The sequence below is a fragment of the Paenibacillus cymbidii genome (genome assembly GCF_004764705.1).
GTDB classification, from domain to species: Bacteria; Bacillota; Bacilli; order Paenibacillales; family NBRC-103111; genus Paenibacillus_AN; species Paenibacillus_AN cymbidii.
This window is the reverse complement of sequence record NZ_SHLX01000049.1, coordinates 1-52,340: the sequence shown is the minus strand read 5'-3', so window position 1 is coordinate 52,340 and position 52,340 is coordinate 1. Positions and strand designations below refer to the sequence as shown.

General features: G+C 60.4%; 40 protein-coding genes. 22 read left to right on the top strand and 18 right to left on the bottom strand.

Annotated features, from left to right (window positions below; translation table 11 throughout):
* Positions 1-636 precede the first annotated feature (636 nt).
* The 5 genes from EXY20_RS36550 to EXY20_RS36530 form a co-directional block, all read right to left on the bottom strand.
* Positions 637-1,626 (bottom strand): hydroxyacid dehydrogenase, encoded by a 990-nt coding sequence (locus EXY20_RS36550; RefSeq protein ID WP_135557375.1) that lies wholly within the window; start codon positions 1,624-1,626, stop codon positions 637-639.
* A gap of 31 nt (positions 1,627-1,657) precedes the next feature.
* Positions 1,658-2,548 carry a carbohydrate ABC transporter permease gene (locus EXY20_RS36545; protein ID WP_135557374.1) on the bottom strand — a complete coding sequence of 297 codons (891 nt, stop codon included), beginning with the start codon at positions 2,546-2,548 and terminating at the stop codon, positions 1,658-1,660.
* Positions 2,549-2,581: 33 nt separating this feature from the next.
* Complete coding sequence (locus EXY20_RS36540; RefSeq protein ID WP_235886377.1) at positions 2,582-3,544, bottom strand: ABC transporter permease; 963 nt, start codon at positions 3,542-3,544, stop codon at positions 2,582-2,584.
* Between the two features lie 64 nt (positions 3,545-3,608).
* Entirely contained in the window at positions 3,609-5,246 is a 1,638-nt protein-coding gene (locus EXY20_RS36535; protein WP_135557373.1) for a type 2 periplasmic-binding domain-containing protein, read from the bottom strand.
* 155 nt (positions 5,247-5,401) lie between these two features.
* On the bottom strand, positions 5,402-7,699 hold the full coding sequence (locus tag EXY20_RS36530) for a helix-turn-helix domain-containing protein (RefSeq protein ID WP_135557372.1): 2,298 nt from the start codon (positions 7,697-7,699) through the stop codon (positions 5,402-5,404).
* Between the two features lie 312 nt (positions 7,700-8,011).
* On the opposite strand from EXY20_RS36530, the gene EXY20_RS36525 reads away from it, so the two are divergent.
* The 5 genes from EXY20_RS36525 to EXY20_RS36505 all read left to right on the top strand — a co-directional run bounded on the left by EXY20_RS36525 (position 8,012) and on the right by EXY20_RS36505 (position 12,514).
* The gene (locus EXY20_RS36525) at positions 8,012-9,400 is read left to right on the top strand and encodes a polysaccharide pyruvyl transferase family protein (protein ID WP_135557371.1); all 1,389 of its coding nucleotides are present in this window, start codon (positions 8,012-8,014) and stop codon (positions 9,398-9,400) included.
* A gap of 1 nt (position 9,401) precedes the next feature.
* A complete protein-coding gene (locus tag EXY20_RS36520; protein ID WP_135557370.1) occupies positions 9,402-9,929 on the top strand; it encodes an amidohydrolase family protein in 528 nt (175 codons plus the stop codon).
* A complete protein-coding gene (locus tag EXY20_RS36515; RefSeq protein ID WP_167859776.1) occupies positions 9,839-10,195 on the top strand; it encodes an amidohydrolase family protein in 357 nt (118 codons plus the stop codon). The genes EXY20_RS36520 and EXY20_RS36515 overlap by 91 nt, the downstream gene beginning before the upstream one ends.
* A 241-nt stretch (positions 10,196-10,436) precedes the next feature.
* The gene (locus EXY20_RS36510) at positions 10,437-11,057 is read left to right on the top strand and encodes a GNAT family N-acetyltransferase (RefSeq protein WP_167859775.1); all 621 of its coding nucleotides are present in this window, start codon (positions 10,437-10,439) and stop codon (positions 11,055-11,057) included.
* Between the two features lie 41 nt (positions 11,058-11,098).
* Positions 11,099-12,514: a polysaccharide pyruvyl transferase family protein gene (locus tag EXY20_RS36505; protein ID WP_135557367.1), complete on the top strand. Its 1,416-nt coding sequence runs from the start codon at positions 11,099-11,101 to the stop codon at positions 12,512-12,514.
* A gap of 28 nt (positions 12,515-12,542) precedes the next feature.
* Here the strand turns inward: EXY20_RS36505 and EXY20_RS36500 are convergent, their stop codons facing one another.
* The 10 genes from EXY20_RS36500 to EXY20_RS36455 form a co-directional block, all read right to left on the bottom strand.
* The gene (locus EXY20_RS36500) at positions 12,543-13,406 is read right to left on the bottom strand and encodes an SMP-30/gluconolactonase/LRE family protein (protein WP_135557366.1); all 864 of its coding nucleotides are present in this window, start codon (positions 13,404-13,406) and stop codon (positions 12,543-12,545) included.
* Positions 13,407-13,429: 23 nt separating this feature from the next.
* Entirely contained in the window at positions 13,430-15,022 is a 1,593-nt protein-coding gene (locus tag EXY20_RS36495; RefSeq protein WP_135557365.1) for an N-acyl-D-amino-acid deacylase family protein, read from the bottom strand.
* Positions 15,023-15,396: 374 nt separating this feature from the next.
* Positions 15,397-15,771 (bottom strand): hypothetical protein, encoded by a 375-nt coding sequence (locus EXY20_RS36490; protein WP_135557364.1) that lies wholly within the window; start codon positions 15,769-15,771, stop codon positions 15,397-15,399.
* 75 nt (positions 15,772-15,846) lie between these two features.
* Positions 15,847-18,246 carry an AraC family transcriptional regulator gene (locus EXY20_RS36485; protein WP_167859774.1) on the bottom strand — a complete coding sequence of 800 codons (2,400 nt, stop codon included), beginning with the start codon at positions 18,244-18,246 and terminating at the stop codon, positions 15,847-15,849.
* Positions 18,247-18,346: 100 nt separating this feature from the next.
* A complete protein-coding gene (locus tag EXY20_RS36480; RefSeq protein WP_135557362.1) occupies positions 18,347-18,706 on the bottom strand; it encodes an EamA family transporter in 360 nt (119 codons plus the stop codon).
* Positions 18,707-18,718: 12 nt separating this feature from the next.
* Positions 18,719-19,141, bottom strand: a complete 423-nt coding sequence (locus tag EXY20_RS36475; RefSeq protein ID WP_135557361.1) for a DUF2304 domain-containing protein — start codon at positions 19,139-19,141, stop codon at positions 18,719-18,721.
* Positions 19,138-19,914, bottom strand: a complete 777-nt coding sequence (locus EXY20_RS36470; RefSeq protein ID WP_135557360.1) for a glycosyltransferase family 2 protein — start codon at positions 19,912-19,914, stop codon at positions 19,138-19,140. The genes EXY20_RS36475 and EXY20_RS36470 overlap by 4 nt, the downstream gene beginning before the upstream one ends.
* Positions 19,853-21,154, bottom strand: coding sequence for an ArnT family glycosyltransferase (locus EXY20_RS36465; protein WP_235886376.1), 1,302 nt, complete (start codon positions 21,152-21,154; stop codon positions 19,853-19,855). The genes EXY20_RS36470 and EXY20_RS36465 overlap by 62 nt, the downstream gene beginning before the upstream one ends.
* Before the next feature lie 106 nt (positions 21,155-21,260).
* Positions 21,261-22,361 (bottom strand): sensor histidine kinase, encoded by a 1,101-nt coding sequence (locus EXY20_RS36460; protein WP_135557359.1) that lies wholly within the window; start codon positions 22,359-22,361, stop codon positions 21,261-21,263.
* A 48-nt stretch (positions 22,362-22,409) separates the two neighbouring features.
* A complete protein-coding gene (locus tag EXY20_RS36455) occupies positions 22,410-23,102 on the bottom strand; it encodes a response regulator transcription factor (protein ID WP_135557358.1) in 693 nt (230 codons plus the stop codon).
* A gap of 120 nt (positions 23,103-23,222) precedes the next feature.
* On the opposite strand from EXY20_RS36455, the gene EXY20_RS36450 reads away from it, so the two are divergent.
* Positions 23,223-24,134 (top strand): SH3 domain-containing protein, encoded by a 912-nt coding sequence (locus EXY20_RS36450; RefSeq protein ID WP_135557357.1) that lies wholly within the window; start codon positions 23,223-23,225, stop codon positions 24,132-24,134.
* A gap of 10 nt (positions 24,135-24,144) precedes the next feature.
* Here EXY20_RS36450 and EXY20_RS36445 read toward each other — a convergent pair whose 3' ends face one another.
* The 3 genes from EXY20_RS36445 to EXY20_RS36435 all read right to left on the bottom strand — a co-directional run bounded on the left by EXY20_RS36445 (position 24,145) and on the right by EXY20_RS36435 (position 29,167).
* Positions 24,145-26,421, bottom strand: a complete 2,277-nt coding sequence (locus EXY20_RS36445; RefSeq protein ID WP_135557356.1) for a helix-turn-helix domain-containing protein — start codon at positions 26,419-26,421, stop codon at positions 24,145-24,147.
* Positions 26,422-26,475: 54 nt separating this feature from the next.
* Positions 26,476-28,083, bottom strand: coding sequence for an extracellular solute-binding protein (locus tag EXY20_RS36440; protein WP_135557355.1), 1,608 nt, complete (start codon positions 28,081-28,083; stop codon positions 26,476-26,478).
* Positions 28,084-28,171: 88 nt separating this feature from the next.
* Positions 28,172-29,167 (bottom strand): glycoside hydrolase family 88 protein, encoded by a 996-nt coding sequence (locus EXY20_RS36435; RefSeq protein ID WP_167859773.1) that lies wholly within the window; start codon positions 29,165-29,167, stop codon positions 28,172-28,174.
* A 283-nt stretch (positions 29,168-29,450) separates the two neighbouring features.
* Between EXY20_RS36435 and EXY20_RS36430 the strand changes: the two genes are divergently transcribed.
* The 16 genes from EXY20_RS36430 to EXY20_RS36355 all read left to right on the top strand — a co-directional run bounded on the left by EXY20_RS36430 (position 29,451) and on the right by EXY20_RS36355 (position 51,774).
* Positions 29,451-33,041, top strand: coding sequence for a fibronectin type III domain-containing protein (locus EXY20_RS36430; protein ID WP_135557353.1), 3,591 nt, complete (start codon positions 29,451-29,453; stop codon positions 33,039-33,041).
* Positions 33,042-33,238: 197 nt separating this feature from the next.
* Positions 33,239-34,312 (top strand): Gfo/Idh/MocA family protein, encoded by a 1,074-nt coding sequence (locus EXY20_RS36425; protein WP_167859772.1) that lies wholly within the window; start codon positions 33,239-33,241, stop codon positions 34,310-34,312.
* A gap of 636 nt (positions 34,313-34,948) precedes the next feature.
* Complete coding sequence (locus EXY20_RS36420) at positions 34,949-35,218, top strand: DUF1294 domain-containing protein (RefSeq protein WP_235886375.1); 270 nt, start codon at positions 34,949-34,951, stop codon at positions 35,216-35,218.
* A 162-nt stretch (positions 35,219-35,380) separates the two neighbouring features.
* Positions 35,381-36,139 carry a GTP pyrophosphokinase gene (locus EXY20_RS36415; protein WP_135557350.1) on the top strand — a complete coding sequence of 253 codons (759 nt, stop codon included), beginning with the start codon at positions 35,381-35,383 and terminating at the stop codon, positions 36,137-36,139.
* Positions 36,140-36,689: 550 nt separating this feature from the next.
* Positions 36,690-38,366, top strand: coding sequence for an ABC transporter substrate-binding protein (locus EXY20_RS36410; RefSeq protein WP_135557349.1), 1,677 nt, complete (start codon positions 36,690-36,692; stop codon positions 38,364-38,366).
* Positions 38,367-38,559: 193 nt separating this feature from the next.
* A complete protein-coding gene (locus tag EXY20_RS36405) occupies positions 38,560-39,516 on the top strand; it encodes an ABC transporter permease (protein WP_235886374.1) in 957 nt (318 codons plus the stop codon).
* A gap of 58 nt (positions 39,517-39,574) precedes the next feature.
* A complete protein-coding gene (locus EXY20_RS36400) occupies positions 39,575-40,438 on the top strand; it encodes an ABC transporter permease (RefSeq protein ID WP_135557348.1) in 864 nt (287 codons plus the stop codon).
* A gap of 42 nt (positions 40,439-40,480) precedes the next feature.
* On the top strand, positions 40,481-41,479 hold the full coding sequence (locus EXY20_RS36395; protein ID WP_135557347.1) for an ABC transporter ATP-binding protein: 999 nt from the start codon (positions 40,481-40,483) through the stop codon (positions 41,477-41,479).
* Between the two features lie 4 nt (positions 41,480-41,483).
* Positions 41,484-42,515 carry an ABC transporter ATP-binding protein gene (locus EXY20_RS36390; RefSeq protein ID WP_135557346.1) on the top strand — a complete coding sequence of 344 codons (1,032 nt, stop codon included), beginning with the start codon at positions 41,484-41,486 and terminating at the stop codon, positions 42,513-42,515.
* 33 nt (positions 42,516-42,548) lie between these two features.
* On the top strand, positions 42,549-43,952 hold the full coding sequence (locus EXY20_RS36385; RefSeq protein WP_135557345.1) for a hypothetical protein: 1,404 nt from the start codon (positions 42,549-42,551) through the stop codon (positions 43,950-43,952).
* A gap of 48 nt (positions 43,953-44,000) precedes the next feature.
* The gene (locus EXY20_RS36380; protein ID WP_135557344.1) at positions 44,001-45,377 is read left to right on the top strand and encodes a glycoside hydrolase family protein; all 1,377 of its coding nucleotides are present in this window, start codon (positions 44,001-44,003) and stop codon (positions 45,375-45,377) included.
* 24 nt (positions 45,378-45,401) lie between these two features.
* Entirely contained in the window at positions 45,402-46,856 is a 1,455-nt protein-coding gene (locus EXY20_RS36375) for a glycoside hydrolase family protein (RefSeq protein WP_135557343.1), read from the top strand.
* A gap of 75 nt (positions 46,857-46,931) precedes the next feature.
* On the top strand, positions 46,932-48,020 hold the full coding sequence (locus EXY20_RS36370; RefSeq protein ID WP_167859771.1) for a Gfo/Idh/MocA family protein: 1,089 nt from the start codon (positions 46,932-46,934) through the stop codon (positions 48,018-48,020).
* 15 nt (positions 48,021-48,035) lie between these two features.
* A complete protein-coding gene (locus EXY20_RS36365; protein ID WP_135557341.1) occupies positions 48,036-49,076 on the top strand; it encodes a Gfo/Idh/MocA family protein in 1,041 nt (346 codons plus the stop codon).
* 40 nt (positions 49,077-49,116) lie between these two features.
* Complete coding sequence (locus EXY20_RS36360; protein ID WP_135557340.1) at positions 49,117-50,274, top strand: trans-sulfuration enzyme family protein; 1,158 nt, start codon at positions 49,117-49,119, stop codon at positions 50,272-50,274.
* A 177-nt stretch (positions 50,275-50,451) separates the two neighbouring features.
* Entirely contained in the window at positions 50,452-51,774 is a 1,323-nt protein-coding gene (locus EXY20_RS36355) for an MFS transporter (RefSeq protein ID WP_135557339.1), read from the top strand.
* Positions 51,775-52,340 lie beyond the last annotated feature (566 nt).

Sequence of the window (52,340 nt, the reverse complement as noted above, 5' to 3'; positions counted from 1 at the left end):
ATGGTTTGGCGTTTGAACTCCTCATCAAAATGTTGGCGGATATTTCCCATGACACACCTCGACCTTTCGTTTGTTTGTATTGTATCAGGTCGCTGTTACAGTGTGTCTACTTTCTAGTCTAAATTCAAAACGCCTCTGTAAGGCTGAAATCAGCCTTATTTCGTCCGCCGTTCGCCGAAACGCCGCTGTAAGGCTGAAATCAGCCTTATTTCGCTCGCTATCCGCAGAAACGCCGCTGTAAGGCTGAAATCAGCCTTATTTCGTCCGCCGCTCGCCGAAACGACGCTGTAAGGCTGAAATCAGCCTTATTTCGTCCGCCGTTCGCCGAAACGCCGCTGTAAGGCTGAAATCAGCCTTATTTCGTCCGCCGCTCGTCGAAACGCCGCTGTAAGGCTGAAATCAGCCTTATTTCGTCCGCCGCTCGCCGAAACGCCGCTGTAAGGCTACAATCAGCCTTATTTCGCTGACATTTCAAGCAATGCAAACTTACTTTACCTTAAACTTATAATATTGGGATGAAAGTACTGTTGAAGGCGGACAGGAAAAAGCCGTGGCAAGCTTCTTGCAGCCACGGCCGAGCGATCGTTTGCCTAACAAGCGGGGAAGGGCGGCCGGCGCCGCAAATGGCGGCGGGCGCTAGGCGAGCCGATCCAGCCGCTCCGGCGCCACTTCGCCGCGCATCGGCTTGTCTTGCAGCAGCAGCGCCGCGTCGTCGACGATGGAGCGGGCGATGCGGTGCAGCCCGTTCGTGACGGCGCCGGCAAGATGCGGCGTCAGCACGGCGTTCGGCAGCGCGCGCAGCGGATGATCGGCAGCCGGCGGCTCGGGATCGGTCACGTCGAGGCAAGCGAACAGCCGGCCTTGAGCGAGCTCGGCGGCCAGAGCCGTTTCGTCGATCAGGCCGCCGCGGGCGGTATTGATCAGGATGGCGTCGTCCTTCATCAGCGCCAGCCGCCGCGCGTTGATCATATGATGCGTGGCGTCGAGCAGCGGCGCATGCAGCGACACCACGTCGGCGGCCGCAAGCAGCGGCTCCAGCTCCGACTTGACGGCGCCAAGCGCGGCGGCGTCCTCGGCCGACAGGAACGGGTCGTACACGAGCACGTCCACGTCGAAGTTCTGCAGCAGCCGGATGAAATGCCCGCCGGCGCTGCCCGCGCTGACGACGCCGATCGTCAAGCCGTACAGCTCGCGAACGTCCGTGCCGCGCGTCCAGCCGCCTTCGCGGGTATGGCGGGCGAGTCGCCACATGTTCTTCAGCGATGCGATGGTCATGCCGAGCGCCGTCTCGGCAACGCCCTTGCCAAGCGCGGCCGCTCCGCCCGAGACGCGGATGCCGCGCCGCCAAACTTCCGGCGTCGCGACGCCCTTGACGCTGCCCGCCGCATGCAGCAAGCCCCGCAGCTGTGGCGCGGCGTCGAGAACAGCCGCCGTGATCGGCGGACACTGCCACGACGTAATGATCACGTCCGCGCCTGTAGCAAGCTCGCGCACCTCATCCTCGGACGGCGGCCCGCTTCGTTCGTTCAGCACAACTTCGCCCAGCAGGCGAAGCTGTTCGATATGCGCCTGCGCGAATACCCGGTCCCGCTGGTCTTTTCCTTGCACCATTGCAATTGTCGTCATCGGTTGTTTCTCCTTTAGCCGCTCCGGCCGTTTACCCCTTGATGGCGCCGATGAGCATGCCTTTCATGAAATATCGCTGCAGGAACGGATAAACGATCAGCACCGGCAGCAGCGCAACCACGACGGTCGCCATTTTGACCGTTTCCGGCGGCAGCTGCACCAGGTCCATCGTGTTGGTGACCGCCAGCTCCTGGCTGAGGTTCGGCGTCTGGATCATATTGCGCAGCACGACCTGCATCGGCTGCAAATGATTGCTCGTCACATACATAATGCCGCTGAAATATTCATTCCAGTGCCCGACTCCGTAGAAGAGCCCCAGCGTAGCCACGATCGGCATCGACAAAGGCAGGACGATGCGCAGCAAGGTCGTAAAGTCGCCGCAGCCGTCGACCTTGGCCGCTTCCTCCAGCTCGGCGGGCAAATTTTCGAAATACGTCTTCATCACGAGCAAATAAAAGGTCGACACCGTGCCGGGGACGATCATCGCCCAGATCGTATCGTACAGCCCAACGGCGCGCACGATCAGGAATGTCGGGATAATGCCGCCGTTGAACAGCATCGTGAACAAAATGCCGAGCAGCACGATATTGCGGCCGGGCACGAACTTCTTGGACAGGCCGTAGGCCAGCAGGCCGGTGACGATCAGGTTCAGCACCGTGCCGGCGGCCGTGATGCGCACCGTTACCCACAGCGCCCGCGGTATGCGTAGACTGGAAAAAATTTGCTGATACGCGTCCCACGTCACCCGGCCCGGCAGCATAACGAAGCCGCCGTTGCGCAGCACCTCGACGAAAGGCGTGATCGACATCACGAACACGTAATACAGCGGAAACAGCGTCATCAGCGAGAACAGGGCAAGCGTGCCGTACAACAGGCAGTCGCCGATGCGCTCCGCCGTCGATTGGTTCCTTTTGGCGGCCATGTTGGTTCGCCTCTCCTTCCTGCCGGCTTGCCGTTACCAGATGCCGGAGCCGCCGATTTTTTTGGCCAGCCGGTTGGCGCCGAGCACGAGCGCAAGACCGACGAACGATTTGAAAAAGCCGGTGGCCGCAGCGACGCTGTAATCGAGCTGCTCCAGACCGCGCCGGAACACCCAGGTGTCGATAATGTCGCCGGTCGAATTGACGCGCGCGTTCAGGAAGACGTACACCTGCTCGAACCCGGCGTCCATAATATGGCCGATGCGGATCACGAGCAGCAGCACGAACACGTCGCGGATGCCGGGCAGCGTCACGTGCCACATTTGCCGCAGCCGCCCCGCGCCGTCGACGACTGCCGCTTCGTACAGCTCGGGGTTGATCGTCGCCAGCGCGGCCAAATAAATGATCGCCCCGTACCCGGTATTGCGCCAAATATCGGTCACGATCAGCAGCGGCCGGAACAGGTCCGGCTCCGCCAGCACGTTGACGCTGCCCCAGCCCATGCTGCGGAACAGCATGCTGACCAGGCCCGACTCCGGCGCAAAGAACGAAAAGGCGATGCCGTAAATGATGACCCACGAAAGAAAATGGGGGCCGTAAGTGATCGTCTGCACGAAGCGCTTGAACCAGCGGACGCGGACTTCGTTCAGCATCAGCGCGAGCAGCACGTCGGGCAGCATGTTGAACACGACGCGGTAGACGCTGATCAGCAAGGTGTTGCGCAGGATGACCGGGAAATCCGGCGATCCGAAGACGGTGCGGAAATTGGCGAAACCCGCCCAAGGGCTGCGCCAGATGCCGTCCGCCAGGCTGTAATGCTTAAACGCCACCAGCAGCCCGCCCATGGGCATGTAGTGGAAAACGAGGTAATAGCAGATGCCGGGAAGCATCATGACATAAAACCAGCGGCTGGCCAGCATTCGTTTGGCGAAAGCGCCGCCCGGCCCGATGCCGGCGGCTTGCGCTGCGGGCCGCGCTGCGCGAAGAGAGCGTTGCATCTGCGATCACATCCTTGTGCGCCGTCCGCCCGGGAGGGGCGCGACGGCGCCCCTGCCGCGAACGTTACTTGATCCGGCCGACTTTTTTGATTTGATCCTCGTAAGCGGCAAAAATTTGATCGGCCTTGTACGTCGTCATGACGTCCTTGTAATACTGCGGCCAGTTTTTCGCCGACTTGTCGTCAAAAATCGCTTTGGCCATATACTCCTTCTGCTTGTTGCGCATCGCCGTGTTGTCGGTGCCGGCTGGCGGTTTAAGCGAGGTGCCGACGTCGTCGATGTAAGGCAGCTTGTTCAGGAAAGCTTCGATCTCGCGGTCGTGCGCCGTCAAACGCGGATTGTCGACGGTCAGTCCGAACTGGGCCGGATAATCCGGCGTCATGAAGCTCCAGATCCGCAGGAAATCGCCTTGCTTCGTGATCTCGGCATCGTAGGCGTCCATGTTGCGTTTGATCGTTTTGCCGTCGCGCGTATAATGTTTGCCTTCGAGACCGTAATGCGTCAGCAGGAAACCTTCCTCGCCCGCCATCCACTCCAAAATTTGCATCGACCGCTCGACTTTTTCCGGATTGCCGTCGACCGTTTTCTTCGGGAACAGCCACGGTCCCCTGTTGCCGGGCTGGGCTTCCGTGGACAGCGGTTTGCCGGGGAACATGGTGAACGGCACCCAGTTGGCGTTCGGGAACAGCTGCTTCGTCCGCACCTGAATGCCTTGCGGGTTGCTGTCGTAGGCGACGAACGGGTCGGTGCTGAGCACGACGCCCGCCTTGCCCTGGATCGCTTTCTCCATATGCTGCGGCGCTTTGTTCAGGAACCAGTCGGGATCGACCAGATCGTCGTTGATCAGCTTGATGATGTCGTCGAGCACGCCTTCGTCGCGCGGGTCAAGCTGCATGTCGATGTATTTGTTGTTTTCGATCTGGCGCGGGAAGACGAGGCCGTTCTTCTGGAATTCCGGCCATTCCGTGCCGATGCCGGCGCCGCCGGCGGCCGTCGTGAAGCCGTACGTATCCTTCTTGCCGTTGCCGTCGGGATCGTTGTTGCGGAACGCCTTGAGCACCTTGACGTAATCGTCGTAGCTCTGCGGAATCGCCAGCCCCAGCTTGTCGAGCCAATCCTTGCGAATGTAATAGCTGCGATAAGGCGAAGACGAGTAGGGCATCGGCGCGGTGTAGTACGTGTCCGGCGTCATCATCTGCTGGCCGTAGCTCATGATTTTGTCGTCGCCGAGCCATTTGAAGTAATTCGGCATTTTGGCCGCCGTCACGTACGAGCGGATATTGCCGATCAGCCCGGTTTCGACGATCGGATCGCGGCCGTCCAGCAGCGTAATCATATCCGGCGCGGTCGACGCAAGCAGCACCTTGACCTTGTTCAAATATTCCGTGCCGGCCGCCATGTAGTCGACCTTCAGCTCGACGTTGAACTTCTTTTCGATCGCCTGTTTGACGAAATCCTTGTCCGCCGACGGCAAATTCGTGTTGGCCGGGGCGTAAATGAACCAGTTGAGCGACAGCTTCGTTTCCGGCACCTTCGTCGCCGCCGGCGAGGCCGCCGCCGACGAAGCGGCTGTCGCTGAAGGCGAAGCCGTCGATTGGGCGCCCGGCTTGTCGTCCTTCGAGCACCCGGCGAGCGCCAGCGTCGAGCCGACCGTCACCGTCAGAAGCGCAAGGCCCGTTTTTCTCCATCCGTCTCTTCTCATGTGATCCCTCCTGATTGGTTGCTTCCGTGCTGGTTCCTGTGCCGGTTTCTGTGCGGCTTGTTCCTGTGCGGCTGCTGCGGCACAATTTCATCCTAGCGGGCGCCGGACGGGCAAACAATTATCACTTTCGTCCGGACAAACAAAGATAAAAGCCGTCAAGAGCCGGTATAGTGCTTTTTGCGGAAGCTGCCGGGCGGCAGGCCGGTATACTGTTTGAAAATGCGGGTGAAGTTATGCACCGTCGTATACCGCAGCCGGTCCGTCATTTCGCGGATCGTCATGTCGCTGTGCAGCAGCCATTCCTTCGCTTTGTCCATCCGCACCTGAATGATGAAATCGAGATAATTGACGCCGCTTTCCTTCTTGAACATGCGGCTCAGCGTGCTTGGCGAAATGCCGAACCGATCGGCGATCATCTGCAGCGACAGATCGGTTTCGTATTGCTCGCGAATGTACGCCTGCACTTCGGCGATCAGCTTGCGGCTGTGTGAAGTCGCATGCGTCCGCAGCAGCTCGTGAATCGCCGGAAACACCGTATCGGCCATCCAGCTCCGCACTTCCTGCATCGACGACAGGCTGTACAAGTAGTCCAGCAAATTGTATTCGAACATGTCCTGGGTTTGCCGGTAGCCGTGCTCGTGCATGCGGCGGTCGATTTCCCCGATCAGCAGCGCGAACAGGCCGCAGATCGATTGCGGGTTCTGCAGCGCCCGCGGGATCGACTCCACCATCTCGTCCAATTGGTTGCGGGCGGCGTCCAGTTCGCCTTCCATCACGCCGGTGGCGATGGCGTTCTGCCACGCCGCAAGCGCCCGCCCCGACTGCTGCACCGAAGGAGCAAGCTGCTCGGCGCCGATCGTCCGGTCCGGGCCCGCGATCCAGCGGTACTGAAGCAGCTCGAGCGTTTCCAGATACGCTTCGCGGATGCCGCCGATGCCCTGGCGAGGGCTGCCGATAGCTGTTGTTACCGTCAGGCTGAGGTGCGCCTTCACCTGCTCGCGGATGTCGTCGCAGAGCAGCACAAGCTGCTCGTACAACGATTCGCCGACGGCGGGCGATCCCGCAATCAGCACGATTTGGCCGGGACGCGGCGCGACGCTGGCGGCGGAAGCGAGCCGCTGCGCCGACAGTTCCTCGATCACGTTGCGCATGGCGTAAAGCAGCAGAAACCGGTCGTTTTCGTTATATTGTTGATGAAACGAGACGTAACGGTCGATTTCGACAATCAGCACGTAGTGCCAATGTTCCGGCAGCGGAGGCCCGACAGCGTACAGGTGGCGGATCGTTTCCCCGTTCTGCAGGTGGCCGCTCAGCAATCGCTGCAGCAAGTACTCCTTCATCAGCGGCTGCGTTTCGCTCAGCTGCGTTTCCAGCCGCTCGTTGCGAGCCAGCATGTGGTCCGTCCATTCATCGATGGCCCGCAGGCCGTCCCGTTTCATCTGCGGCTGCCGGCCGGCGAATTTGCCCGCGATCCGTTCGATCGGAAAATAAAGCCGGCGCGAGCCGATCACGGCAACGGCGCTCCAGAGCAGGAATGATCCCGCGGTAATCAGCCACATGATCGAACGAATATGGCGCGCCTTGGCGGTCAGCTCGGTCGACGGCGTCAGGGCGATGTAGGTCCAGTCGTTGAGCCGCGACCGCAGCGAGGAGACGTTGTAATCGACGCCGTCCATCGTCAGCGAGCCGGCCAGCAGGCCGGGAGTGATCCAATACGGATAAAGCGGGGCCGTGGGCAGCAGCTGCGAGCCGGTATCGCTCATGTCGCGGCTGGTCAGCACCTCGCCCTGATCGTTGACGATCACGATTTTGCGGTGGCCGCCCAGATTGAGCCGGTCGAGCAGCCGTTTGATCTGTTCGCTCGGCAGTTGCAGGATCAAATAGCCGTCGGGATTCGGCGAACCGAGCGGCACGCCGCGAATGAGCAGCATTTCGCTGCGGCTCGCGTACGTGTGCAGCGGGATCATGTTCAGCCCGCCGGCTTGCCGGCCGATGAGCGATATGATCTCCGTATACGGATACGTCGGATCGCGGATAATGCCGAGCGCGGAAGAGTAGATCAAGTTGAAGCGCAGGTAATAGAGCGACACCTCGAAATCCGTCTCCGCCGTCACCTTGATGTTGTTGATGACGTCGATCATATCCAGCGAAACGCGCGGATTGGTCATCGAAATGCCGGCTTGCAGCGATTTCTGAATCGTTTGCGAGTTGGCCAGCGCCAGCGACGCCTTGTCCAGACTGCGCATGAACGAATCGACCTGATCCTCGAGCTGCTGCAAAATGACCTGGTGGTTGCGGTTGACTTCGGCTTGAATGCTTTCCGTCGTCACGACGGAGGACAGGATGCCCAACACGAGCACGGGCACGATGCTCATGACGGTGGAGAACAGCAGCAGCTTTTGCCGAAACGACAGGTTGGGTATGAATGACCGCAGTTTCCATCCGGATGCCACTGGCGCCCCCTCCGCATTCTCTGTTTGCTTCCATCATTTCCGATCGGGGAAAAGAGTGCAATTCTCTCTTTTTCTCCGCACCGCCGGTCAAATCGGGATATAGATGCGGCAATAAAGGATAAAACCGCTTGGTTGCCTGAACGAAAGTGATAATTGAACGCGGCGGCAGCCGGGACTATGATCGGGCTAGGGCGTGTCTGAAAACCCGCTCAGGTGCATCTTGCGTTTGCGGTCGCGACGCAGCAACAGGAACACGAGGACGTACCGGCGGAGACAGGCAGTTCACTTTTGCCAGGAGAGGGAGTAAATCTGATGAGCAAGCATGTATTGGTCGCGTTAAGCTGGGGGATCGACAATATCGGGAGCATGGCCATCACCCCGGGGCTGCTGCATATGATGGACCGGCAGCGGCCGGAGGTGCCGGCGCGCATCATTTCGCTGATGGATGAGGACGATCCGAAATACGCCGTATCGCGGGACTACATTCCCCTGTATAAAAGCAACAGCAAGGTGCTTCCCAACCGGTTCCGCCCCTTGTTCCAGGAGCATTCGTCAAGCCGGGCGTGGTCGGCCTTCAAGGCTCGCTGGGGCGAGCAGAAGCTGGAGAGCTTCCGTCGGGGAGTGCTCTCCTCGCATGAGGCGGAGGCGATTGCGGAGGATGTGCTGGACAGGCTGCCGCTTGATGTATACGCGGAATTGAGGGAGGGTGATCCCGCATACGGCGAGGCGTTCGACGATGCCGGCTTCGTGATCTACAATTCCGGCACGATGATCAACTTCGGCCGGCTCGGCGTGCGCAACATGTGGGGCTACACGATTCCCAACGTGATGCCGCTGTTGATCGCCCGGGCGCTGAAGCTTCCTTACGGGCTCAATTCCAATTCGTTCGATGCGATCGATTGGCCGGCGGATCTGATTTTTCGCCCGCTGCTGGAGGACGCCCGGTTCGTTTATTGCCGCGACAGCGATTCGCTGAATTATTTGCGCCAATGCGATTTAACTAACGCAAGCACCGGCTACCGGCCGGACAGCGCCTTCTTCTTTCAGGGGCGGGACGAAGCTTGGGCGGAGCGGTACTTGGCCGACAACGGGCTGGAGGAGAAGCAGTTTCTTGCGGTGATCGTGCGCATTTCCGGCAATCCTCGCGATATCGCTTACGATCCGACGGGCGGCTCGATGCCGCCGGAACGCATCGCCAGCCATATGGGCAAAATCAAGGAAGTGATCGAACGCTGGATCGCCGCCACCGGGATGAAGGTGCTGTTGTGCCACGAGACGCGCGATACGGTGGAAAGCGCCCGGACCGCCTTGTGGGACCAACTGTCCGCGGACACGAAGCGGCACTGTGTGTTCCTCGATCACTTCTGGTCGAGCGAGCAGGCTTGTTCGGTCATTCGCCGCACGCGGGTGCTGCTGAGCATGGAGATGCATTCCGTGATCATGTCGATCGGCATCGGCACGCCGGTAGTGCACAACCCGTTCGACGAAGCCGGCCGCAAAAAACAGATGGTGCGCGATGTCGGGCTCGGCGACTGGCTGGTCGACATCGACGCCAGCTCGGCGGAAGCGATGGCCGATCGCGCGCTTGCGATTCATCGCGACTACGAGCAGGCGGAGCGGCGTGTGCACGGCGTGCTGCCGGGTCTTGAGGCGCGGGCGTTCCAGACGCTGAGCGAAGTATGGACCCATTGGAGGGCGTAACATGAGCGGACGCGGTTGGGTGATTCATGCGGGCCGGCTAATCGAAGGCACCGGCAATGCTCCGCTCGAGCCGGCGTCGGTGTGGGTGCGGGACGGGCGGATCGTTTACGCGGGGCGGCGCGATCAGCTGCCGGTGGTACCGGAGACGGCAACTGTAGTCGACGCGCCGGAATTGACCGTGCTGCCGGGGCTTGTCGACGGGCATAACGGCGTCTCCGGCGATTTGCGCCAGGTGAAGGTGCTGCGCTGCTACTTGCAGTACGGAGTGACGACCGTCGTCTCCTATTCCGGCAACCAGCAGGGCGAGCTTCCCGCCGCGCCGCTGCGCGACGCGATCGAAGGCGGGCTGCTGCGGGGCTGCGCGCAGCTCCATGTCGGGTACATGGTGAACTGCACGAACGGTCATAACCGCGGGAGAACCGCGGACGGACCGTGGGAATGGGCTGCGACGGGCCGAGCTCGCGCTATACGTGGAAGTACGGCGAAGCGAGCGTATTCGAGCTGGGCGAGCTCGTGTTGTGCGGCATGACGCCGCTGCAGGCGATAGCGGCCGGCACGCTGCAGACGGCGAGGGCGTACGGGCTGGACAGCCGGATCGGTTCGGTCGAAGCGGGCAAACAGGCGGATTTGTTGTGCGTGTGTGGCAACCCGCTGGACGGCATCGAGCTGCTGCAGGACCAGAGCCGCGTAGCGCTCGTCTTCATGAAGGGCCGCGTGGAATATGCCGGCGAGGCGTACAAGGGCTACTACACGACCCGCGACGACGACGAAATTCTCCCGGCGGGCGTAAAGTGAAACGTGTGTTCGCTCAATCGGAGCCGGATTGTGAAATGGATATGAAATTTCGCATATAATTTGCTCAATCGGGGCTAGATTCGGAAATGGATATGAAATTTCGCATATAATTCGCCCAATCGGGGCTGGATACGGGAATGTATATGAAATTTTGCGTATAATTCGTCCCATGCGATTGTATCCGAAACTGTTGATGGGGATTCGAGAGCTTAACTTGACGACGTTGGGGGGGGGAAGGCAGATGCGTGAAGCTCAACAGCAGGCGTGGGAGATGCAAGGGCGGATGAGGGCGCAGGGGCGGGGCGGAGTTCGGGTAAGAACGTTCGAGCCCGGCGATTCCGCCCGGGTGGCGGCGATTGCGGCCGCCGCCTGGCAGCCGGTGTATGACGGCTATTTGGCGGCGATGGGGCGCGACATGTTTGCCTTCTATCATGCCGGCTGGCAGGAGCGGAAGGCGGGGGAAATTGCGCGGTTTTGCGCGCGGGAGAATGCGGCCGTTTGGGTTGCCGAAGCGGCGGTGGGAGCCGAAGGAGAACGCGGTGCGGGAACGGGGGCCGGAGCGGCTGGCGAAGGTGGGAGTCGGCGCGGACCGGAGGTGGCCGGGTTCATCTGCTGCCTGCTGGATGCGGAGCGTCGCAGCGGCGTCATCTGCAACAACGCGGTCGATCCGGCGTTCCAGCGCCAGGGAATCGGGCGGCTCTTGAACGCGTACGTGCTGGAGCGGATGCGCGAACGGGGCATTCGTTTCGTATCGGTGAGCACCGGCGGCGGCGACGACGCCCACGCTCCGGCAAGAAAGGCGTACGAACGGGCGGGCTTTGTGGTGCAAATTCCGCAGACCACGATGTTTCTCCCATTATAACGATCATAACGATCACAGCGATTGCGGAAGGGGGGATCGCCATGAGGCGGCATTTGCTGCTTGCTTATTCCTGGGGGTTCGGCCATATCGGCGACACCGCGATTACACCGGGCATGCTGGCGCTGCTGCATCGGCAGCAGCCGGATTTGCCGGTGCAGCTGCTGGATGTGCTTGCCGCGGATCACCCCCGCCAGCGGGAGTCCGAGCCTTATTTGCACCAGTATTCCGCGAACTGCCGGGTGAATGCGAATCCGTTCCAGCGACTGCTGCAGGCGGATCGTCCGGAAAGCAAGGCGATGCGGGAGCTGATCGCAAGGTGGGGCGAGCAGACGCTGCTCAGCTTCGAGCGCGGCTGTCTCGATTCCCGCAGGGCGGCCGCGCTTGCGGATGATCTGCTCGATCGTCTCCCGCGGGAGCTGTTCGCCGACCTGCAGCGGGAGCAGCCGGAGCTTGCCGCCGCGTTTGCGCAGGCCGGTTTCGTGCTGTACAGCGCCTCGACGGCGCTCAGCTTCGGCCGGCTCGGCGTGCGCCACTTGTGGCGGCGGACGCTGCTGCGGATGATGCCGCTGCTGCTCGCCCGCACGCTGGGCGTACCCTACGGCCTGAACGCGCAGTCGTTCGAGGCGCTTGATTGGCCGATCGAGCTGCTCTACAGGCGGCTGTTCGGCGATGCCCGCTTCCTGTACTGCCGCGATTCCGATTCGCTCCGCTTTCTGCGCCACAAGCGTCTGGCCGTTGGTGGTGGCGGTGGTGGTGGATTTCGCGCGGACAGCACGCTGTTCTTCGAAGGCCGCGACGACCGGCGGGCAGAAGCTTATATGGCGGCGCACGGGCTGCAGGCCGGGCAATTCATTGCGCTGATGGTGCGCATTCCGGAAGTGAAGCCGGGAGCGGACCCGATCGCCGGCTCCTTCTCGGAGCGGCGTCTTGCCGCACACATGGAGCTGAATGCGCGGTTCATCGAACGCTGGATTGCGGAGACGGGGCGGAAGGTGCTTCTGTGCCACGAGTCGCCGGACACGATCGAATCGGCGAAGGAGCATTTGTGGCGGCGTTTGTCGGCGGAAGCGCGCGAGCGATGCGTCTATCTGGAGACATTCTGGACGACGGAGATGGCTTATTCGTTATACGGCCGGGCGCAGATGCTGGTCGGCATGGAAATTCATTCGGTGTTTCTTGCGCTGAATGCCGGCACGCCGGTGCTGCATCATGCTTTCGCCGAGGCCGGGCGCAAGCAGGAAATGCTGCGCGATATCGGCTTGCACGACTGGCTGTTCGACGCCGATACGTGTACGGCGGAGCAATTGCTTGCGGCGGCGCTGCGCATACACCGGAACGAGGCGGAAGCGCGGGAGCGGCTGAAACGACTATTGCCCCGTCTCGCGGACGGGGCCAATGCGATGCTTCCGGAAGTGTGGTCGAACTGGCGGACAGACGATGCGATCGCCGGTGCATAAAACGGCGCTGTCGCTGCTGCGGTAGCTGTCAGCCCGAACCGGGGAGCGGCGACTGCTGCAGCAGCGCCCAGCACCGACCCGGAATTTCCGTGCGGAACTTTTCGATATTGCCGTTGTCCGCCACTGTCACGTAGCAGGTTTTGCCGTCCGGTCCGCCGAATGCGACGTTCGTGCAATTTTTGCCGCCGAGCGCGATTTCCCGCAGCACTTCGCCTTGCGGTGAAATGTGGGCAATGACGCCTTTGCCGTGGCGGGTGACGTACAAATTGCCTGCGATATCGCAGCGCATGCCGTCGAGGCTAAAGTCGGGAAACTCGATCAGCAGTCGTTTTCCTGCAATTGCCCCGGCTTCGTCAAGATCGTAAGCCCAAATCGTACGCTGTTTCGTCTCATTGACGTACAGCGTGCGTTCGTCTGGGCTCACCTCGATTCCGTTCGTCGTGCCCATTCCCCGCTCCAGCAGCACGATTTTGCCATCGCGGTCGATTCTCCAGATCTGGCCGCTGCCCGTTTTCCAATCCGGATCGCTGGCAAACAGCTGGCCCGCGCGCGACAGCGCAATGTCGTTCGGCTGGTTCATCGCTGCCGATTCCGCATATACCGTCAATTGTCCGGTCCCCGGTTCGACGCGATAAATCCGGTGGCGGACATAATCGGCGATATACATCCACCCTTGTGCATCGATCCGGATGCCGTTGCCGACGCCGCCGTCCGGCAGCTCCAGATAGACCGATGCGGTGCCGTCCGGCGTCACCTTGCCGATCGTCCGCTGCCGCTCGTAATTGACCGCGTACACATTGCCTTCGCGATCGACGGCCGGCCCTTCGATGCCGGCGGTAAACCCGCCCGGCATCGTAAAATTTTTGCTGACGTAAAGATTCAATGCCGTCATCTCCTCCTGTAAAGTGCCGCCGCTCAGCGGATGGCAATGCCGCATGCCGCACCGGTATGATGGCCGTCGCATACGGTGAGCCGACCTTGAACAGCGACATGCATGATGCCGTCCGGATATTGCTGCGGGTCGTCATAGGTAGCCCGGTCGGCAATCGTATCCGGATCGAAAATAGTCAAATCGGCGACACAGCCTTCCTGCACGAGGCCGCGTCCGCTCATGCGGAACCGCTGCGCGGGGAACGAGGTGATTTTGCGCACCGCCTGCTCGAGTGTCAGCAGTCGTTGTTCGCGCACCGATCGCGCCAGCAGCTTGGGGAAGCAGCCGAACAGGCGCGGATGCGGCTTGCCCGTCTGGCAGTGCAGGCTGTCGGATGCGACGAGCGAACCCGCCCACTGGATGACGTGATCGACTTCCCGTTCGTCCATCAGGAAGAAGACGATCGCTACTTCGCCGGACTCCTCCAGCAGCAAATCGAGCACGTACGCCTCCGGCTCCACCCCCCGCCTTTCGCTGAGCTCCAGCACGTATTTGCCTTCGGCCGGCTTGTTGCCGGCTGTCCGCACCGAAGAGATGTAGACGTTCTCCCACCCGGATGCGACCACCAGATTGTCCCAGCCTTCGCCCGCGCTGCGCATGTCCGCGATCATCCGTCTGCGTGCCGACGCATCCCGCATCCGCTCCAGCGCGTCGGTCACGCCTCCGGCCAGCGCCCAGGGCGGCAGCAGCGTGGTCAAGGTGGTTGCGCCCGCCGTATACGGGTACACGTCGCAGGTGATGTCGACGCCGCGGCTTCTCGCCTGTTCGATGCGTTCGATCGCATCCGCGGCAATGCCCCAATTCGCTTTGCCCGCGGCTTTCAAATGGCTGATCTGCAGCGGCACGCCTGTCGTTTCCGCGAGATCGATCATTTCCTGAACGGCCGGCAGCAATTTGGCTCCTTCGCCGCGCATATGCACCGACAGCAGGCCGCCGGTTTCGGCCAGTACGCGGCATAACTCGACCAGCTCCCGCTCGTCGGCGTACCGTCCGGGGGCATAGATCAAGCCGAGCGACATGCCGATGGCTCCTTCCTGCATGCTGGTGCGCAGCAATTCCTTCATGCGGTCCAGCTCCGCCGGTTCGGCCGGCCGCTGGTCGAAGCCCATGACCGACGCGCGAATCGAACCGTGCGCCGCGAAAGTGCGCAGGTTGCCGGAAGGCCGGACGGCGTCGACCGCGTCCAAATAGCGGCCGATCGTCGGCCACGGCCATTGTTGGTGGTACCGCCCCAGCACCGGCTCCAGATATTGCCGCAGCATGGCGTCCGCGGCCGGTACGGAAGGGGAAGGCGCCAAGCCGCAGTTGCCGACGACTTCGCTGGTGACGCCTTGCCGCAGCTTGATTTCGCAGCGGGGGTTGTCCAGAATCATCAGATCGGAGTGGCAATGCCCGTCGATAAAACCGGGCGAAACCGCATATTGCCGATGCAGGTCGATGACGCGGCTTGCGGTCGTTTCGGCATCGATCCGACCCACGGCGGTAATACGCCCGTCTTTGACCGCCACGTCTCCGTAGTACCAGGGATTGCCGGTTCCGTCGACAATTTTTCCATTTCGCAGCAACAGATCGAACACGTCTTGTGCCCCCTCGATCGTGGTGATTACTGTTCCAGCATATGCCGCCTGTTCGGGAAACACAATTATCCGTTTTCTATCCGCCGCCGCCGCAAACAAAGATAACGTTTGTCCGGCTGCGGATAAACCTCCTCCTATAGGCGAAAATCATACAGAATGAGTGGCACCCGCACAAATTCAACGATTTTGGTCGAAATATCATCTAAAATAGGGGATTGGTCTTCTGAAGCCTGGCCGGGTATCAAAAATAGCCAATAAAACATGGCTTATTTGCCCGATTTCGCCTGTCTCATCGGAAGTAGCCAGTGAAAACAGGGCTTATTTGCTCGGCCAGACCCGGAAATCAGCCATGTTAGCCGAAATAGCCAGCGATTTCACTGGTTATTTTGGCGGGATGACTCGTTTTTGGCGGAATAGGCAATAAAACATGGCCTATTTTTCGGGACGCTTGATAGGAGCGGCACAAAAGCAAATTTGTCAGTTGGCGGAGGGGGAGAATGCCGCGCTTCGTGCAACATGTCTGCTATGAGAAGGTTAAAATAGGGGCGATCGGGCGGGAGCCGGTTGCTCTCCTCCTTTTCGCGGAAACGCACCGACCCGGCTTCTTCGAACGATGCTTCTCCGGGACGCCGCAGGAAGCTGCGGTTGCCTTTTTCTCCTCGCCGGCTGGTCATTGAGCCAATGGGATAACCGGCAGAAACAGTCGGCTTGCTTGAGGAGAGGCTCCGCGACAGCCCGTTCTCGCCCACGATTCCCGTCCGCCAACCATCGGCCCGTCGCCGTCAGGCTCACCTTCCGCCCACCGCCAACCGTCGCCGTCAGGCTCACCTTCCGCCCACCGTCGGCCCTCCCTCGTCAGGCTCGCCTTCCGCGGCCGTCGTCCCTTCACCGTCAAGCTGGTTCGGCGGTACAGCCGCCGCGTTGCCGGAACTACGACTGTCACCGCTGACGCTCTTGCGGAAATGGCCCGGCGGAACGCCGGTCACCCGCTTGAAGATGCGGTTGAAGTTATGCACGCTGGAGTAGCGAAGGCGTTCTGCCATAGTTTTGATCGGCATGTCCGTGTGCAAGAGCCACTCCTTCGCTTTGGTCATCCGGACCCGGATCAGGTAGTCGACGAAATTTTCCCCGCTCTCCTCCTTGAAGGCCCGGCTGAGCGTACCTGCAGCCAACCCGAAGCGGCCGGCCAGTTCCTGCAGCGACACGTCGGTCTCGAAATGTTCGTCGATGTAACGCCGCGCCTGCTCGATCCATTTGCGCCGCCGGGACATTTGATCCGCTTGCAGTTGCGACGCGACGGCATGGAAAACATCGTCTCGCATCCAGCGGTGCACTTCCTCCAGCGACTGCAGGCTATGCATGTGCTCCAGTACGTCATAGGCGAACATTTCGCGCAAATTCCGATGGCCGAGCTCGTTAAGCCGCTGGTCGATTTCGCCGAGGAACAGCATGAACAAGCTTCGCGACGCTTCCGGATGGCGGGGAGGATCGGTAAGGATGCCAATCAGTCGGGCCAATTGGGCGCCGGCCAACTCCACGTTGCCTTCCATCAGTCTCGCGACGGCGTCGGCACGCAACGCTACCAGGGAACGCACCGAGTCGTCCATCGCCGTTTCGAGCTTGTCCGCGTCGATATGCTGGCCGGATCCGCCGATCCAGCGGTGCTGCGCCAGTTCCTGCACGTCACGGTACGCGACGCCGATGCCGGCCGGTCCGCGCCTCGGGGCCGATACGGCCGTCGACACCGTAAACGGCAGCGACGACGCGGCCCGATCCCGGATCGCACCGCACAATGCCGTCATACGCTCGCGGGAAAGCTCGTCCAACCGGCGCGCGCCGATCAGCAGCACGAGCCTGCCTGGCATCGGCGAGGCGACGATACAGCAAACGAATGCCGCCCCGGCCTCTTCGGCGATGCCGCGAAGCGCCTGATGGGCCAAATGCCGGTCGCGATCGGTGTACGTCAGATCGAGCGCCAGGTAACGGTCGATATCGACGGCAACGACCAGAAAACAGGCATCGGCGGCTGCCATATCCCATTCGTTCAGTAAAGCCGCCGCCTCCTGCGCAGGCAGATCGTCGTGCAGCAGCCGATGCAGCCGGAATTCCTTCAAATGGAAGCTCTGTTCGCGCAGCGATCGTTCGAGCTGCTCGTTGCGATCAAGCATGCGGTCGACGGACGTATGGATGGCCGTCCATCCGCCCTGCCCGTTCGCCGCTTCGGCGCCGAATTTGCCCGCGAGCCGCTGGACCGGCAAGTAAAACGTTCTTGACCCCACCAGCGCGACAACGCTCCAAACGGCAGCGACGCCGGCGATCAGCCCCCACATGGCATAACGGATTTTTTGCGATTTGGCGATCAAATCGGTTTGCGAACTGAGGGCAATATAAGTCCAGCCATTAAAAGAGGAGCGGAAGGAGGAGACGTTGTAACGGACGTCATCCAGCGTAACGGCGCCCGAATTGAAGCCGGGTTCGGCCCAGTAGCGGTACATGCCGGCGGCTTGCGACAAGTTTGATCCAACCTCGTCGAAATCCCGGCTGGCCACGATGCTCCCTGTCTCGTCTACGATCAGCAGCTTCCGGTGATCGCCGAGATCGAGCCGGTCGAGGAATTGTTTGAACCGACTGATGTTCAACTGCAGGATCAAATAGCCGTCGGGGTTCGGCGAACCGAGCGGCACGCCGCGAACGAGCATCATTTCCGGCCGGGAGGGGTAGCTGCCTGGCGGAATGACAGTAAGCCCGCTGCGATTGGCGGCGGCGGTGCTGACGATTTCCGGGTACGGGTAGGGGACATAGCGGTTGATGCCGTCTTGCGACGAATAGAGCAGATTGAAATTCGTGTAATACAATGCGACCTGAAACTCCACGTCGGCGCTGCCGGCAGCTTTCAGCACGGTGTCGACGAGGTTGGCGGCATCCGCCCGCTTCTCTGTCGAGATGCCGCTTCTGAGCGAGGCTTGCACCACTTGCGAGTTGGCCAAATCGAGCGACGTCCGGTCCAGGCTGCGCATGAATGCGTCCACCTGAATATCCAACTGCTTCAATATAATCTGATGATTGCGGGCAACTTCCTCCCGAATGCTGCGGGAAGTCAAATAAGAGGACAACAGGCCGATGACCAATACGGGGACGATGCCGAGCAGCAAGGAAAAAGCGATCAGCCGCCGCTTGTACGTGGTGTCGATTCGTGTGCGCCCATTCCGGGCCCGGCTTCGCATGGCGATTCCCCCTGTCAGGTTAACCATATCACCTGAAGCGGCGGCTGTAAACGCAGAGGGAAGCGCGTGTTTGCAGGGCACGGCGGGTGCTCATCGGCGGCTACCGCCACCCGATCAGCGTGACGCCTGCGAGAATGAGCATGCAGCCGCCCAGCTTGCCGGCCGAGAGCGGCTCGTGGAACAGGAAGTAGGCGCCGAAGATGGCCAAAATGTAGGCGACGCTCTGCAGCGGGTAAGCCACGCTTAGCGGCACGCGCGACAGGATGTAAAACCAGAGCACGGTGGCCGCTCCGTACAGCGCCAGTCCGCCGAGCACGTAAGGGGAAAGCAGCAGCTGCGCCACGCCGCGCATCGAACCGAACGCGCCGTCCTGACGCTGCATGCCGAATTTCCACATCAATTGGCCGCTGACAAGTATGATTGTGTTGATTAGCACCAGCACCGTATTGGCGATCGACATCTCGTATCTCTCCTATTCGTGAAGGGATCGGTTCCCAAACTCGTCCCTGGATCTGTTTTCGGTACCGTCCCCGGCTCTGCTTCCGGTTTCGCCATATAAGCGGCGCAGCTTCTCTTCCTGGATGGCGACCAACTGCGCCAGCCGGTTGGATCGTTCGGTCAGCTTGGAGACGGCCAGCGTCATGTGCAGCAGCAAAAACAGCATGCCGAGAATCGCCAGCATATACAGCAAGGACGGGGCGTACGTCACATTGAGCAGCCTGGCGACGCGGTCGAGCAGGCGCGGGAACAGGCTGAGCAGCATAACGAGCGTGCTCAGGCCGAGCCACAGCAGCGCGTGGCGTTCGTTCATCCGCTTGCGGCGGACGTGGCGGACGACAACGGCGGCGAAGCCGAAGCTGATGGCGAAGCTGAGCACCAGCGCATACGCGATCATGCCGACCCCTCCGTTTCCACGCCGGCGGCCGGTTGCGGCTTATGGGCGGAGGCAGCGTGCAGCCGGTGGTGAATGAGCAGCGCCAGCGTCACTTTCACCATGTAATACGCCGAACGGAGCGGCGTAATGCTCGACTGCCCGGAGGCGCGCGGCTTCATCGTCACCGGCGTTTCGGCGAAACGCAGCCCCTGCCGGTGCATAAGCGCCAGCGCCTCCACTTCGGGATAGTCCGCCGGATAGTGGTCGGCGAACAGCGCGATCGCCCGGCGGCCGCAAGCGCGATAGCCGGACGTCGGATCGGTCGCCTTCTGTCGGGTCAACAGCGACACGAGCAAGGCGAGAAGGCGGATGCCGATCAGACGCGAAAACGTCGATTGGTAGCCCGCTTTCTCGAGAAAACGCGAGCCGATCGCCATATCGGCGCCGGTCGTCTCCAGCGCGTCGAGCAGCAGGTGAAGATCGGCGGGATCGTGCTGGCCGTCGCCGTCGATCTGCACGGCGACGTCATAGCCGTGGCGCGCCGCATAACGGAAGCCGGTCTGCACCGCGCCGCCGATGCCGAGGTTGTACGGCAAATCGAGCACAGTCGCTCCGGCAAGGGCGGCTTCGGCACCGGTAGCGTCGGTGGAGCCGTCGTTGACGACGGCGATGTCGGCGTCCGGCACGGCGCGGCGAATGTCGCCGACGACGCGGCGAATGTGGCCGGCTTCGTTATAAGCCGGGACGATGATGAGCAGTTTCGGTTGGTTGCGCGGGCACAAGAGCCGGTTCATCGGTTCGACCTCCTTCGGGGCGGCTGCCGTACAGCAGCCGGTGCGTCAGCTGCGCCAGCGCGGCGCAGCCGATGACGATCATCAGCGGCATGACGGTGATGTTGTAGCGGTATTCGGGCACGAAAGCAAGCCGGATCAGCGACATGACGACAACGATCAGCACCGGTACGGTAGCCAATTGCCGCCATCGCCGCAGCAGCAGCGCCATGCCGGCGACGGACGACCAGACGATCGCGAGGTGAAACTTGTGCGGATCGCGCAGCGGCAGCACCGGATAAGCGGGCGTAAAGCCGCCGCCGGCGTACATGTATTCATAGATGTAGCGCAGCTTGCCGACCGTGTACCATTTCAGAAACAGCCACGGCTGGGTAGAAAAGCCGACGCGCAGCCGCTCGATCGCAATTTGCCGGTCGGTCAGGCCGGTTCGGTCGATCAGCCCGTCGTCGTATTGTTTGTACGGATACGTGCCGGCGGAGAGCGGGTTGGCCTGGGTGGCGGTCAGCACCCATTCGTGCAGCGTTACGGCGTTTCGAATCCACCAGGGCAGCATGACCAGCACGAGCCCGGCGCACGAATAAGCGGCGAGCCGCCACGCGTCGCCCCGATTCGCACGGCCGCCGCGAAGCAGGACGAAGCCGTACACGACGGCGACGAGCGGCAGAAACTCCGGGCGGATCAGCACGGTGACGCCGAGCAGAACGCCGGCGACGGCGGCTGCCGTTCGCGACGATCGTTCGATTGCGATCAACTGCGCAAGAATGTAGGCGAGCAAGGCGAATACGGCGAACGACTCGGTCAAAATGGCGCCGTTCATCCAGATGAACGGCGGATACACGGCCGTTATCGCCGCGGCCAGCAGCCCGGCCGGCTCGCCGGCGAGCTTCGCCGCGATGCGATAGACGAGCCAGACGGAAACGACGCCAAACAGCGCCTGCAAGTAGCGCACATAAGGAAGCGGATCGTACGAGTCGTAGCCGACAATCGCATACACGCCTGCCAGCAGCAGCGGATAACCGGGCGTCACGAATGCGTTCGGCTCCGTGTCGTGATAGGCGTAGACGCCTTTGTCCAGCAGCTGCCGGGCCATGGCGTCGTAATTGACGGCGTCGGGGGACATCTGATGATCGACGGAGCGCAGGAAATCGATGCGCACATAAGTTGCCAGCAGAAGCAGAACGGCGAGGAGTATCGCAACGGGCGTTACGGTCCGGAATAACGGGGAAAATAAGCTGCGGTTCACGGGCGGTTCCTCTCCTTTGACGGTCTGATGCCGCCAGTATACAGGAGAGATCTGAAGCGCCGCTGTCCGCGCGTTTAGCAAATCCTTAAGATATTCTTAGGTTTCGTTAAGGTTGGGTTAGCGGAAACCGGGTCTCGAATACCGTCTCCGCCCGTCCGCTGCGGACGGCAATCGAACCGCCGTGCATCTGCACGATGCTGCGGGTAATGGCCAGCCCGAGCCCGGTGCCGCCGGCATGGGAAGTGCGGGCCTTGTCGACGCGGTAGAACCGGTCGAAGATGAACGGAATGTCCTGCGGCGGTATCGGTTCGCCGTAGTTGACTACTTGCACGACCGCTTCGTCCGCCTGACGGTCGATGCGGATATCGACGAATTGGCCGTCGCGGCCGTACCGAATGGCGTTCGAAATCAGGTTCTCGAACGCGCGTACGAGCTGCTTCGCATCGGCGCGGATCAGCAGGTCGCTGCCGCCGCCGAACAAGCGGCACGACATGCCCGCAGCCGTCAGGCTCGGCACGAATTCCTCCGCCAACTGCTGCAGGATTGCCGTGAGCTTGAGCGGCTCCAGGCTCGGCTGCAGCCCGTGATTGTGCAAGTACGTGTAATCGAACAGGTCGTCGATCAGCCTTTTCAGATTGACCGTCTTTTCGTAGGCGATGTTGACATAATAATGCAGCTCGACTTCGTCGCGGTAGCGGCTGTTTTCGATCAGCTCGAGGTAGCCGAGAATCGACGTCAGCGGCGTTCGCAGATCGTGGGAGACGCCGGTAATCAAATCGTTTTTCGTCCGTTCGGCGGTGCGTTCCTCTTCGATCGACTGCTGCAGCTGCCGCGCCATCTGGTTGACGGTTTCCGCCACGACGCCAAGCTCGTCCGACGTTTTGATCTCCAGCTCATGATCGAGATTTCCCTTGGCGATTTCCCGCAGGCCGTGCGTAATTTCCCCCAAATAGTCGACGATTTGCCGGCTGAACAGAAAAAAATAAAGCAGCACCAGCGCCGAACCGCAAAGAATCATCGCCGTATTGGAGCCGATATGATTGACGACCCAGGCGATCGGGGCCTCGAAAGGTTTCGTTTGCTGCAGCAGCGTAACGATGCTGTAGCCGACGAATACCGTCGCGACGGCAAACAAGATGCTTTTGCCGAAGGCAAGGGCGAACTTCCACCGCAACGAAACCATCCAGCCGTCGTTTCTGACAGGCATCCGTCATTTCTCCTTTCCTTTGGGCGTGTCTGAACACCCGGTCGCCGTTTACTCGATTTTGTAGCCGATGCCCCATACCGTCAAAATATAGCGCGGGTCGCCGGGATTTTTTTCGATTTTTTCGCGGATTTTGCGAATGTGCACCATAACGGTATTGTTCGACTCCATGAACGGCTCGTTCCACACTTCCTGGTAGATGCGCTCCATGCTGAGCACGATGCCGCGGTTGCGGGCGAGCAGCTCGAGAATGGCGAATTCGCGCGGCGTCAGCCGCACTTCTTCATCCTCGATTGTCACTTTATGCGTCGAAGTGTTGATCGTCAAGCCGTCGATGACAATTTCGTTTTCTTTCGCCGGCTGCGGCGCCTGCATCATCTTGTAGCGGCGGAGCTGCGACTTCACCCGCGCCAGCAGCTCCAGCGGGCTGAACGGCTTGACGACGTAATCGTCGGCGCCGATGCTCAGGCCGGTAATTTTATCGATGTCCTGGCCTTTGGCCGACAGCATGATGATCGGCATGTGCCGGCTTTCGCGAATTTTCATGCAGGCGGCAATGCCGTCCATGTGCGGCATCATCACGTCGAGGACGATCAGGTCGACCGGATGGGCTTCGACCAGCGCCAGCGCCTCGCGGCCGTCCGCCGCCTTCAGCAGCGTATACCCTTCATTGCGCAAATAGATGTCGAGCAGATCGACGATTTCTTTTTCGTCATCCACGAGCAGTACCGTTTCCCGGTTCATGCGGCCGCTTGTCTCCTTTCGCGCCAGGGTTTGTTTTCAAGCCGTGCGTTTCTCAGGCAAAGCCATTATACTATACAAGAAGCATCGAAGGATAATCGCGTTCGGAAGGAAGAGCGCCGCATGAATAAATGGGCGGTAGCGCTGCTGTTCGGCCTTGCGGCAACGCTGTTGTTCGGCGGGAGGGAAGCGGGGCCGGAGCCCGTGCCGCTGGAAGCGGCCGTTACGCTGCTCAAGGAGACGCCGTTTTACGAGTCGCCGTATCGTTCGGACAGCCAGATCGGCACGCTGAATCCGCAGCAAGTGCGCGTGGTCGGAGCGGAACCGAACTGGATGTCGTTCCGGGAAGAGAGCGACAGCAAATGGTTCGTCGTCGACACGTGGGTCGGTCCGCGCTGGGTGAAGCTGGAGCTCGGTCAGCTTGGCACGATTGGGCAGGAGGACTTGTATTTCTGGCTGGACCGGGAAACGCATCTGTACGACTCGCCGTTCGGCGGCACCGGCGCCGGGCTGACGCTGACGTCGCAGACGGTGCACGTGACGGCCAAATTTACGAGCCAATTCCGCAACAGCTACATGATCGATACATGGTCGGGACCGTTCTGGCTGGTCGATTCGGCCGACTACGCCTACCCGGTTGCGCCGATGAACCAGCAGCTGACGCTGCCGACAATTACCGCAACGTTTGCCTTGCCGACGGCGACCAAAGGCAATGCCGACTATTTGCAGCCGCAGACGGTGACCGTATTCGAACGATTTGACGACAGCTGGCTGCACGTGCGCACCCAAACGGGGGAAACGGCCTGGATCAACCGCAAATTTGCCGAACCGGAAGGTGTCGTCACGATCGATCAGCCGATCAACGTGCATGTCACGACAACGTTGTACAAATATCCGCACGTGGACGAGTTCGGCATCAGTTCGATTTCGCCGCAGGTCGTCAAGGCGTTCGAGAAATGGACGTCGCCCAAAGACCGCGAGGTCTGGTATCACATTTACACCTGGCAAGGCTTCGCCTGGATGCCGGCGCCCTGAACGGCGCCGGTTACCCAAGCTCCTTGTACGAGGACGGCGACACGCCGACGACCCGCTTGAACGCCCGGCGGAACGAATGCGTGCTGTTGTAGCCGGTTTGTTCGGCGATCCGTTCGATCGAAAGCGCGCCTTCCGCGATCAGCCGGCGGGCGAGCGACAGGCGCAATTGCTCCACGTAAGAGCTGAACGTTTCCCCCGACTGCTCCTTGAAAAATTGCGACAGGTACGATTCCGACACGTTAAAATGGGAAGCGACGGCATAGCAGCTGAGACTCGGGTCTTGGAAGCGCTCGCCGATATAAGCGACAATATTGTCGAGCAGCCGCGTATTGCGGCTTTTTTTGTTTTTGTCGACCGCCTGGCATAACCGCAGCAGCTGCAGAAACACGGCCTGAAACGGTTTGTCGAGTCCGTCCGTCGGCATGGCGGAAGCCAGGTCCCGCAGCTCGGCGCTGTCCGCCTCCTCAGTCGCGCGTTCGGTGGCGCTCAGCTCGTTTTGCAGCTTCATGACGGTCGCTTTCAGGTCGTTCAGCAGGAAACCGCCGATTTTGCCGGGCAGGTTGCGGGAGACGAAATTTTCGTCGCGCAGATGCCGGACGAGCGGGTACAATTCCGCCACATTGCCCGCCTTGACGACGTTCATGAGGCGGATTTCGATTTCGGTCGGGTAGTAGTAGCCTACATCAACTTTGCTGATGTGCGAATAACGGGCGATCGTCCGCTTGTCTTCGCTGCAGGCACTGATGTGCTGCGCGGCGCTCCTTGCTTCCTGGAACGAATACTGCACATCGAGCAGTTCGCTGTATGCCTCTCCGATCCCGATAATCGGCGCTATCAGGTAACGGTCCTTGATCGCGCCGGCCGCGGCGGCGAACAACGTTTCCGCCTCCGCGGCGGCGGCATCCGGGTCGGTGTGATCGGAGAGAAGGAGAACGGCAAGCTCGTTTTCTTTCATGATCTGCAGCAGGCCGGAGGTGCCGATGTGCTGGCGCACCGTCTCTTCGATCACCGCCCGGAGCAGGCTGAGCTCTTCCAGTATTTCCGTATTCACGGCATGCGCCTGCCGATAGATGTGAATGACGGCAGCGGTGTACGTTCGGCCCCGAATATCGAGCCCGACATACACGAGCATCGCTTTCATATGGGCTCTGTCCTCGAATTCGCCCTTGAACAGCCGTTCGATGAACACGTTCTTGAGCGCGTTCTCCTGTCTGGCGAGCGCATGCTGCATATGGCGGTTGCTGCCCTGCAGCCGGGCGAACGCGGCGGCGAGCTCGCGGAACGGCTTGGACTGGCGGGAGGCGAGCAGCAGCGAGATCAGAATGCCGACGATCAGGGAGACGAGCGTCACCAAGGTCGCGATATTGCGGATATGATTCACCTTGCTCATCACTTCCGCCATGGGGAGCGATGCGACATAGGTAAAATTATTGTAAGCGGACTTGGCATACACGAACAGCCGGTCCTGGCCGTTGACCCTGGCGTGCTGGTAGCCGTGCAACGCGCCGGATACGTCGATAGCGGCCGGAAAGCTCGCGCCGGCATTGCCGGTGATCGGCACGCCGGAACCGTCGAGAATGGCGAAGGCGCCGGAATCGGGCTGTTCGTCCAGCTTGAACAGCCGAATGATTCGCTCTTCTTCCACGGTGAATACAATGACCGCCTGGTTGTCCACGCCGGAGCCGAGCGGCAGCGACGTGACATAGGTGATGACGGACGTCGGCCGTCCGTCGATATAAGCCTGACGGGCGGGATATATGGCGCGGAACCGCGGTTTTCGGAACAGGTCGTCGTACCACGCTTCGTAAGGAATCCCTTCGTAATGAAACACATCCCGGTAAAACTCGCGCGTCGACCCGGACAGCTGGTTTTTGGAGAAAACGAGGTCGCCCGTCCGGACGACCAGAAAAAACGAGTTGCCAAGCGAGTCGCTGATGGCGGCGCGGGTGCGCAAATCTTTGAAATAGTCCCACAGGTCGAACTGCAGCGACGAGCTTTGGTCCGGAATGGGGGTATGGAACAAGGCGCTGAGCCGCGGATCGAAGGACAGCTGGATCGATGTTTCATCCATATTGTTCCAGTAATTGTCCATAATATCACGGGCCTGCTCCAGCACGGCCAGCTTGGCTTCGCGCGACTGCTGCTCCACAATGGCGGCCGCCTCGTGATAGGTCAGACCGGAGAGCAGCATCGGAATCAGCAGCATAATCAGAAGCGAAAGCAGCACATTGCGGAAAATGCGCTGCGAGCGTTTGTCGTGACCGTTCTGCAGTATGGTTTGCAGCATCTTATCGGACCTCGCGGCAAATGGTGTCGTCCCCGGTGCGAAGGCGGCAAGGCGTTATTGCGCCCGCACGTAGGCTCGCGTTCTCAGTTGAATGACTTCGTCCAGGCCGGCGTCGTTCGCCGCCTGCAGGAATGATTGCCAATCCTTGTCCTTGTCCGGATCGAGCACGCCCATAATAAACTTCAGCCAATATTCGTCGCGTACGCCGTTCAGCACCGCTTCCAGCCGGGCTGCGCGTTTGCGTTCGTTTTCGGTGAATTGCAAAATCGGTTCGACCGGACCGTAGTAGCCGGGCTTGTTCAGCAGCACGCGCGAAATGTCGAGCTTCGGCTTCGAATACGTCTCGTTGAACGACGGATGGAACGTGATGAACCCGCCATACCCGATCAAACCGATGTTGATGCCGTAATTCGGCAAGCTGTCGCCAATCGGCTTCAGCGGCGTCGTCATGTTCGGCAGCAAGGCCGGGACGCCGTCCTTCATCGTATAGGTAACGCCTTCTTTGCCATATGTATACCAGCGCTTGCCTTCTTCCGTTTGCGTCCAGTCGAGATAGTCGAGCAGCCGGTCGACCTTCTCCGGGCTCGTCCGTTTGTTGATCGCCGGCCCCCAGTAGGAATAAAGCGAATCGCGCTTGTACAAAATTTCGTTCGGATCGTTGGAAGGGTGGTCGTAATTGTCGGCCCACACCCAGTTCACGCCGGGAACGGCGCTTTGCAGCATGTTGTTGTACGCCGGATCGACCGCCGTCGGCATGATGACGGAGTGCCCCTGGGCGACCAGCTTCTTGACCTGTTCGTTGGAAGCGGTTGCGAAATTTTTGAGCATCAAATTTTCGGCGTACATCTGGTGCAGAAACGACAGCAGCGGCCGGCTGAGATCGGTCGCCATCGGATAAGCCGTAAAGGCATTCGTTTTCGGATCGACGAACGACGTCCATTGCAGCAGCAGTTCGGGCATGCCGAACAGTTGGAAAAAACCGCTGATGCCAACCAGCGGCGAAGCGGCGCTCGAGTTGGCGACAATCGGGATCAGGCCCGTTTGCCGCTTCAGCGTGCGGAGCGTCGACAGCATTTCGTCCGGCGTATGCGGAAACGTCAGCCCGTAGCGGTCGAACAGGTCTTTGCGGTATTGCCAGCCGGAAGAAGCGGGAATGGTGCGCTGGGAAGGCAAAAAATACAAGTAGCCGTCGGAAAAGCGGGTCGAACGGAACACGGTGTCCCATTCCTGCGGCGTCCAGTTGCTAAGGTAATGGGGGAGCCGCTCCTTCAACTCGCGCTGCGTAAACGGCCGCAGCAACCCGGAGGCCATCCATTCGACCGATTTCCATATATCGCGCGTATACGGCATAAAATCCGGCCCTTCGCCGCTCGCGAGCTGGAGCGTCACTTTCGTCGCCCAGTCGTTGCGGGGATAGTCCGTTGCCTTGAATACAAGATTGAATTTCTCCTTCAGCATCTTCGCTTCCAGATCGTTCCGCAGCTCGGCGGGATCGGTGATCGCCCGGGAGACGGTGACGGTCAACTCCTTGGCGTACTTGCCGCCCCCCGGCTGAAAGGCTGCTGCTGCTGCCTCCTTGCGGACGAGTGCCGTTTCGCGACCGGTGCAGCCCGTCAGGACGACGATGCCGATCATAACCCACGCTATCGCTCGTTGACGCACGGCAAAAAATCCTCCCTTGCTGTCGCTCCGTATGCTTAGTATAAGCGGCAAACGGGCAACAAGCTAGAGGGGATTGGGAAGGTGAAGGTCAGCGAACCGGGCCGGTCAGCTCGCTGACAAAATCGGCTTCGACGCTGGCGAGTATAAAGGCGCCGATGCCGTTCAGATCCGGAACATCCGCTCCGTTAGCGCCTTCGTCTCCGGCGGTTGCGGCGTCCGGTTGTCCGTCCGGGCAACGCGGCCCGCCGCTGCGGTCTTCCGCCGCCCATTCGGTCAGGATGCCTTCGTAGGCGCGGCGGGCATAATGGCCGAACGTGCGGGGAATATGCCCGTTGCGCGCCGCTTTGAACAGGGCGTATACGAACAGGCAGGAGAGCTTGGCGATGTTTGCTTCTTCGGATCGGCTGCCGCCTGCTCCGGGCGGCTCCTGCCAGAGGCCGGTCATCGGCAGCTGCGTCCGGATCAGCAGCCGCAATTGGTTTTGCAGGACGGCCAGCAGCGGCTGCCGGTTCGGATGGTGCACAGGCAAAAAGTCGAGCAGGTCGACGACCGCCATCAGAAACGTTCCCGAAAGCGGATTCGCTCTTTCCCCCGACTCCATTCGTTCGCCGTCGTATCCATGGGAAAGCAGAAGCGAACGAGCGACCGTCTCCAGCAGCTCCGGTTCGCCGAACAAGACGGCGTACTTCCCGAAGAACGGCGCCAGTTTGCAGGTTGCGTCGGTGCGGCTTTCCGCGACAAAGGCGGGTTCGTGCCCGTGCCGATCCGGTTGCGCCAGCGCGGGCAGCAGCTTCGCGCGCGCGCGTGCGGCTGCGTGCCGGTATCGTTCCTCGCCGGTGCGGCGGTACAAAAAAAGCAGCGCTCGGGCGCTTCCGATATGACACTCGCTGCTGTCGCCGTCGATCAACGAGTCGACTTTATGGCGCAAATAGTTGAGATAATCGGCCTGTTTGGTCGTACGCCAAACATATTCCACGCCTTGCAGCGCGATATGGCAGTTTCCGCTTTTCCATTGCTCCGCAAATGCGGATTCGCGCGTCATCAAGGCGCGCGCCACTCGTTCCGACCACGATAATCGTCTCATAGCTGTCCCTCTCTTTTTCATTCCTCTGCGACGACTGGCCTGTGGGCAAGGCAACCCCATGTAATATGCATCGATCGTAACGAAGCGAGGGCGCCGGGCGCAAGGTACATCTATTCGCGAAGCGTACCTTTGCAGCGAATTTTGTCCGATTTTCGGAAAATTTGTTGAATCGTGGCGAAATGCCGGGTGGATATTGGCGAGCATATGTGCTTCTTGACGAATACCTTCCTGCGGTTATACGTTGATCTTGTTCTACAGTCCATCTATCAGGAGGAGGGTGTCCGTGAAGCGTTTGCTGGGATCGTTCCTGTCGTTCGTTCTGTTCGTTTCGTTGCTCCCGTTTGCCGGGACAGCCGCTGCCACCTCGATCGGCATCGGCGACATCGCACTTCGTTTGACATGGGCGCAGCCGCTGACGTATGCGGTGTATGACGATTTGCAGCCTGATCGGCCGGTGTACGTGAACGACAGCGCTACCGTCTACACGGAAGTCGGCCCTTATGCCGGCCTGTCGTATATTCGCACCGGCGGCAGCCCGCACAAAAACGAGTCGGCCAAGTCGTTCCTTTCGTTTACGATCGACCGGGACGCTACGGTGTATGTCGCATCGGTAACGGACGCCTCGTACCGGGAGTTGTTTAATGCCGAATACTGGCTTGCGCCGCAATACGGTTGGGCGTATACGGGCGACATCGTTCACTCGGCAACCAAGGATACATACGGCGATATCGTCGCCGAAACGGCTTACCGCGTTTATGCCCGCACGTTTCCCGCCGGCACGGTGACGCTTGGCGCGGGCAACGCGGCCGGCTACAGCGGCTTCGGCAATATGTACGCCGTCTTCGTCGGACCGGCGGTCGGCACGCCGCAGCCGCCGGCGCTGCAGCCGGAAGTGGTGCCGGGGGCGATTCCGGCCTTCCCGGGAGCCGAAGGCGGCGGCAAGTTCGCCACCGGCGGTCGCGGGGGCGACGTCTATTATGTGACGAACCTTGACGATTCGGGACCGGGGTCGTTCCGCGACGCAGTCAGCCAAGGCAATCGCACCGTGCTGTTCCGCGTATCGGGCACGATCGAGCTGGAGTCGATGCTGTTCGTCACCGCCTCGAACCTGACGATCGCCGGCCAGAGCGCGCCGGGCGACGGCATCGCCTTCAAGAAGCACCAGGTTTATTTCCAGGGCGACAATCAGATCGTGCGTTTCCTTCGCTTCCGTCCGGGCGACGGCGCGGGCACGGATACGGACGCCGTCTCCGGCGGCAACCGCGAGCAGGTTATTTTCGACCATATTTCGGCCAGCTGGGGAACCGATGAAACGGCTTCCTTTTACAATGAAACCAACTTCACGTTGCAGTACAGCCTGCTGGCGCAGCCGATCGTGCTGTCGGGCGTGGAAGGCAAAGGATTCCACGGCTTCGGCGGCATCTGGGGCGGGGAGAACGCCACCTACTATTACAACCTGCTCGCCCATAACGACAGCCGCAACCCGCGTTTTACCGGCAAATCGATGGACGTGCGGAACAACGTGCTGTACGACTGGGGCTACAAAAGCATGTACGGATTCAGTGAAGCCGGCAACATGATCAACAATTATTACAAAGCCGGCATCAGCACGACCGGCCTCGCTTCGCGGGTGCTGGGCGCGGCCGACAGCCTCGATGCGAGCATCGCGCTGACCGGCAACGTGGCGGTCAAATACGACGGCACGTACGAGGTCAGCTCGCACCCGAACAATATTGGCGCCGGCGTCATTACGAACCCGGGCGCCTTTACGGACGCGCCGTACGCGATGCCGAATCCGTCGCCGCAGGACAGCGCGGAAACCGCGTATCGCAAAGTGCTCGATTACGCCGGCGCCAGCTTGCGGCGCGATGCGGTCGATCTTGCGATGGTCGGCGACGTGGAGAACGGGACGGGCAGCCTGATTTATACCGCGGAGACGGTGACGCCGGAGCAGCAAACGTCGATCGACGCCCGGCATATGACGAAAGCGGCGCTTGTCTGGCCGACGCTGCAAACGGCGGAGGTGCCGGCCGATACGGACGGCGACGGCATGCCCGACGTATGGGAGCGGGAGCATGGGCTCGATCCGAACGATGCGACGGACCGGAACGGCGATTTTGTCGGCGACGGATATACGAATCTGGAGACGTACCTGAACGAGTTGACCGCTCCCGCGTTTCCGGCGGGTACTGTTCCCGCCGTGCCGGTTTATGCCGCAGCGGGCGCGCCGACCGGACTGAAAGCGACGGCGCAGGATGCCGACTCGGTCAAGCTCGTCTGGAATACGACGGCCGGAGCGACGGGGTACAAGGTGTACCGCGCTTTGACGCCGAACGGCGCTTACAGCTTGCTGACTTTGACGGCGCTTGGCGCTGCGGCTTATACGGATACGGGGCTGACGGCGGACAGCGCCTACTATTACAGGGTGACGGCCGTGGCCGCCGGGGGAGAGTCGGCTCCTTCGCTGCATGCGGCCGCCGTCACGAAGCCGCTGCGCCAGCCGCTGGCGGTTGGCTTCGAGGATGGCACGGTCGGTCAGCCTTATGCGGCGCCGGCCGATTGGCCGGCCGCGTGGACCGTGGCGAACGGGCCGGGCAGCGGCAGCCGCAGCTTGGCGATTCCGAACGGCGGAGCGGGGATGCTGACCTACGATTGGACGCAGACGGCCGACCGGGCGCATCTGCGTTTCGACTACAGCCGCGAAGCGAATTTTGCGCCGGACAAGCTGCTGATTTATACGGGCGGCAGCTATGTCCAGACGATTACCGACGCGACGTACGGCTTGAAATACAGCGCCGCGGGCGGCGACGTCAACCTGCTGCCGGGCTTTCAGCTGAACGAGTGGTATACGATTGCGCTTGATTTCGATTTTGCCGCCGATCGGCTCGTCATTCGCACCGGTCCGCAGGATGGAGCGCTGACCGTGCGGTACGACGGCGCTTATTCCGCCGCCAGCGACAAAATCACCGCCTTGCGTTTGGTGTCGCAGCGGGCGGCCGGCCGCGTGTTTCTCGACAACGTCACGGCCTGGAACGGGCCGGCGCAGCCGACCGGGCTCGCCGCGACGCCGCGCCGCAACGAAGTGCAGCTCGCCTGGGACGCGGTTCCCGGGGCGACCGGTTATTCGGTCTACCGCGCGGACGACGCGGCGGGGCCGTACCGGAAGCTGGCGACCGGCCCGATCGCCGGCACGTCGTACACGGTCAAACGGCAGACGACGGATGCCGAGCAGTTTTATCGCATTCGCGCCCAAGGCGCCTCCGGCGAGGACGAGTCGATCTTCTCGGACGCCGCCGCGGTAACGGTAGGCGGGCCGGAGTGGCCGCTCGTCGTCGATTTCAACGACGGCGCGGTTGGCCAGCCGTATGACGCCTACCCGGCGAGCTGGCCGGCGGCGTGGACGGTTGCCGCGGTTCCCGGCGGCGGGGATCTGAGCCTTGCCGTGCCGAAGGATGGCGCCGCCATGTTCACGTACAATTTCGTCAGCCCGGGCGATACGGCGCATTTCCGCTTCGATTATGCGCGCAGCGCCAGCTTCACGGGCGACCATCTGCTGCTCTATACCGGGAGCAAAACGGTGCAGCTGACAAGCGACGCGACTTACGGGCTGAAGCTGTTTTCGGGCGGCGTCTACACGAATCTGCTGCCGGCGTTTACGCTGAACGCGTGGTATACGTTCGATGTTCGGCTCGATTTTGCCGCGAATACGCTTGTCATCTCGGCCGGTCCGAAAGGAGGCACGCTGACGCCGGTCGTCAATCAGACGTACAATGCGGCGCTGACGGAAGCGGATCACAAGCTGAGCGCGTTCCGCATCGTCAGCCAGCGGGCGAACGGCAGCGTTTATTTGGACAACATCGAGGCGTCGCGTTAGCAGATGTGAAATAAGGCATCCCCACCCGAATGCGGAGATATGGCAAACTGCTTTGGTGCCGCCTGTTGGCTCGGCTGTCGCTATCGCTGGCATGAATGGCTTGATCGGCAATGCAGGGTCGGCGGACCGGCGTTTATGATGGAGGCAGCAAGCGCTGTCGCAGCAGGGCGGCGCGAATCGGGGAGGCGTTATATCGGATGAGCGGCGGCAAACGCATCGGGGTGCTCGGTTTTGCCCATGGGCACGTGACGACATATTGCAAGGAATGGTTAAACGATCCGGAGCTTGGCGTTACGGTTGCGGCCGGCTGGGATCACGACGCTGTCCGGCTGGAGACAGCGCGGGCAACGCTTGGGCTGGAGCCGTACGTTTCGGCGGCGGAGCTGCTGGCGCGCGGCGATATCGACGCCGTCGTCATCGGCGCGGAAACGTCGCTGCACGCGGAGCTTGTCGAGCAGGCCGCAGCCAGCGGCAAAACGATCGTGCTGCAGAAGCCGCTCGCGCTTACGCTCGGCGAAGCGGAACGCATCGTTGCCGCCGTCAAGCGGCACGGCGTGCGCTTCACGATGGCGTGGCAAATGCGCGTCGACCCGCAGAACGCGGCGATCAAAGCGATGCTGGCGAGCGGCGAATTCGGCCAGGTGTTTATGGTGCGGCGGCGCCATGGGCTGCCGATGGGGCTCAACGCCGATTTTGCCGACTCGTGGCACGTGAACCCGGGCTACAACCGGGACATCTGGGCGGACGACGCTTCGCATCCGTTCGATCTGTTCCTCTGGTTGTTAGGGCTGCCGGAAAGCGTAACTGCGGAGATCGCGTCGCTGTACAACCCGCGCATTCCGAACGATAACGGGATCGCGATTTTCCGTTATCCGGGCGGAGGGCCGCTGGCAGAAGTGAACGGCTCGTTCACCTGCACCGCGGCGGAGAACACGATGGAAATTGTCTGCGAGAAGGGCACGATCGTGCAAAACTACGGCGACGCCGTAAGCTGCAACGTGCCTCGGCCGGATGGCGGCGGCGCGGGGCTGAAGTGGTACAAGCCGGCGGACGGCAAGTGGACGGCGAGCGACATCGCGTCGCCTCCGGCGCATAGCCGGCGAATCCAGGGTCTGGCGTTGCCGCTGGCCGAATTCCTGCGCGGCGAGCGGGAGCCGATCGCCACGGCGGAGGAAGGGCTGGCGGCGCTGCGGATGGTGCTGGCGTCGTATGTGTCGTCGCGCGAAGGGCGCCGCGTTCGTCTGGACGACCCGGCGATTGCGCAGGTGTAGCCGGCGGTTTGGGCATGTTAAAGCAGAAGAGCCGCTCTGTGGGCGGCTTTTCTGCTTTTTGGTTTCGAGTCAGCCGCGGCCGACGATAGCTTCCTGCCCGTTGCGGCAGAATTGCTGCAAATTGTACAACAATTTCAGCCGATCAGCGGCTTGTTTTGCAAATTGTTGTATTCTGTACAACAATATAATCGGTAAAGGCAGGAAACGAGCCATTTCAGCAGAAATTGCTGCAAAATGTACAACAATTTTGTTTTTGAGCCAAACAAATCGGTGAGTTGTTGCAGATTATACAACAATTCACGAAGTAGCTCAGCCGCCCGCCCCGCACCGAAGTTAGAGTAGCCGACCCGTCGCCCAGCGAAAAATAGCCCACAAAAAATGGCTTATTCCCCCTCAAAACGCCGCTCACTTGAAAATAGCCAGCAAAAACACAGGCTATTTCAGTTCAATTCCCCCATAACCGGCTTTCCCGATCGAATAGCCAGCGAAAACACTGGCTATTTCCCGCACGCCAGCCATTTTGAGCCAAATAGCCAATAAAACATGGCTTATTTCAATATTTCAAACCGCCACCGGCGCCACCTTTGCGCTGCCGCCCTGCAAAATGGCATAATGGAAACGGGAGGGACGGATCGCGTGAAAATCGTCGTCTTGTATTTGCTGATCGTCAACATCGTCGCCTACTTCGTCATGAGGCACGACAAACGCCTTGCGCGCCAGCGCGGCCGGCGCGTCCCGGAGAAAACGCTGTTCGGCTACGCCGCTTTCGGCGGGGCCATGGGCATATGGCTCGGCATGCGCGTCTTCCGCCACAAAACGAAGCACATCTCGTTCCTGCTCGGCATTCCGGCCTTGTTTGCCGTCAACGTCGCGTGCGTTTGGTATTTGGCAACGTTTTTGGCCTGAGCATCGTCGTTTATTAATATACCGTTCATAAACGGACGCTATACTGGATGAGCGAGCAGCAAGGCGAATGCAAGCATGCAAGAGCGATTGAGAGCCGTTATGAAACCAACAACGATTGCCATACGTAGCAGGAAAGCATTGAAGACCGAAAGGAGCTTGCCGATGAACGCTCTGCAGGTGCAGCAGCTGAAACAGTTCAAGCACGACATTACCCGGTTTATGATGATGTACAAATTCGCGCTGGACGCGCTCGAAACGAAGATTGAAATTTTGAAAGAGGAATTTCAGCTGCTTCACGACTACAACCCGATCGAACATACGAAGTCGCGGCTGAAATCGCCGGAAAGCATCATGAAGAAGCTGATGCGCAAAGGCGGCGACTTTTCGTTCCACAGCATCAAATACCATATCCAGGACATCGCCGGCCTGCGCATCACCTGCTCGTTCCGTTCGGACATTTACCGCATTGTGGACATGCTGGGCAATCAGCGCGACTTGACGGTGATCCAGGTGAAAGATTACATCAAACACCCGAAGCCGAACGGCTACCAAAGCCTGCACCTGCTGCTGGAGGTGCCGGTCTTTATGTCGGACCGCGAGGAGCGCGTCTGCGTCGAGGTGCAAATTCGCACGATCGCGATGGATTTTTGGGCAAGCCTCGAGCACAAAATCTTTTACAAATACAACGAAGACGTTCCGTCGCGGCTGCTGCTCGAGTTGAAGGAGGCGGCCGATTCCGCCGCGGCGCTGGATCGCCAGATGGAGCGGCTGCACCGGGAAATCGAAGAGCTCAAGGAAGAACGGGCCGGCCATGGCGAAGACGACGTGCAGCAAATTGTCATCAACAACCAGCAGTTTGCGCTGCCTTCCGTCCTGCTCGAGCTGATCGGCGAAACGGCGGCGGGCGAAAGAAGCAAATAACCCCCTGTTCATCCATAAAACGGTTGTCAGCCGACGAGGCGGGCAGCCGTTTTTTTGCTGCTTCACGATGAAAGCGTTTTACCAATGTAAGGAAACTTGCCGTCAATTTCAGAAAAGCGCTTTCATTTTCATGGAAGCGACATATAAGAAAATTACCCCAATTTGCTGCAAAAGCAGCTTCGTTCCGCTGTTTCCGTACGTTTGGCGGAAGAAAAGGGGAATATTCTTAGGAAAAGGTCAAATTTATTAGAACCGCAAATTACTACATTTTTCACGGTTGCGCCATTAGCGGTTATCATGTACAACTGAATTAAAACTATGGTTTCAAAAACATGACACGATTTGGAATCAAAGTTGCTGCAAATGTACCGCGGTTCGCCCGCAGACGTACGCAGAAGTATCTGTGATCCACATGCTGCATTTTTCGCTACTCCTCATTACTTGACGGCAAGCAGTCACAACGAAGCTCCTGCTTTCTTCATTTGAAGGAAACAGTTGCATATGGCAGTCGGCAAAGCCGGCGCCAGTAACCAAAACGGGGAGGTTAGACATGAAAAAAGCAGTGGCAATGGTGTTGTGCGTCGTATTCCTCATCAGTATTGTAGCAGCATGCAGCAAGTCCGATTCCGGTTCCAAAGACAAGGGCAGCAGCGGCAACAACACGGGCAACGCCGTTTTGTCGTCGACCGCAACGCCGCCTCCGGCCATGGGGGACAAAGTGCTTAACGTCGGGTACGGTCCGAAGGATAAACTCGACTCCGCTTGGGCGGACTACGGCGGTTTCTACAAAACCCAAGTGTTCCGCAGATTGTTGATGCTTAACGACAAGGGAGAGCCGGTCAACAAAGACCTTGCCAAAGATTATACGGTATCTTCCGATAACCTGACGTACACGTTTACGCTCCGCGACGACGTCAAATGGCATGACGGCAAGCCGTTTACGGCGGAAGACGTGCGCTGGAGCATTGCAACCGCGATCAAGGCAACGTCGCTCAACAGCGTATTCGCCGGCGCCTTCGCCAAAATCGAAGGAGCGGCCGACTGGAAAGCCGGCAAAGCCGACAATTTGAAAGGCGTTACCGTCGACGGCAACAAAGTCACGATCAAGCTGACCGAGCCGGTAGGCGTATTCCTGCTCGTCATGGCGCAATGGCCGCCGTATCCGAAGCATCTGCTGGAGAAAGAAGATCCGGCGAAGATCAACCTTGCCAACTTCTGGCTCAAACCGATCGGCAACGGCCCGTACATGGTGACGGACGTACAGCCGAACAACTACGCGATGCTGGAGCTGTTCAAAGACTACTACGGCACGAAGCCGAAAATCGAAAAAATCAAGCTCAATACGTACACCGAAGACAAAATCGTCACCAAAGCGCAGGCAAACGAGCTTGACTACGTTCAGGTCATGAGCCTGGAGCAAATTACCGAAGCGATCAAAAACCCGGCTTACAAAGCGTATCCGGTCGACATCTTCTTCGACCGCTACCTGCAGGCGAACATGACGGGCAAGGACGGCAAAGGCAACGCCAAAATCGCCGACCTGCGCGTTCGTCAGGCGCTGATGTACGCGATCGACCGCAAGGCGCTCGCCGACAAGCTGTTCAAAGGCCAGGCCGAGCTGCTCGAAACGAAAATTCCGTCGAAGCTGCCGGAATTCGACAAGAACGCAACGACTTACGCCTACGATGCGGAAAAAGCGAAGAAGCTGCTCAAGGAAGCGAACTTCGACTTCAACCAGACGATCAAGCTGCAATACTACTACACGGACCAACAAACGATCGACTTGATCGATACGATCAAGTACTACTGGCAGCAAGTCGGCGTTAAAGTCGAAACGTCGCTGATGACGGGCGATCTGGTCACGCTGATCTACAACACGCGCGAATACGACTTCCTGTATGCCGGTCTTTCGGCGATGGCGCTCGAAGAAGCATACTCGCTCTTCCATACGGACAGCGCGCTCGGCATGCAAGTGCTCGGCGGCGACAAAGCCGGCTGGGATCCGCTCATTGACAACCTGAGAAAATCGGTCGATCCGGCCAAGCGGAAAGAAGCGGTCGCCAAGCTGCAGGAGAACGAAGCGAAGTACTTGTGGCACATGCCGCTGTTCTCGATCAAACAATACGTGCTGGTCAACGAATCGCGTCTGAAAACGGCCGGCATCTACGGCAACGAATGGACCAACTACGACCGCAAAGTAGAGACATGGGAATTGAAAACGAAGTAATGCTTTGACACCTACAGCGCACGGTAAAGACACCGCAGAATTCGCCGCAGCAAGAGCCTTTACCGTGCGCTGCTTTGTTATACCTCCATCCGGAGGTTTTCCTAATACTGCGATCGCGAACGCAGACAATCGGTGCGGCGCGTGAGCGCACGCACGATGGCTGCTTCGCCGTCTCGGGCGAGGAGGGGATGCCGTGCTTAAATATTTTTCGTTTCGCTTCTTATCGATTATTCCAATGCTGTTCGTGGTGGTCGTCATTATTTTTGCCGGTTTGCAGCTTACGCCCGGCGATCCGATGAACTACTTGATCTCGCCGGAAATGATGAGCTCGCCCGGCTTCGACATGGAAGCCTACAAGAAGGCGATGGGGCTTGACGCGCCGGTTTACATCCAATTTTTTCATTGGTTAGGCGATTTGTTCCAAGGTAATTTCGGCTACAGCCTCGTTGACGGCTCCAGTATCACAACGATGATCAAGAACCGGCTTCCGGCCACGATGGAACTGGCCGCCGGGGCGCTGATCGTTTCGTCCGTGCTCGGCATTCTGCTCGGCCTGCTGTCGTCGATCAAACAAAATTCGTCGGCCGACTACGGCATTACGGTGCTCGGCATCGTCGGCATTTCGATTCCGGAGTTTTTCGTCGGCATTATCGCGATTCAGATTTTTGCCATCGAGTTCGGCTGGCTGCCCGTCGGAGGCAGGTTCGAATACGCCGATTCCGGCTTGTGGGACCGCATTACCCACTTGGTCATGCCTTCGCTGGTGTTGGGCTTCGCGTTGACCGCGGCGCTGATGCGTTACACGCGCGGCACGATGCTCGACGTGCTCGGCAAGGACTATGTCAAAACCGCGCGCAGCAAAGGGCTGCCCGAATGGAAAGTCATTACCAAGCACGCCTTCCGCAACGCGCTTATGCCGGTCGTGCTGCTGCTTGTGTTTCGTCTGCCGCTGCTTATCGGCGGTACGGTCGTGATCGAAAGTGTATTCAGCTGGCCGGGCATGGGCGGCATGATTCTTAACGCCGTATCGGCCAAAGATTATCCGGTCGTTATGGTCGCCACGATGATGACGGCAGGCATGGTGCTGTTCGCCAGCTTCCTGGTCGATCTGATTACGGCGATGCTGGACCCGCGCATTCGGTTCGACTGAGAGCACGGCAAGTTTTTACGCTTCCTGCAACATTCGAAAGCGGAAAGAGAGGGGTCGTATGGCGGCAACAACTACCGTAAAATCGAGCCTGGCGCTGCGCAACTGGGAGAAGCTGAGCCGCAACAAGCTGGCGATGGTCGGCTTTGCCATCGTCGCCGTGTTCATCGTGAGCGCGCTGCTGGCTCCCTTGCTGACATCCTACAAGCCCGACGAAATCGATCTGGGCAGCCGGCTGATGGCGCCGTCCGGCGAACACTGGCTCGGCACGGACAAGATCGGCCGCGATGTATTCGCCCGCATCCTGTACGGCGGACGCATCTCGATTCTGATCGGCCTGAGCGGCGCGCTTGGCGGTGCGCTGATCGGCACGGTGCTCGGCTGCTTCAGCGGCTATTCCCGCGGCTGGTTCGACAAAGTCATGCTGCGCGTATCGGAAATTTTCATGACGTTCCCGCAAATCATTCTTGTGCTTATTCTCGTCGTATTCGTCGGTCAAGGAACGTTCAACCTGATTTTCATCTTTGCCATTACCGGCTGGACGGGAACGTACCGACTCGTCCGCGGGCGGTTCATGTCGCTGCGCGAAGAAAATTACGTGGACGCCTGCCGTGCTTTCGGCATCGGGGAATTGTCCATCATGTTCCGGCACATCTTGCCCAACACGCTCAGTCCGGTCATCGTCAATGTGACGCTGGCGACGGCGGGTTACATTTTGGCGGAGTCGGGGCTCAGCTTTATCGGCTTGGGCGTGCCTTCCGGCATTCCGACCTGGGGCAATATCATTAACGCGGCCAAAGCAGTCGACGTCATTCACAACAACCCGTGGCTGTGGCTTCCTCCCGGAGTCGCGATCTCCTTTTTTGTGATGGGCGTCAACTTTTTAGGGGACGGTCTGCGCGATGTGCTGGACCCGAACCAATAAAAGAATGGAAAAAGACAGATTTTCGGCGGGGAGGTGTGCCATGTGAGTGTTGATCGCGACCTCGTTCTGAAGGTTGACAACCTGCAAACCCAGTTCGATCTCGGCCGCCGCATCGTCAGAGCGGTGAACGGCGTGTCGTTCGAAGTGCGCAAAGGACGCACGCTCGGCGTCGTCGGCGAAAGCGGCTGCGGCAAAAGCGTCACGGCCCACTCCATCCTGCAGCTGCTGCCGAAGCTCGGCCACATTACGAACGGCAGCATCACGTACTATGCGGACGGCAAAGAAACCGTGCTCAGCAAGCTGAAGAAAAACGGCAGCGAAATGCGTTCCATCCGCGGCAAGGAAATCGGGATGATTTTCCAGGACCCGATGGCGTCGCTGAATCCCGTATACACGATCGGCAACCAGATTTGCGAAAATATTTTGCAGCACGAGCGCATTTCGAAGCAGGAAGCGATCGATCGCGCCGTCGAAATGCTGACGCTGCTCGGCATTCCGCGCGCGGCGTCGCGGCTGAAGGACTACCCGCACCAGTTCAGCGGCGGGATGAAGCAGCGCGTCATGATCGCGATCGCGATGGTGTGCAACCCGCGGCTCGTCATCGCCGACGAACCGACGACGGCGCTCGACGTGACGATCCAGGCGCAAATTCTCGAGCTGATGAAAAGCATGCAGCAGCGGCTCGGGACGTCGATCATTCTCATTACGCACAATATGGGCATCGTGGCCGATATGGCCGACGACATCGCCGTCATGTACATGGGGCGGATCGTCGAATTCGGTTCGGTGCGGCAAGTGCTCGGCTCGCCGCGGCATCCGTACACGAAGGCGCTGCTCCATTCCGTGCCGACGCTCGGCATCGGCAAACACGAGCGGCTGGCGACGATTCGCGGCAACACGCCGGACCCTTCGGACATGCCGCCCGGCTGCGAGTTTGCGCCGCGGTGCGACTTCGCCACCGACGCGTGCCAAACCGTACCGGCGGAAACCGATCTCGGCGGCGGCCACCGCGTCAGATGCTGGAATTGCCAAGGAGGGTGATCGCGTGAACAACCAAACGAAGGTCGATAACGACGTCATTCTCGACGTGCGCCATTTGAAAAAATATTACCCGGTCTACAAAGGCGTGTTCAAAAAAGTCGTCGGCCACGTCAAAGCGGTGGACGACGTCAGCCTGTTCGTGCGCAGAGGGGAAACGCTCGGCCTCGTCGGCGAAAGCGGCTGCGGCAAAACGACGCTCGGCAAATGCATCGTCCGCCTGCAGGACCCGACCTCGGGCGAAATGAACTTCCGCTACAACGACGGCGAAATGCGCGATCTGATGACGCTGGACAAGAAGGAAAGCTTCGACGTGCGCAAACAGATCCAGATCGTGTTCCAGGACCCGTATTCGTCGCTGAACCCGGTGAAGACGATTTACGACTCGTTCGACGAGCCGCTGCGGCTGCACAACATGGGCAACAAGGCGGAGCGCAAGGAAATCATCGCCCGGCTGCTGGAGTCGGTCAACCTGCGCGCGGACTACATGTACCGGTACCCGCACGAGTTTTCCGGCGGCCAGCGGCAGCGCATTTGCATCGCCCGTTCGCTCTGCATCAATCCGGAGCTGATCGTCTGCGACGAGCCGGTATCGGCGCTCGACGTGTCGATTCAGGCGCAGGTGCTGAACCTGATGAAGGATCTGCAGGCGCAGATGAAGCTGACCTACATCTTCATCGCGCACGATCTCAGTGTCGTCGAATACATGAGCGACCGGATTGCGGTCATGTACCTCGGGCAAGTCGTCGAGCTCGCCACATCGGAGAGCTTGTACGCGAACCCGCGGCATCCGTACACCGAAGCGCTCCTGTCGGCGGTGCCGGTGCCGGAGCTGGACAGCAAGCGGGAGCGGATCGTGCTGACCGGCGACGTGCCGAGCCCGGTCGATCCGCCGACAGGCTGCCGCTTCCATCCGCGCTGCTGGAAAGCGACGGATATCTGCAAGGCGCAAATGCCAAGCCTGCAGAAAGTAGCGGGAACGGAAGACCACTACGTGTCCTGCCATCTTGTCGATACCGTGCCTGACGCCGTCCAATAACTAACCAATGAAAAAAATGGAGGTCAACCGTTCATGAGCGAACCGAAGAAAACGCCGCTAACCATCGGCAACCGCGTGGAGATGTTCGTCGATCACTTCCTGATCGACCGCATGGAGAAAGCCTATCTGAAGCTGAATCCGCCGGAGCGCAAGGAAATTGTGCTGCGGATGGATAAGCCGTGGGAAGGACTCGGCAGCGGCGTTTATTCCTGCGTGTTCAAGGCTGACGGCAAATACCGCATGTACTACCGGGGCACGTTCGACATCAGCTCCGACAAGGCAGAAGGCCAGTCGTGCTGCTACGCGGAGAGCACGGACGGCATTCATTGGGAGCGTCCGGCGCTCGGCATTCACGACATCAACGGCTGGACGGACAACAACATCGTCGTGCACGGCTCGATCGCCCACAACTTCAGCCCGTTCCTCGACACGCGTCCCGGCGTGCCGGCGGAGCAGCGCTACAAGGCGGTAGCCGGTTATGCGCCGGAAGGGCTGTTCGCCTTCGTATCCGATGACGGCATCAACTTCAAGCCGTTCCAGGACGAGCCGATTATCAAAAAAGGCGCTTTCGACTCGCACAACCTGGTGTTTTGGGATCCGAACAAAAACTGCTATGTGTGCTATTCGCGCTATTTCTCCTCGACGCAAAATTCGAACATCGAGGCGCCGGAGCATTCGGCGATTTTCCTCGGCGTGCGGGCGATCCAGAACAATACGTCGGACGATTTCGCCAACTGGACGATTCCGCAGCCGAACCAATACGACAAAGGCGTGCCGCTGGAGCACTTCTATACGAACGCAACGATTCCGTGCCCGGGGGCCGAGCACATCTATCTGTCGTTCCCGATGCGCTTCATGCCGGAGCGGCACAAGATCGCCGAGCACAGCAAAGTCGGCGTCTCCGACAACGTGCTGATGACGAGCCGCGACGGCGTCAAGTTCGACCGGCCGTTCCTTGAGGCGTGGATGCGCCCGGGGCTCGACCAGCGCAACTGGACGCAGCGCAGCATGATGCCGGCGTGGGGCGTGCTGGAAACGTCGCCGGAGGAATTTTCGTTCTACGTGAACGAACACCAGCAGTGGGACGACAGCTACATTCGCCGCGTGACGGTGCCGCGCCACCGGTTCGCTTCCGTACACGGCGATTATTCGGGCGCCGTGTTTACGACGAAGCCGTTCATCGTCGAAGGCGATGCCCTCTACTTGAACTATGCCACATCGGCGCCGGGCTCCGTCCGCGTCGGCATTATCGACGACACGGGCTGGCCGGCTTCCTATTACAGCTCCGAAGATTGCGACGTGATCTACGGCGACGAGTTGGAACGCAAAGTGACGTGGCGCGGCAGCTCCGACTTGTCGAAGTTCAAGGGCAAGCCGATCCGGCTCAAATTCGAGCTGAAGGACGCCGACATTTACGCGCTGCGCATCGGCCAATGACAGGCGGCACAACCTGTTTGGGCGATTCGCCAAAAAGGAGGCGTCCCGATGCCGCAGGCAATTGAGCTCGGCTCCCGCTGGGAGCTGCTGCTGGACCGGCATGTGATCGATCGGACGGACAACGCCCGCTTGCGGCTTCATCCGCCGGTGCGGCAGGAAATTTCACTGCGGATGGACCGCCCCTGGGAGGACCGGGGCAGCGGCGTTTACGGCACCGTGCTGAAGGACGGCGGCAAGTTCCGCATGTACTACCGCGGCGCGTCGGAGATGAAGACGGATTACGACGAAACGCAATATTGCTGCTACGCGGAAAGCGACGACGGCATCGAATGGGTGAAGCCGAACCTCGGCATTGTCAGCTTCCGCGGCTCCAGCGACAACAATATCGTGTATGCCGGGCGGTTTTGCAGCAATTTCAGCCCTTTCCTCGACATGAACCCGGCCTGTTTGCCCGAGCAGCGCTACAAGGCGATCGCCGGCAACTGGAAGGAAGGGCTCGTCGGCTTCGTGTCGGCCGACGGGCTGCATTGGCAGCGCCTGCGCGAGGAGCCGCTTATTACCGACGGCGCTTTCGACTCGCACAACGTCGTGTTCTGGGACGACCGGCGCGGCCGGTACGTTTGCTACTCGCGCTACTTCCAGCGGCCGACGCCGGATGCGCCGCAATATACCGGCGTGCGCTGCATCCAGAGCTGCGAGTCGGCCGACTTCCTGAACTGGGGGCCGCAGCAGCCGAACCGGTACGGCGAAGAAGCGCCGCTGGAGCATTTCTATACGAACGCCACGGTGCCGTGCCCGGGGGCGGAGCATGTGTGGCTGTCGTTCCCGATGCGTTTCATGCCGGAGCGGCACAACATCGCCGGCTTCCCCAAGGTCGGCGTCTCCGACAACGTGCTGTTGTCGAGCCGCGACGGCGTGAACTGGGAGCGCGAGTTTCTCGAAGCGTGGCTGCGGCCGGGGCGCGATCCGCGCAACTGGACCGAACGCAGCCATATCGTGGCGCGCGGCATTGTGGAGACAGGCGCGGAGGCGGAGGAGTTTTCGCTGTACGTCTGCGAGCATTACGAATGGGACGACGCCAATATTCGCCGGGTCAGCGTGCCGCGGCACCGGTTCGCGTCGGTTGGCGCGGGAAGGGACGGCGGCGAATTCGTGACGAAGCCGCTCGTGTTCGCCGGCGGCCGACTGCTGCTCAACTACGCCACGTCGGCGCCAGGAACGCTTACCGTGCAGGTGGAGCGCGAAGACGGTGCGGTGGTGCCCGGCTTCGCCTTTGCGGACGCCGAGGAGCTGTACGGCGACGAACTGGAGCATGCATTCGTTTGGCGCGGCGGCGGCGATTTGGCGCAGCTGGCGGGTGCGCCGGTGCGGCTGCGCTTCCGGTTGACGGACGCGGACCTGTATGCGTTCCGTTTTGCCGAATAGAACAAGGGAGGCTTGTTTGCAGCGATGAACCCGACCAGCCGCAAAGTGAAGTTCACTTTTTTCGACAATCGGACCTATGAATATATGTTCGGCTTCAAACGCGAGCTCGGCCAGGCCGACAAGTTCGCCCACAATCCGGTGCTGAAGCCGGAGCTGCCGCACGAATTCAAGCGCGTGCACTACTACGGCACGGCGCTTTACGACGCGGAGGAGCGGCTGTACAAAACGTGGTATTCCACCCACTATTACGGCCCGGCGATCGGCGAAGCGGACGCCAAGGCGTATGCCTATTTGAACTATGCCTATTCGGAGGACGGCGTTCATTTCACGAAGCCGGAGCTGGACGTCGTGCCGGGCACGAACATCGTGCTCGACAACGACAAGAAGACGCACGGCCCGACGGTGATCAAGGACGATCTGGAGCCGGACCCGGCCAAACGCTACAAGCTGGCGATGTCGCCGTATACGCAGGGCTGCAGCGTATTCCTGTACGCGTCGCCCGACGGCATCCACTGGGAGGCGATGTTCGAGAAGCCGGTCATCGTCGTGCACAGCGATTGCCATATCGGCTTCTGCCGCGATCCCGAATCGGGGACGTACCGGGTGACGTTCCGCACCCGCTGTCCCGACCGCCGGGTATGGGTAGCGGAAAGCGCCGACCTCGTCACCTGGTCGAAGCCGGTGCTCGCCATCGAACCGGACCAGCTCGACCCGTGCAAAACGCAGTTTTACGGGATGCAGATCACCCCGTACGGCGCCTATACGATGGGGCTGATTTCGATGTACGACACGTACGATTACAAAGTCGATCCGAACCCGAACAAAATGGCCGGCACGATGGACATCCAGCTGGCGTACAGCCGCGACGGCTTCTGCTGGCACCGGGCGCAACAGGGCACGAAGCTGGTGGCGCTCGGCGCCGAAGGCGAGTGGGACTCCAAATGCATCATGCCGTCGTCGACGGTCATTTACCGCCCGGACCGGATGGAGCTGTATTATTCGGCGGCGCCGATCGATCATTCCGGCTTCGGTTCGATTCCGTACGACGAGCTGCCGCCGGAAAATATCGGCGTGGCGTCGCTGCGTCCCGACGGCTTCGTGTACCTGCACGCGACGCACGATTGGTGCGAGCTGATGACGCGGCCGTTCGCCGTCGAGGACGGCGCGCTGTACCTTAACGCTGCCGCAGCCGGCGGCGGAGAAGTGAGGGTGGAAGTGTGCGACAAGGAAGGCCGCGCGTTCGAAGGTTTTTCGTTCGCGGACAACGTGCCGCTGACGGAAGACAGCCTCGCGCACCGGGTCGAATGGCGGGGCAATCCCGGCACAAGCGCGTGGGAGCGCCAGGTCATTCGCGTGAAAGTGAGGGCGCGCCAGGCCGACGTATATTCGCTGTTCTTCCCGCATGGCGAAGACGTGGGCGAATATTGGCGGTTCAAGGAAATTTCATGCCTGAATCCGCTAGTGTACGATTTAGCTTGAATGGCAGCAGCGCGTGCGGCGTTCCGCATGCGCTGCTTTACCGATATTGCCAATCCTTGTGAGGGGGACCAATCGATGGGTAACGTAAGGTTCGGCATCGTCGGCTGCGGTTATTTTGGCGCGGGGCTGGCGCGCGTGCTGCAGCGGCTGGAGCATGCCGAAGTGACGGCCGTGTTCGGCGGCAGCCGGGCGACGGAGCTGGCGGCTGAGCTTGGCTGCGCCTGCGCGGACACGCTGGAGGCGCTCGTTTCGCGCGAGGACGTCGACGCGATCGTCGTCGCTTCGCCGAGCCATCTGCACCGCGAGCCGGTTATCGCCGCGGCCCGGCACGGCAAGCACGTGTTCTGCGAGAAGCCGATCGCGCTCACGGTGGCGGACTGCGAAGCGATGATCGCCGCCTGCCGCGAAGCGAACGTGCTGCTGATGGCGGGGCATATTTATTATTTCATCCCGGGACTGGCGGCTGTGCGCGAATGGGTGCGCGAAGGCGTCATCGGCACGCCGCTCGTCGCGTTCGCCGAGCGTACCGGCTGGGAGAACAAGCAGCAGAACGTCAGCTGGAAAAAGAACAACGAAACGTCCGGCGGCCATCTGTTTCACCACATCCACGAAATCGATCTGCTGCAGGCGATCATGGGGCCGGCGCAGGCGGCGGCGACCGCGGGCGGCAACCTGGCGCACAGCGGCGAAGGCTTCGGCAACGAGGACGACGTGCTGCTCGTGACGCTGCAGTTTCCGGGCGGCGCCGTCGGCAGCATGCAATACGGCTCCGGCTTCCGCTGGGGCGAGCACGCGGTCAAGATCAACGGCTCGGAAGGCGCGATCCGGATCGACTTCAAGAAGTCGAAGGTCGAGCTGCTGAAGGACGGACGCGTGACCGAACATTTGCTGCACGCCACGCCGGAGGAGGACGCGGAGCGCGCTTCGTTCTATGTCGCCGCGGACGGCGGGGTCGCCTACGGCGGGCGGTCGTCGCGGCAGGCGTCGTTTCTCGAAACGAGCATGGAGCGGGAAATGGCGGCTTTCCGCGACGCAGTGCGGGGTTTGCCGATTCCGGAGCAGGCGAAGGCGCTGTTCGACGGCACGGCGGCGCGCTCTTCCGTCGCTACGGCGGCTGCGGCGCTTGCTGCGCTCGGCGAACGCCGCTGGATCGCTATTTCATAGAGAGGGGGTCGACGTATGAGCGCAATGGAAAGGAATCGCGGGAAATACCGCGCCGCCGTCATCGGCCTCGGCAAAATCGGGCTCGGCTTCGACGTGCCGCCGCAGCCGCTGGCGCAAAGCCATGTCGGCGCGATCGTACGCTGCCCGGACATCGAGCTCGTCGCCGGGGTCGGCGTCCGCCAGGAGCAGGGCGACCAACTGGCGACACTGGCGCCGGAAGCGAAATTTTATTTGTCTCTGGACGAAATGCTCGGGGGACATGAGCTCGATATCGTCTGCATCTGCACTCCGTCCCACGTCCGCTACGAAGTCGTTGAGAAGGTGCTGCGCGGCAGCGCGGTCAAGCTCATTTTCCTCGAAAAGCCGGTGGCGACAAGCTTGCCGGAGGCGGAGCGGATCATCGAGCTGGCGGCGCAGTACGATTGCCAGGTGATCGTCAATTTGTCCCGGCGCTGGAACGACAGCATTCGCGGCATCCGTGACGCGGTGGAGGAGCAGCGTTACGGCAAGCTGCGCAACGTGCATTTGCGCTACACGCGCGGCATTTACAATTACGGCTCGCATATGTTCGACCTTGTGCGGTTTACGACCGGCTCGATGACGCAGGTGCAGACGCTGCGGCAAGTGCCGACGACGGGCGACGCGCGCGAAGACTGGTGCTACAGCTTCCTGTTTACGCTCGACCGGGACGGTGCAAGCGGTTATGCCGAGGCGTTCGACGATCGCGATTACGTGATTTTCGAGATGGAGCTTTATTTTGAACGGGGCAAAATCGAACTGCTGCTCGGCGGCGACGAAATTCGGTATCACGAAGCGATTCCGCATCCGATGATTCCCGGCTTCAGCCTGCTGACCTTCGCTTATGCGGAGGATCGGCTGCTGGCCAAATCGAGCAACATGCAGAACGCCTTTTTCCACTTGACGGATGTGCTGCAAGGCGGTGCAACGCCGGTCAGCACGCTGGCCGACGGCGTTTATCCGATGCATGTGGCGGAAGCGCTGCTGGAATCGCATCGCGGCGGCGGCGCGGTTGTTGCGGTGAAAAGCGGGCAGTAGGCGGGGCGCGGCAGACAACAAATTCACGGGGGATCGAACCATGCGCGAAGTGTTCAGGCGGGTGCAGGAAATCGTCACCGGCATCGACGACAATACCGACATTTACGGGGCGGTTGTGCCGCCAACGTTCGAAAATACGATTTACCGCTATCCCGATTTCGATACGGTCGTCGAAACGACGAAAGGCCATGTCGCCCGCTACGGCTACAGCAAAAACGCCAACCCGACGACGGACGCGCTCGAAAAGAAGCTGGCCGCGCTCGAAAACGGGGAAGCGGCCCGCTGCTTCTCCTCCGGCACGGCGGCGATCTACACGGTGTTGCTCAGCGTGCTGAAGCAGGGCAGCCACGTGATCACAGTGAACAACGTATACGGTCGTGTCGTCGACTTCCTGCGCAACTGGTTTCCGCAGTTCGGCGTGGAAACGACGTACGTCGCCGGCACGAGTCTCGCCGATTTCGAAGCGGCGATTCGGCCGAATACGGCGCTCATTTATTTGGAAAGCCCGACTTCGTGGCATTTCGAGCTGCAGGACATTCGCGCCGTCGTCAAGCTTGCCGCTTCGCGCGGCATCAAGGTGGCGATCGACAACACGTGGGCGACGCCGGTGTTCCAGAACCCGCTTGACTACGGGGTCGATGCGGTGATCCATTCCGCCTCGAAATATTTGGGCGGCCATAGCGATCTTGTCGGCGGCGCCGTCATCGGCTCCCGCGCGTATATCGCCGGCCTGCCGCAGCTTGGCGCGGTGCTGTCGCCTTACGAGGCGAGCAAAATGCTCAAAGGCTTGCGCACGCTTGCTCTGCGGATGGAGCGCCACGAAAGCAACGCGATGGCGGTTGCGGCGATGCTGGAGAACGAACCGAAGGTGCGTGCGGTGCGTTATCCCGGCTTGCGTTCGTTCGACCAGCACGAGCTGGCGGCAGTACAGCTGCATGGCTGCAGCGGTTTGCTGTCGTTTACGCTCGACACCGATCCGGCCGGCGTGCGGCGGTATATCGACGCGCTGCGGCACATTTCGATCGGCGGCAGCTGGGGCGGCTTTGAAAGCGTCACCTACGCCGCCGCCATGTCGGGCGATCCGGAAGAGGACATCGTGAAGCGCGGCTTCGCCGTCGGCCAGATCCGGCTGTCCGTTGGGCTCGAGCCGCTCGATACGCTGCTGGAAGACATTCGCGGGGCGCTGCAGCGCGTCTAGGGCGTGTCTGAGAACCCCGAGGACAGCAGATTTTGCCGAATTTTCGTTCCATGCAAGGCAGTTTTGCGCAGGCTTACCGGGGGTAAGTCAAGCAAAAGTAACGCAGCAGGGGACGAAAAGGCGGTGAAAAGATGCCACTGAGCGGGTTTTCAGACATGCCCAAAGGAGATGATCCCCATGCGGTGGCGCGAGCTGCTTCAGCCGGCAACGCTGTCGTCGGGCGGCAATGCGCTGTTCTACAACGCGTTCGCCGCGCTGACGACCGGCATTTTTTTGAACGATTATTTGCTGCGTCTCGGATTTACGCCGTTCGACTTCGGCGTCATGTACGCGCTGCTTTCGATCACGGGCTTCGTGGCGTTTCCGTTTTCCTTTTACGCCGGCTCGATCGAATGGAAGAAAACGTTTTTTCTGGCGTTCCATTTTGCGGCGCTCGGCTGCTTCCTGCTGTTCGTTTGCGCGCCGTACATGCCGGGGCTCGGCACGCGCGGGATGATCTGGCTGTCGATCGTGTCGCTTGGGCTGTTTTCGATCATTTCCGGCATCGGCCGGCTGGTGCTCGTGCCTTGGTTGTTCAGCGTCGTCGGCAATGCGAGCTGGTACTCGTTTTATTTGGTGCGCATGGTCATTTCGTACTCCGTTCCCGTGGCGGCTTTGCTGCTGTTCCGCGGCATGCTCGACCATGGCGGCGTCGGCGTCATGTCGACGCTGTTCTTCATTGCGCTGGCGATGGGCACGCTCGGCGTTGTGGCGATGATGCTGTTTCCGCCGAGCGTCCGCGAGGAGGGCGGCGAGCAGCGCGATCGGCTCGGCGATATCGTGCGCACGATGCTGGGCAATCGCGGCTTTTTGGCGACGATGGTGTTCGGCATTTTGCTTGCGTTTGCGACCGGGCTGTTCGCGCCGGCGGCGTTTCCTTACTTGATCAAGGAAGTGGGCATCGCCAGTTCGACGGTGTCGCTGTATCAGATCGTGATGACAGCCGCCAGCGTGCTGTCGGTGTTCCTGATCACGCACATCAGCCGGCGTTACGGCAGCGTGTCGGCGCTGCTGCGGCTCAGCTGCGTCATGTGGGCGGTGCCGGCGCTGCTGCTGGCGGTGAAGCTGTCCGCCATCGTTGTGACGCCGTTTCTGTTCGCGCTCGGCGTGATGGACGGCTACGGCCTTGTGTTCGCCGGGATGTACGTGACGGTGATGAACATCCTGCTGCAGCTGGCGCCGCCACGCAATCGTGTGGTGTATTTGGCCAGCTTCGAATTCGTCAAAGCGATCTTCATGTCGCTCGGCTCGTTCGTCAGCGGGCTGATCGCCGACCGGCCGGGGACGTTCGCGTTTGGCGGCGCGGCGCTGGGGCCGTATGAGCTGATCTTTGCGCTTAGCCTGGCGTTCATGGCGGCGGCGCTGCTCGTGGCGGTGCTGGGGCGGAAGGCGATGTTGTGCGAGGCGAACGCGGAAGCGGCTCCGCAGGCGGCGGGGCGGCGCGGCGCGGTTTCGAAGTAGGCGCGGCCTACTGTTAGCTAAATAAGCCATGAAAAATGGCTTATTTGCCGTATTTGGCGTGTCTTGGCGGAAATAGCCAGCGAAATCGCTGGCTATTGTTGTTTCAGGGCCGCTAAATGCGGGGCGGTTTGGCGAGAATAGCCAGTGATTTCACTGGTTATTCTTGTCGACGCAATGGAAAACGGGGGAATAAGCCGTTTTTTTGGGCTATTTTTAAGGAAAGAGCGTTTCGGACGCTAAAGTACGGTCGCGCGCGCCTTCTCATCTCCGCCGCGGCCCCCAAACATCGGAATAGCGATCTTGCATCGAGTGTTCAGTCCAATGAGAAGCGACACTTCTTAACTGCATTAATACACTTAAATTCGCCCCAAACGGCCGATTTGACAACTTAAAGGTAAATATGCGCTTAACTTGGGCACATTTCCCCATAACTCGCCTGATGAATTTAGACTAGAAAGTAGACACACTGTAACAGCGACCTGATACAATACAAACAAACGAAAGGTCGAGGTGTGTCATGGGAAATATCCGCCAACATTTTGATGAGGAGTTCAAACGCCAAACGA

Excerpts from the sequence above, each read along its gene's own strand:
- EXY20_RS36550 (WP_135557375.1), bottom strand. The coding sequence starts at position 1,626 with ATGACGACAATTGCAATGGTGCAAGGAAAAGACCAGCGGGACCGGGTA.
- EXY20_RS36545 (WP_135557374.1), bottom strand. The coding sequence starts at position 2,548 with ATGGCCGCCAAAAGGAACCAATCGACGGCGGAGCGCATCGGCGACTGC.
- EXY20_RS36540 (WP_235886377.1), bottom strand. The coding sequence starts at position 3,544 with ATGCAACGCTCTCTTCGCGCAGCGCGGCCCGCAGCGCAAGCCGCCGGC.
- EXY20_RS36535 (WP_135557373.1), bottom strand. The coding sequence starts at position 5,246 with ATGAGAAGAGACGGATGGAGAAAAACGGGCCTTGCGCTTCTGACGGTG.
- EXY20_RS36525 (WP_135557371.1), top strand. The coding sequence starts at position 8,012 with ATGAGCAAGCATGTATTGGTCGCGTTAAGCTGGGGGATCGACAATATC.
- EXY20_RS36520 (WP_135557370.1), top strand. The coding sequence starts at position 9,402 with ATGAGCGGACGCGGTTGGGTGATTCATGCGGGCCGGCTAATCGAAGGC.
- EXY20_RS36515 (WP_167859776.1), top strand. The coding sequence starts at position 9,839 with ATGGGCTGCGACGGGCCGAGCTCGCGCTATACGTGGAAGTACGGCGAA.
- EXY20_RS36510 (WP_167859775.1), top strand. The coding sequence starts at position 10,437 with ATGCGTGAAGCTCAACAGCAGGCGTGGGAGATGCAAGGGCGGATGAGG.
- EXY20_RS36505 (WP_135557367.1), top strand. The coding sequence starts at position 11,099 with ATGAGGCGGCATTTGCTGCTTGCTTATTCCTGGGGGTTCGGCCATATC.
- EXY20_RS36500 (WP_135557366.1), bottom strand. The coding sequence starts at position 13,406 with ATGACGGCATTGAATCTTTACGTCAGCAAAAATTTTACGATGCCGGGC.
- EXY20_RS36485 (WP_167859774.1), bottom strand. The coding sequence starts at position 18,246 with ATGCGAAGCCGGGCCCGGAATGGGCGCACACGAATCGACACCACGTAC.
- EXY20_RS36480 (WP_135557362.1), bottom strand. The coding sequence starts at position 18,706 with ATGTCGATCGCCAATACGGTGCTGGTGCTAATCAACACAATCATACTT.
- EXY20_RS36475 (WP_135557361.1), bottom strand. The coding sequence starts at position 19,141 with ATGATCGCGTATGCGCTGGTGCTCAGCTTCGCCATCAGCTTCGGCTTC.
- EXY20_RS36470 (WP_135557360.1), bottom strand. The coding sequence starts at position 19,914 with ATGAACCGGCTCTTGTGCCCGCGCAACCAACCGAAACTGCTCATCATC.
- EXY20_RS36460 (WP_135557359.1), bottom strand. The coding sequence starts at position 22,361 with ATGCCTGTCAGAAACGACGGCTGGATGGTTTCGTTGCGGTGGAAGTTC.
- EXY20_RS36455 (WP_135557358.1), bottom strand. The coding sequence starts at position 23,102 with ATGAACCGGGAAACGGTACTGCTCGTGGATGACGAAAAAGAAATCGTC.
- EXY20_RS36450 (WP_135557357.1), top strand. The coding sequence starts at position 23,223 with ATGAATAAATGGGCGGTAGCGCTGCTGTTCGGCCTTGCGGCAACGCTG.
- EXY20_RS36445 (WP_135557356.1), bottom strand. The coding sequence starts at position 26,421 with ATGCTGCAAACCATACTGCAGAACGGTCACGACAAACGCTCGCAGCGC.
- EXY20_RS36435 (WP_167859773.1), bottom strand. The coding sequence starts at position 29,167 with ATGAGACGATTATCGTGGTCGGAACGAGTGGCGCGCGCCTTGATGACG.
- EXY20_RS36425 (WP_167859772.1), top strand. The coding sequence starts at position 33,239 with ATGAGCGGCGGCAAACGCATCGGGGTGCTCGGTTTTGCCCATGGGCAC.
- EXY20_RS36415 (WP_135557350.1), top strand. The coding sequence starts at position 35,381 with ATGAACGCTCTGCAGGTGCAGCAGCTGAAACAGTTCAAGCACGACATT.
- EXY20_RS36410 (WP_135557349.1), top strand. The coding sequence starts at position 36,690 with ATGAAAAAAGCAGTGGCAATGGTGTTGTGCGTCGTATTCCTCATCAGT.
- EXY20_RS36400 (WP_135557348.1), top strand. The coding sequence starts at position 39,575 with ATGGCGGCAACAACTACCGTAAAATCGAGCCTGGCGCTGCGCAACTGG.
- EXY20_RS36385 (WP_135557345.1), top strand. The coding sequence starts at position 42,549 with ATGAGCGAACCGAAGAAAACGCCGCTAACCATCGGCAACCGCGTGGAG.
- EXY20_RS36380 (WP_135557344.1), top strand. The coding sequence starts at position 44,001 with ATGCCGCAGGCAATTGAGCTCGGCTCCCGCTGGGAGCTGCTGCTGGAC.
- EXY20_RS36375 (WP_135557343.1), top strand. The coding sequence starts at position 45,402 with ATGAACCCGACCAGCCGCAAAGTGAAGTTCACTTTTTTCGACAATCGG.
- EXY20_RS36370 (WP_167859771.1), top strand. The coding sequence starts at position 46,932 with ATGGGTAACGTAAGGTTCGGCATCGTCGGCTGCGGTTATTTTGGCGCG.
- EXY20_RS36365 (WP_135557341.1), top strand. The coding sequence starts at position 48,036 with ATGAGCGCAATGGAAAGGAATCGCGGGAAATACCGCGCCGCCGTCATC.
- EXY20_RS36360 (WP_135557340.1), top strand. The coding sequence starts at position 49,117 with ATGCGCGAAGTGTTCAGGCGGGTGCAGGAAATCGTCACCGGCATCGAC.
- EXY20_RS36355 (WP_135557339.1), top strand. The coding sequence starts at position 50,452 with ATGCGGTGGCGCGAGCTGCTTCAGCCGGCAACGCTGTCGTCGGGCGGC.